This window comes from Paenibacillus sp. HW567 (assembly GCF_000374185.1).
Lineage (GTDB): Bacteria > Bacillota > Bacilli > Paenibacillales > Paenibacillaceae > Paenibacillus_AQ.
Genome location: NZ_KB910518.1, coordinates 2,142,190 through 2,199,860, shown reverse-complemented (window position 1 = coordinate 2,199,860; position 57,671 = coordinate 2,142,190). Strand labels below are relative to the sequence as shown.

Below are 57,671 nucleotides of genomic sequence, written 5' to 3'. Positions count from 1 at the left end.
CACCTGCCGTACCATATCTCCGGAAAATCCCCGCCGCATGAGGAAGGCTCCTGTCTTTCTCCGCTTGTCATTGACATCCCCACGAATCAGGCTCCATTTCTTCCGCCCTGTCTGCAGAGCGCTCTCCAGCTCCTGCTCGGAGGTAATATTCTCCAGCGCCTCGGAAATCAGCGTCTTGTCGATTCCTTTTTCACGCAGCTCCTGGCGTATCCACAGCTTTCCCTTGCGCTGGTTGGTTATCCGCTGTTCCGCCCACTGCTTCGCATATAAGGGATCATCGAGAAACCGTTCCTGCTGCAGCCGCTGAAGCACCTCGGCAATAATAGTCTCTCCTATTTCCTTCTCCCGTAAACGGCGTGCCATCTCCTGGGCCGTGCGCGGCTTGCGCTCCAGATAACGCAGTCCCTCCACATATGCCCGCTGGCGTTCGTCGGCTACAACAATTTCCTCCAAATCGGATTTCATAAAGGAGCTTCCGGTAATCATCCGGTATTTAATCATGACATCTTCATGAACAGCCATGCTGTACGCACCAAAATGAATGATATAGCGGTGGTCAGACTTCTTCTGACGCTCCACTCTTGTAATCTCAAGCAACTGGTCTGACGGGAAGTCGGCCAGCACTTGATCATCCTGCTCTTCAGGCTCAGGGTTCAGTTGTATTACCATTGCTGTCTTTCACCTCATTGATGCTTAAATTTCCGTAAAGTGATTTTCTTTATGAAAAAACGCCCTGCTACATTCATTCACAGGGCGCCTTCTAAAATTAAAAATCAAATATCAAATTATTCGATTTCAAGCAGCAGATTTTCTTCTTCCTCTTGCTCTGCCGCTGCTTCAGCCTCAGTCGGTACAGCCACCAGCGTTGTCAAATTGCTCGCTTCACGAATCTTGTTCTCAATCAGCAGGGCAATATCCTGATGTTCCTTGAGGAACTGCTTGGAGTTCTCGCGGCCTTGACCAAGACGTTCACCTTCGAAGGAATACCAAGCACCGCTCTTATTAACGATGTCCATATCCGTACCGATGTCCACAAGGCTTCCTTCACGGGAAATGCCTTCACCATACATAATATCAACATCCGCTTGCTTGAACGGAGGGGCTACCTTGTTCTTCACAACCTTGATCTTCGTACGGTTACCCACAACATCATTGCCCATCTTGATGCTCTCAACCCGCCGCACATCCAAACGAACGGAAGAGTAGAACTTCAAGGCCCGGCCGCCAGGCGTGGTTTCGGGGTTACCGAACATAACGCCGATTTTCTCGCGGAGCTGGTTGATGAAGATGGCAATGGTGTTGGATTTGTTGATCGCCCCCGACAGCTTCCGCAAAGCCTGGGACATCAACCGTGCCTGCAAACCTACGTGGGAATCCCCCATGTCGCCTTCAATTTCCGCTTTCGGTACCAATGCTGCCACTGAGTCAACAACAATGATATCCACCGCGCCACTGCGGACCAGCGCTTCGGCAATTTCCAGTGCTTGTTCACCGGTGTCCGGCTGGGACAACAGCAGTTCATCAATGTTTACGCCGAGCGCATTTGCGTATTTAGGGTCGAGCGCGTGTTCGGCATCAATAAAGGCAGCTTGTCCGCCTACCTTCTGTACCTCTGCAATAGCATGCAGGGCAACGGTCGTCTTACCGGAAGACTCCGGCCCATATACTTCAATAATACGTCCTTTAGGAAGTCCGCCAATACCCAGTGCGATATCAAGTGCCAAAGATCCGCTAGGTACGACCTCCACTTTCATGTGATTGGATTCTCCCAATTTCATGATGGAACCTTTACCAAATTGTTTTTCTATTTGACGAAGCGCCATATCAAGCGCAGCACGACGATCTGACAATCAGACCACTTCCTTCACTGTTTATAGTAATATAATAGCGTGTTTCGGAGGTCTTGCCAAGCTTTTTTTCGAACATACATTCGTTTTTTTTGCTTCCCCGGTTAATACTCCCTTTTATTGTAAGCCTCCTTCAGATATGAAACTATAGCGGAATACCTAGCTGCCGGAAATCTTGGAACGCCTTTCTGAAGGGCCTGCTGCGGGCAGAGAGCATGAAGCCAAACAAACAAAAAACCGCAGCAAAGATCTCTCAGTGCCACGGTTCTTCCGTATAGATGAATTATATACCGGGCCAGAAGGTTATTGCAAGGCTGTTCCCTCAAGCGGGGTTGCTACCTTGCGATCCTCCAGCCTGCGCCAGAGGCGGTACAGCAGCGCCTTGACGGTCCGAAGACGGATGTTTTCACGCGTTCCTTTGAGATTAAGCTCATATACCTCCGTAGGGCGGCCGCGTTCGGCCAGACCGACAAATACAAGGCCTACCGGCTTGCGTTCCGAATACCCCGGACCAGCGACGCCGGTAACTGATAATCCAAAGTCACTGTCGGCTGTCATCCTCACCTGGTCCGCCAGCACCTCAGCCACCTCGCGGCTGACCGCGCCGGGAGCATCGGGACCTTCCAGCAGTGCGGCAGGCACATTCAGCAGCTTTTTCTTCATATCATTGGAATAGCAAACGATCCCCCCGGCAAACATGGCGGCGCTGCCTGGTATATTCGTTATGCTCTCCATCAGCAGGCCGCCCGTACAGCTCTCCGCCGCACTTAAGGTCAGGCCCGCATCTGCCATCCAATCAACAATCAACTGCTCCAGCGGCACATCTATGTTGGCATACATATGCTCCGGCAGGATTTCCTGAATCGTCTTCTCCAGCACGTCCAGCTTCTGCATGGCCTCGCGTTCAGAAGGGGCTTTGGTGGAGATACGGACCGTCACCTCCCCCTCCTTCGCATAAGGCGCCAGGGTTGGATCACTCTGGCCCCGGATCAAATGAATCAGCTTATCCTCAAGCAGCGATTCCCCGATGCCGGCGAATTTAAGCATCTTGGAGTAGATCGGCATTTCATTCGTCAGCACATGCTGCAGCAGCCAAGGCTTGGCCTGATCCGTGAACATGGGCTTCATTTCCCGGGGCGGCCCGGGAAGAACGATGTAATACTTATCCTTGTCTTCAAGCGCAAGACCTACAGCAAGGCCTGTTGAGTTCGAAAGCGGCGTTGTGCCTTCGATGATAAGTGCCTGCTTGCGGTTATTCTCGGTCATCACAATCTTCCGCTCGTCAAAAAAGCGCTGCACATGGTCCATCGCAAGCTGGTCAATATGCAATGAACGGCCTAGAGATACAGCCAGGGCATCTTTGGTCAGGTCATCCTCAGTCGGACCGATTCCACCGGTAAACAGAATAACATCTGCACGGCTGCGGGCGATTTCAATCGCCTGCTGAAGACGGCTGCTGTTATCTCCGACTACGGTCTGAAAGTACACATCAATTCCCAGCGCCGCCAGCTCTACCGATAGGAACTGGGCATTGCTGTTAACAATCTGTCCGAGCAAAAGCTCTGTGCCGACGGCAATAATCTCTGCTTTCATAAACTTACTTTCGCCTCCTGGGTGTAGAGTAAACAAGGAATTCCGCTCTTTGTGATTAGGCGTTATGAAGCTCAAGCAGGTCCTTATTCTTCACGAAATAATCAATTCCGGAGATAATAGTGATGACCGCCGCTGCCCAGATTGCAATATCGTCCACAGGAATGCTGACGAACTGAAACGGGAAATTATTAAGCAGCAGAAGTGAAATAGCAACAATCTGCACCACGGTTTTTAATTTACCCCATTTGCTGGCGGCAACCACTTTTCCTTCAAGAAGCGCGACCTGCCGCAGTCCGGTTACCGCAAATTCACGGCTGATAATGACGATGGCGATCCATGAATCGCATCTGCCCAGCTCCACCAGGGAGATCAGCACTGCAGAGACGAGCAGCTTGTCCGCAAGGGGATCAAGCAGCTTGCCAAGATTGGTGACCATGTTATATTTCCGGGCTATGTAACCGTCTATACCATCCGTACTGGCCGCAAGCAGAAAAATTACCGCTGCGATCAGATGGTTAAAAGAAAGCTGAAAAGATCCCCAATGTATCGGTTCCGGATAAAAGCTGAAATTCACCAGCAAAAAGAACATCATAATAGGGATAAGACAAATACGAGCAAGCGTAATGCGGTTGGGCAAATTCAACAGAGGTTCCTCCCTTGATCCATACGAATCCGATATTCACGAAAACACCCCGCGGAAGAGAAGTGCATGAGCACTGCGGGGTACAAAAGCTTACTTTAAATTGTTAAACTGCAGGTCCAGCGGCAAATCGGCTTTCCGCAGAAGCTGGATAATTTGCTGCAAATCGTCCCGGCTCTTGCCGGTTACGCGGATTTGATCACCTTGTATTTGACTCTTCACCTTCAACTTGGAGTCGCGGATCAGAATGTTGATTTTTTTGGCATTTTCTTGATCAATTCCTTGTTTGAGGCCGAGACGCTGGCGTACAGTCCCAAGGGAAGCCGGCTCAATTTTGCCAAAATCCAGATTCTTCAGCGTAATGCCGCGTTTGACCATCTTCGACTGCAAAATATCAATGACCGCATTAAGCTTGTATTCGTCCTCTGAAGCAATAACCAGCGCATCCTTCTCCAGCTTCAAGCTGCTCTTGCTGTTCTTGAAATCAAAGCGGTTATCAATCTCTTTCTCTGTCTGGTGAACCGCATTCGTCAACTCCTGCATATCCATCTTGGATACGATATCAAATGAACTTTCCGAACTCATTACTCCACGTCCTTTGCTTACAATTATTCTGTTCCTATTATATGAGAAAGAAGCTCTCAAGTCTAATTATGAACCGGGACCGGTTATGTCGTAAAACATATAAAGTCTTATCTGCTCAAACAAAACAGCCCCACAATGTGGAGCCAGTTTTGTTAAGCAGCCAGGCTATTGTCTGCTGCGCGTAGGAGCCCGGAACATATCCAGAATCCCCAGCAGAACATGTGCCAGTCCAAATCCCAAAATACCATACCCCCAGGCACTCGGTGTCAAATAATACCCGAGGAGACTGACGATAATCCCCAGTCCTGTTACGATCCAGCTAACAGTCATGAGCAGATGCACCTCGCTTTGGTGTAAGAACTGTAAGTCATTCATAGGTTCTCCAAAATCCCAAAGCCTATACTTCAAATGTATTATTGGGTAGTGACGTTCTCCTGGGTCGGTGCAGCATTGTCCTGTGCTCCTGTACCTTCATCCAGTTCAAGGAGGAGGCGGGAGGAACTTTTGCCATCAGTGATAACTTGTCCATTAACTGTAATTTCCGTAGCAGGAGAATACCCGGATTTGATATACATCCCTGCACTGTCGAGGGTAAAGGTGAGATTATTACCGGCTGCGGTATTGCCGAAGCTCAGCTTCTCGCCTTTGGAGTTCACGCCCTTGTAGACCTCAAGCCAGCTTACCCCGGTTGCGGCAATCTGAACCTGCACTGCGCTTCCGGCAGGATCGGTAACCTTGAACACCGTCGTTTTCCCCGATTTTCGATCCTGCACAACTGTAATCCCTCCTTGTGCGGAAGGCGACGGAAGCGGCGTTGATGAAGGAGCAACAGTGGTCTCAGGAGTAGCTGTAGCGGTATCCGTCGCTGCCGAAGCTGAAGGAATTGCTGCCCCGCCTCCTGCCGCCGTTGGCGATGGCTTCACAGCCAAAGGGTCCTGTGTCACAGCAGTCAAGTTGGCCGGATCAGTTTTATTGGGATCTGATTTGTTCATATTGGAAGAGGCATACCAATAAATCACCGCAATAATCAATACAGGAAAGGTCCACATCAGGAGTGTAGGCAGCCACTTCGCGTTCCGTTCAGGTTCAGGCTTGCGGCTGCGCTTCTGAATAACGGTCTCCATTGCAGTGTCTTCCGGAGGAGCAGCAGCAGGTACGCTGCCATGTTCCTCTATCAGCTCATCGGGATTGACACCGACCGCCTCTGCATAGGTTTTGATGAACGCCCGGACATAAAAACTTCCCGGGAGCACCTTATAATCCCCCGCTTCGATGGCTTCCAAATATTTTTTGCGAATTTTCGTTACTTCCTGGACATCATCAAGGCTCATCCCTTTCTGCAGACGCGCCTCCTTCAAATGCCGGCCCAGTTCCGACATACCATCACCTCCTAAAAGTATTGTAGAAATAGCTTGTGTTTCTATAGATCATCACTGTAGCTCGTCGTAAACGAGTCGTACAATATCTCTTCGCTGGGTGTGTTACGCAGCTCAATAATGATATCCAAATCATCATAGGTGTAGCCGGATTCCCGCACAAAAATATCCGGGTGCTCGATCACCTTCGTGCTGGGCATATTCATCACCTGCTGCAGCAGGTTGTAATGCTTCTCATTGGAGCGGATCGTGCTGACGATCCCGTCAATGATAAACACATTATGCGGATTCATCTCATCCTCGGCAAGCTGGCTGCGAACCGTTTGCCGCAGCAGAGTTGAAGAGACAAAGGTCCAGCGTTTCATCGCACAGACGCTGCCGGCGATAATGGATTCCGTCTTGCCGACACGTGGCATGCCACGCAGGCCGATAACCTGATTTCCGTCTCTCTTAAAAAGCTCACCAAGGAAATCAACCAGCAGCCCAAGCTCATCCCGCGTAAAACGGAAGGTTTTGCGGTCATCGGAATCACGGTCAATATAACGTCCATGCCGGACGGCAAGCTTATCCACAAGCCGTGGCGAACGCAAGGCCGTAACCGTTATATTATCTACTTTTTTGAGCATTTCGCCCATCAGCATGATCTTCTCATCGTCGCTGGTTTCCAGCAGCATCCCACGGGTTTTGCCTTCTACCCCGTTAATGGTGAGGATGTTGACCTCCAGCATTCCGAGCATTGAAGCGATATCACCAAGCAGACCGGGTCTGTTCTTATGTATCTTATACTCCATATACCATTGTTTAAATTCCACGATTGCACCTCATAGATTCCTTTTCCCATAACTTTGCTATACGTCGAGTAGAAACGGTTATGCCGTCCTTAGAAGGACGGCATCCGCAAAGTGCTCTTAAACACGGGTCATGTTAATGATATATAAAATGAAATTGAAAGGCAAGTTCACCTCTGTAATAATTGCAGAAAAGCTCCCGCAGGGGGAGCTCATTCCGCATGCTATGCGTTTTTCTTCGCCAGCTTGACCATGAGGGAAGCAATGGTGTGCTTCTCGTCATCCGTGCCGACATCCCACAGCTCTTTGATTGCCCGATTGGAATAGTTCCCCGGATCAACTTTCTTATCAAGGAATTCCCCGATTTCAAAAGCCAGCTTGGAGATGGTCTCTTCACTCATCCCCATTTTCTCAGCCTGAATGACCCGTTCGCCCAAGAAGCTTTTCCAGGTATCAAAGTTTTTCACTACAGAGTCTGTTGACATCTTAAATCCTCCTCAAAATGTTATGGATTACGTGAGATTTAAAAGCAACAGTTATAATATGTCTCGCGCCGGACGTTCTTATGCTGGAGCATTTCTCCAAGCAGCACATGGCAAGCTTCAGGTAATCCAACCACCGTTCGGGCTGATGATCTGTCCGGTGATATAACCGGATTCGGGGAGTGCAAGAAAATAAACCAGCGAGGAGATCTCTCCAGGGGTAGCCAGACGCCCCGCCGGAATCTCCTCCTCCAGCATGCGCATCTCATCCTCCTGCAGATTGCCCAGCATTGCCGTATGAACCGCTCCCGGTGCTACGGCGTTGACTGTAACCCCTGAAGGCGCCAATTCCTTGGCGAGCGCTTTGGTAAAAGCATTCACACCGCCTTTGCTGGCGGAGTAGGCCACTTCGCAGGAAGCGCCGGAGATGCCCCAGACGGAGGAGACATTGATAATCCGCCCGTAACGCTGGGAAACCATATAAGGCATGAAAATCTGACTGCACATAAAAGTGCCCTTCAGATTGACTGCCATGATATCATCCCATTCCTCCTCCGTAACGTCAGCAAGCATGCCGTAATGCGCCTTTCCGGCATTATTTACCAGAATATCCGGCTGCATGCCGCTGCCCGCAAGTCTTTCCGCCATACGCTCAAGCTGGCTGCGGTCTTTCATATCCGCCGCCACCGTCATTACCCTGGCCCCAAGCGCCATACAGCGCCGGGCCACATCATTCGCCGCTTCGTGCGAATTCATATAATGGATTACAATATTCATTCCTACGGAAGCAAAACGCTCGGCAATCGCACCGCCGATCCCACCGCTGCCTCCGGTAATCAGCACTGTCATTTCCCCGATTGGCTTGCTGTTCTCTAAGGGAAGCGCCATTAAGGGCTCACCACGAGCGACACGGCCAGTTGTTCCCAGTCCACATGCGCGCGCAAGCGGGCATTGACTTCTTCAAGTGTGATCGCTTCATACAGCGGGAGCACTTCGAACAGATCTCCGCCACGGAACTGGTAACGTGTGAATTCATGGGCAATGCTCTCCGGCGAGTTCAGCATGCGCAGATAGCCGCCGATTTTCTTTTTGCGGGCACGCTGGAAATCCTTCACTGCAAAGCCCGTTTCAAGCACAAGATTAATTTCTTCCTTAATCCGCTTGAGCAGCAGGTCCGGGTCCTTGGTATCTCCGCCGATAGCTGAAAATGCATATTGCGGTGAGCTGTTGAACTCGTGCCCGAAGCTGTCGGAGATGAGCTCCTCGTCATAGAGCTTCTGATACAGCGACGTACTGCTGCCCAGCAGCAAATCAAGCATCAGCTTGGTTGTCAGATCACGGCGGACTGCTGCTTCTCCGACCAGTCCCTCCGACTTCTCCTTAAATCCGAAGAGGAGCTTCGGCATCGACACGGCCAGCTTAGTTTCCTTCACTTTAGTAGCTACTTGAACCGGCTCTTCCTCGAAGAGGCGTTCGATCTCACCCTGCTTGCCATAGGATTTGGCATTCTGATTGCTGCGGACCAGCTCGAATACCTTTTCCGGCTCTACGCCGCCAACGACGAACAGCAGCATATTGCTGGGATGGTAAAAGGAATTGTAGCAGGTATACAATGTTTCTTTGGTGATTGTTGCGATGGACTCGATGGTTCCGGCAATGTCAATGTGAACCGGATGTTTGGCGTACATCGCCTCGATCAAGCCGAAGTACACGCGCCAATCCGGATTATCTGCATACATATTGATTTCCTGGCCGATAATTCCTTTTTCCTTTTCCACATTCTCATCGGTGAAATAAGGCCGCTGCACAAAATCCACAAGCGTGCTCAGATTGGTCTCGATATTCTCCGTAGCAGAGAAGAGGTAAACCGTCTGATCAAAGCTGGTAAAAGCATTCGCTGAAGCCCCGTTAGAGGCAAAAGTGGCAAAAATATCGCCTTCCGGCTCCTCGAACATTTTGTGCTCCAGAAAGTGGGCTATGCCGTCTGGCACTGTTGTTTCTTCGCCGCCTGCAACCTTGAAGTGATTGTCCACAGAGCCATATTTGGTGGCAAAGGTGGCATAGGTTTTGAGAAAAGCCGGTTTCGGCAACACATACACCTGCAGACCGTTATCCATAACCTCGTGATACAGTGTCTCCTGAAGCTTCTCGTAATGAATCTTTTCCACCGCTATTCCTCCTTCCCCGTCAGGAAATAAATCGTATCCAGCTCGAATGTGCCTGCCGCAGCCTTCACATCCTCCGCTCCCGTGCCGTCCACCTGGGTCAGCAGCTCCTGCGCGGAGCGGTCTTTTCCGGACAATTGGCGGTTGAAATCAAAGGAAATCATTTCAAAAGCGGAATCCTGAATTTCGGAAAGCAGATTGCGGATCATGGCTTTGGTCTGGCTAAGCTCCAGATCACTGATATTGCCGGCCTTCAGCTCATCAAGCTGCTTGCGGATAATATCCACCGCTTTGCCGTAATTCTGCGTTTCAATTCCCGATTGGATCGTGCCAATGCCTTTATGCCCGTCGTAACGCGAAGAAGCGTAATAAGCCAGACTCTCCTTCTCACGCACATTGACAAACAGCTTGGAGTGCGGATAGCCGCCCAGAATGCCGTTATACATCAGCGCAGAAGCATAGCGGTCGTCCTTGTAAGTGATTGAGGTGCGCAGTCCCATATTGAGCTTGCCCTGGTTCACATCAAGCTTCTCTTCAACCGTACGGACTTCAGCAACCGTTACCAGTGTAAAATCCGAGGAATAGGCGGCAGTTTCGGTATGGGCGCGGCCAAAATGGCGGATCACCAGCTTCTCCACTTCCTCCGGCGTTGTGTCACCGACCACATACAAATCCAGTATGGCCCCGTTCAGCCATGAATTATAGGACTCATAAAGCGATTCCGGCGTAATGCCGTCAAGATCGGCTCTTTGGCCGAGGGGATGCAGACGGTAAGGCTCCTTGCGGCACATTTCCTCAATGCACCGTTCTGCCGCATAGCGGATTTTATCATTCACGATTGACTCCAGCTTCTTACGCACCGTCTCGCGTTCTGTAGCTACATAGGAAGCGCGGAAGCTTCCATCCTCCAGCAGTGGACGGGTTAACACCTCTCCAAGAAAAGCAAAGGATTCACCAAGCAGGCTCTCCTTGCTCTGCACGAAGGAATCATTGATTGTATCCATGCGGAATTGAACAATCTGGTAATCGCCTCTTTTGTAAATGTCAAAGCCGAATCCGGCACCGTACAGCTCTTCAAGCCGTTCACGGAATTGAGTCGTTTCCGGGTAAGTCGCTGTCCCTCTCCGCAGCACGAAAGGAACAAGAGCCGTGGAAGTAACCGTACTCTCATCGAGCGGAACACCGGCATAAAGTGAGATAGCGAATGTCTTGAACGCCTTTGTCGGCAAAACATGAATACGCATGCCTGCGGCGCTGCCATGTTGAAATCCATTATTTGTCAAGTCCAAAACCCCTTTACGGCGTGGATAACTGCAATATAAGCTGAACTTAAGAGGGCAAGCCGGATTCTTAAGTTCAATCTGTATACAACAAGTTTATGAAGTATTATCCATTCTAAACCATTCCAAAGTAAGGAAGCAACCGGAAGGAACATACCGGTTGCTCTATGGCCTGCATATTCATAGTTACATGCAGAAAATATGCTGTCCAATCGTCTTCACTTGCGGACGGGTCCAGATCCATTTGGAGGTGGCCGTCTTCGGATTAAAATAATAGATGCAGCCGCCGGAAGGGTCCCATCCATTTAGCGCAAGCTGCACAGCCTTGCGGGCCTGTTCGTTAGGCTCCAGATAAATCTGGCCGTCAGCTACCGCAGTGAAGGCGCCTGGCTGAAAAATCACACCCGAAGGCGTGTTCGGAAAGCTGGGCGATTTGACGCGGTTCAGAATTACAGCCGCAACGGCTACCTGGCCTTCAAACGGTTCCCCCCGCGATTCTCCGTATACCGCGTTCGCCATAATCTTGAGATCATTTTCAGACAGCCCCATAGTGTTGCCGGAGCTTAGCTCCGCCTTATTCGAGTTGCCTGCATCAGCATTGTTACCGCCTGTATTATTTGCCGTTTTTGTAGACGTCTCTGTCGGCCGCCAGGCTTTCGTCGCATTATACAGCTTCAGCTTTGTTTTGGCGCCTACAACGCCATCTGCCGGCATGCCGAATTTCCACTGGAACCAGGTTACCGCATTTTTGGTCTTGCTCCCAAATTCGCTGTCAATGGCTCCTGCATAAAACCCGAGATACTTCAGTCTTCCCTGCAGCTCATAAACATCCTTTCCGGAAGAACCCAACTGAAGCGGAGTTGTCCCGAAAGCTGGCAACACCTGTCCTTCCGGTATGGTGTTCTCCTTGATACCAGATGTGTTATTATGCTGATTTGCATAGACTACGCCATGTTCCTTAGCGGGCGTGCCGGCAAACGGCGCGGCCGCCAGCGCAAGGGTTAGTGCGGCAATTACCCACTGCTTATGCTTTTTCATAAGGGATCGCTCTACCTTTCTCCTGTAAGTTCTGCATGGATGGATAAAGTTATTATGACGACTGGCAGGACATCCTATGCATTACTTGTCTGGAATCACAAGACTTAAGGCCGCTCCACCCAGTACCACAACAAAAAAGCACCCTCCCCACTTGGGAAAGAGTGCTTGGCAAAGACGTTCCGTACCGATTATGAACTGATCCGGTTATGCTGAAATTGCTCCAGGGACATCAGCACCTCACGCGGCTTGCTGCCCTCGTACGGCCCGATGACCCCACGGGCCTCCATTGAGTCAATGAGTCTGGCCGCGCGCGTATAGCCGACACGCATGCGCCGCTGAAGCAGGGATACCGAGGCCTGCTTCGCTTCCAGGACAATCTGTACCGCCTGATCATACAGCTCATCCTGCGGCTCCTCATCCTCTGCCACTGTCTCATCCACTTCAGGGACGATGGATTCATCGTAATTAGCTTCGCCCTGGCTGCTGACATACTGCACAATGGTTTCGACTTCCTGATCGCTCATAAAAGCGCCCTGCACACGTGTAGGCTTGGAAGCGCCCATTGGCAGGAACAGCATGTCCCCACGTCCAAGCAGCTTCTCTGCACCAGGCATATCCAGAATGGTCCGTGAATCGACATTCGACGATACGCCGAAGGCAATTCTCGAAGGGATGTTAGCTTTGATCAGCCCGGTAATAACATCGACAGACGGACGCTGGGTAGCAATAATCAAGTGAATTCCCGCTGCACGCGCCATCTGTGCAAGCCGGCAGATCGCATCCTCAACATCGTTCGCCGCAACCATCATCAAATCGGCAAGCTCGTCCACAATAACAACAATATAGGGCAGCACCGCCGCCGGGTTATCCTTCATGAGATTATTGTAGCCTTCCACATTGCGTGTACCCGAATTGGAGAACAGCTCATATCGTTTCTCCATTTCCACCACGATCTTCTTCAAGGCCAGGCTCGCACGTTTGGGATCTGTAACCACCGGTGCAAGCAGATGGGGAATCCCGTTGTACACATTAAGCTCCACCATCTTGGGATCAACCATCAGGAATTTGACTTCATTGGGCTTGGCCTTGTATAAAATACTGGTGATAATGCCGTTGATGCAAACCGACTTCCCGGAGCCTGTTGCTCCCGCAACCAGCAGATGGGGCATCTTGGCCAAATTCCCCACAATGGTCTGGCCGGATATATCACGCCCGAAGGCAATCGACAGCCTGGATTCGGCATCCTGGAAAATCTGCGTCTCCATAACCTCCCGCATCGTTACGATAGAGACCTCGGGATTAGGCACCTCTATCCCAATGGCCGACTTGCCTGGTATCGGTGCTTCCATACGGATATCCTTAGCTGCAAGCGCAAGCGCAATATCGTCGGTCAAATTAACGATCCGGCTCACCTTCACCCCGATATCAGGCTGAATTTCATACCGTGTAACCGCCGGTCCCCTGACAACCTCGAGCACCTTGGCCCTCACTCCAAAGCTTTCCAGCGTCGCCTCAAGCTTACGTGCTGTCTGCATGTAATCATTCTGATCACCAGCTTTGCCTCCATTGTTAGGCTTCGCCAAAAGGCGGAATGGAGGCAGCTTGTAGGGCTTAGGCGGTGGCGGCGGAGCAGGAGCATCTTCTCCTCCTCCTGCAGCCGTATCGGGCAGTCCGTCCAATTGAACCGCGGCCTGCTCCTCCGGCAATTCGTCATCCACAGGCAGAGCATTTGGAGGGCTGCTAACGACATCAGCGGCTCTGGCGCCTCCGTTCCGCGCAGCAGGAGAGAACTCCCCCCACTCTTCACGGTCTTCAGCATTCAGTCCTTCCGAGCGGATATGCTCGAAGAAATCACGGATGATGGGAGATGCAGGCTCTACATCATCACCGAAATAATCTTCATCATCGTCAAGCTGGGACAGGTTATCATTACGAATCCCTGAGATAATCGGCATTGAAGATGCACCCGCCGCTACAACATCTGAATCCGTCTGATCCTCACGTTCGGTCTCGGCGGCTGGCCCGCCGGCCCGTGGAGCTCCGCTGAACCAGCCTCCAATTCTCCGCAAGAATTGCGGCTGGCTCCGGCGAGGCAATTGCTCCTCGTCCTCTTCTTCCTCGTCGTCATCCTGCACAGGCTGTGGAGCAGATGCTCTGGCAGCTCTTGATGTTACCGGTACCGCAGCAGGCCGGTTGGCCGCCTTCCGCCGGATGCCCTCCGCCAGCTTCACCGTCCGGCTCCGCAGCAGGGAGAACAGCTCAACATAAGACAGGTTCGTAATCAGCATGAAGCTGATCGCCAGCATAACAATCATCAGAAGCTTGGCCCCAAGACTGCCGAACAGCCACAGCAATACCGCATACTCCAATGCTCCAAGATATCCTCCGCTGATATCCTTGCCCAGCATATACACATTGTTGTCGCTGGAGCCTGACGAGAGCGCACCCGACAGGTCGTTATGTATTTGTGCAAGCACATTGCCTGGATGCAGCATTGACAATGGGCCCAGCTTCTGCTCCATCGCCGATATCGTGCTCATGAGGCACATAGACAGCACAAGCAGCAGCACACCGGAATGGCGGCTATTCCAGGAGGAAGGCCACCTTCTGTGAATCATCACCATCAAACCGTAAAAAATACCAATCAGCGGCAGCACAAAATAAAATCTCCCGAGCAAATACCCTGCCATACTGGAAAGAGAGCGCCCTACCGCCGCCTCACCGGATAGAGCAATCACGGATAAGGTGATCAGCATAATCCCGTAGATTTCATATTTCAAAACGCTGCCGAGCAGCGCTTTTTTCTTCTTCTTTTTTCTTCGTTTAGCCACACCAGCCACCCCCGGAACACTATTATACCATATAATGGCGTGGCGTACCTATGTTCTCTTTTGTAAAAAAATGCATCTTTCTGGCACTCTGTTCGCCTTTTTGTATAGGCTTGGAATGAACAGAATTATTTATCGTAGCTGATAATCGCTCCCGGGGAGAACGCCGGGTCGAGATATTTCTGCAGCGGACAATTCAGCAGCCTGACGATTCTCGCCTGGCCCCGTTCCAGCGGCTCCACCTGCATCAGCAGGCCCTGGATGCTCACCTCCTGCAGCGGCTGGACAAAGCTGATTGCCCCTTCAAACACCTGCTCCACTGGTACCACAGAATATAAGGTCATTGGGTCAATCCTCCCTGTATCAAAGGCTCCGCCGACGAAGAGCTATTTCCGGCAATCATACCGTTCAGCCGGCTCAGTGCGGCGCCGATGCCACCAACCTCATCCATCAAGCCATATTTGACAGCATCCGCTCCGCCCACAGCCGTACCAATATCGCGGTTCAATTCCCCGGTCTGGAACATCAGATCCTTGAACTGCTTCTCGGAAATCCGTGAATGCGAGGTTACAAACCGCACCATCCGCTCCTGCATCCGCTCCATATATTCGAACGTCTGCGGCACTCCGATTACCAGACCGTTCATTCGGATGGGATGTATAGTCATCGTTGCGCTTTCGGCAATGATGGAATAGCTGGAGGATACCGCAATCGGAACACCAATGCTGTGTCCGCCGCCGATGACTACCGTTACTGTCGGCTTCGACAAAGACGCAATCATCTCTGCAATTGCCAATCCGGCTTCCACATCGCCGCCAACTGTATTGAGAATAATCAGCAGGCCTTTAATATTTTTGTTCTGTTCGGCGGCCACCAGTTGAGGAATAATATGCTCGTATTTGGTCGTTTTGTTATGCGGAGGCAGGACAAAATGCCCTTCAATCTGCCCGATAATTGTCATGCAAAAAATGTCTGGTTCTCCCGCCGGAACCGCCGCCACGCCCAGCTCCTTCACAGTACCTACCGCTTCCGGGAGAACAGGCTCAACGCTCCCCGGTTTCCCCTCGTCAGGAAGAGTCTCCCCGTTTGCGCTGTTATTAGTTCCTTCTGTTACATCCATCGTTCGCAGCACTCCCTTTCCGCCTGCAGCACTTTTTTAGCTGGAGGCATACTAATCTTCACTAGTATGACATTCCAGGCGACTCCGTTATGCACTCCTTTAACATATAAAAACCCCTCCTCCCCTGGAAACCGTCCAATATTTCCGGGGAGAAGGGGCCTTGGCCCTGCTTATATAATTTGTTAACGTTAGCTTCTAAATTATACTTCCATGATGATCGGAAGGATCATCGGTCTGCGGCGGGTTTGCTCATAGAGGAAACGTCCAAGCGAATCCTTGACACTTGTCTTAAGCGATGCCCACTCATTAACTTTCTCGCTCATCAGGCGCTGGAGAGTGCCGGAGACGATCCGGTTGGCTTCGTCAAGAAGACCTTCGGATTCCCGTACATAGACGAACCCACGGGAGATGATATCCGGTCCGGAGACGATAGCGCCATTCTGCTTGCTAAGCGTAACCACCACTACCAGAATGCCGTCCTGGGACAGCAGCTTGCGGTCACGCAATACAATGTTGCCTACATCGCCTACACCTAATCCGTCAATCAGCACATTGCCTGCTGTCACCTTCCCGGCTCTGCGTGCCGCACCGCCGAAAATCTCAATCACTTCACCCAATTCTGTGATGAAGATGTTGCTCGGGTCTACTCCAACGGATTCTGCAAGCAGTGCATGCTTGCGCTGCATCCGGTATTCACCGTGAATTGGAATGAAATATTTCGGCTTCATCAGATTGAGCATCAGCTTCAGCTCTTCCTGGCTGCCGTGGCCGGAGACGTGAACGCCGGAGTTGGAGCCGCTGTAAATTACATTGGCGCCAAGACGGAACAATTCGTCAATCGTACGGCCGACATATTTCTCATTGCCCGGTACCGGTGTTGCGGCAATAATTACCGTATCGCCCGGCAGGATATCCACCTTGCGGTGGCTGGAGCGCGCCATGCGGGTCAGCGCCGACATCGGCTCGCCTTGGCTGCCAGTGCACAGAACAACTACACGGTTGGCGGCCATTCTGTTCATTTCCTCAGGTTCAATCAGCATGCCGTCCGGCACGTTCAGGTATCCCAGCTCCGAAGCAATGGACACTACGTTAACCATGCTGCGGCCAATTACAGTAATCTTACGGCCGGTTGATTCGGCAGCGTTGACCACCTGCTGAATACGGTGCACGTTAGAGGCGAAGGTTGCGACAACCACCCGCTGATCTGCTTTGCGGAAAATATCCTCCAGAACGATGCCGACATTTTTCTCCGAAGGAGTGAAGCCGGGCTTCTCGGCGTTGGTACTGTCCGAGAGGAGCGCAAGCACGCCCTTCTGCCCGATTTCAGCCATCCGGTGCAGGTTGGCATATTGACCGTTGACTGGGGTGTGGTCAAATTTAAAGTCGCCTGTATGAACGACACTGCCTTCCGGTGTTTCGATGCACACACCAATCGAGTCAGGAATGCTGTGATTTGTTCTGAAGAAAGTCACTTTGAGCGACGTGCCCAGCTCAATTTCCGAATCTTCATTGATAAGAATACGTTTTGTTTCACCGAGCAGGTTCGCTTCCTTGAGCTTATTCTCAACAAGCCCCAAGGTAAGTCTTGTACCGTAAACCGGAACATTCAGGTTCTTGAGCACATAAGACAAGCCGCCGATGTGATCCTCATGGCCGTGGGTAAGCACAATCCCTCTTACCTTGTCACGGTTCTCTGTCAAATATGAGATGTCAGGGATAACAATATCAATACCGAGCATATCCTCTTCCGGGAACTTAAGCCCCGCATCCACGACTACAATGTCGTTTCCGTATTGAATCACATACATGTTTTTCCCGATCTCGCCGACTCCGCCCAAAGCGAAAATCGTCAATTTATCGTTGTTGTTTTTTTTGGACAAATGAATCTAACCCTCCTATGATGTTGGACGTCATACTTTTATTTGCAAAACAATAAGCTTCATTATTTCAGCGGCGCTGAACACATTTTCAAACTGCCAATAACTCCCACTAAAAACAGAAATTCCATAAGTCTATACCATTCCGCACTGCAAATAGCTCCCGAATCGGGCAGTGAATAACCTTGAATGAAGCGGACAAACGCCGTCAAAATTCACCGTCCGCGCCCCTTGCGCGGAAATCTGGCATCATTAGCGCAGACTTAATCAAGGACCTATCCTGTCTCACAATGTAAAAATACATTGACGGAAGATTACCGCATATTTAATTTTAACCGCACCCAGTCACTTAAGGACATTATACATGATTTTTTTGCCAAAAGACAAGTCATCACCGCCGAATGCCTATTCTTTCCTTAGAATTCAGGCTTTCCAGCCGAAAAAAACTACAGAAATCGGGGTCCAGAGTTAATACAGCGTTTACGATTTTGACATTTAACAAACATAAAAAAGACCGGCGCTCCTGGGATAGGAATGCCAGTCTGGAATTCAAGTTCTGTCTTATTTCAGCAGCCCCGCAATATATGCCGCCTCGTCTTCAGTGGGTGGAACGAGCGGAAGCCTTACAGAGCCGACATTCTGCCCGCGCAGTCCCAGCGCATATTTCACCGCCGATGGATTCGGCAACGGCTGCGGACATTCAAATAAACCCTTGAACACAGGAAACAGCTTGCGGTGAAGCTCACCAGCCCGCTGCACATTTCCTGAGATAAAGGCATTGATCATCTCTGCCATCTCCGCCCCGACCACGTGGCTGGCTACACTAATGATTCCGTGGCCTCCGACGGCAAGCGCAGCAAGACCTGCGGAATCATCCCCGGAATAGACGCGGAAATTCTGAGGACAAGCGGAAGCAATCCATGTAATCTGGTCAACGGAAGCACATTCTTTGGTAGCCACAATGTTCGGAATTTCTGCCAGCCGCAAAGTCGTCTTCGCACTCATGCTTACTCCGGTTCGGCTAGGCACATTGTACAATATAACCGGCAATGAAGTCTCAGAGGCTATGGCTGCAAAATGCTGGTACAGCCCTTCCTGGTTCGGTTTGTTGTAATATGGAACGACCAAAAGCACGCCGTCCACACCGATTTTCTCCGCTTCCTTCGTCAAATGTATAGAATGTCTGGTATTGTTGCTGCCGGTTCCCGCAATAATTTTGCAGCGTCCGGCAGCCTTCCCCAGTACAAAAGCAAACAGTTCAAGCTTCTCTTCATCGCTTAAGGTGGGGGATTCTCCAGTCGTTCCGCAAACTACGAGCGCTTCGGATTTCTGCTCCTCTATGAGGTAATCGACAAGCCGTGAGGCGGCTTCCCAGTTGATCTCTCCACCCCCGTCAAAGGGGGTCACCATGGCGGTTATTAATCTTCCGAAGTCCACTTTGAATTCCTCCTTGTCAGCGGTGTAATTCAAATTTGGCATGCAATGCGCGCAGCGACTGCACCATGTCTTCCTTTTTGACCAGAACCCAAATGGTTGTATTGGAGTCCGCCGACTGCAGGATTTGAATATTCTGCGAGCTTAGCGCTTCGACGATACGGGCCATAATGCCGGGAACGCCATTGATGCCGCCGCCGATGACAGAGACCTTGGCGCAGCCGGACAGGCTTGAAGGACGCAGCCCCAGCTCCTGCAAAGCGGCAATTGCTTGCTCCGACTTGTCGTCATTTACGGTATATAGAGCCTCGCTTGGCGTCACATTGATGAAATCCACGCTGATGCCGTTATCGGCCATGCTTTTGAAAATTTGCAATTGCACGCCGGTTCCGTTGCCGTCCGGACACTCGACCGAAATCTGGGTAACATTGCTGACATAGGCGATCCCTGTAACATAGCGGTCCACAACCCCATTCGAAACATCGCTAAATCCTTCAGGATGGGTTACAAGCGTACCTTCGGCTTCGGAAAATGTAGACCGTACACGCACCGGGATCTGAGCCTGCATCGCAATCTCAACGGCGCGGGGGTGAATTACCTTGGCCCCTTGATAGGCCATGTTGCAGATTTCCGTGTAGCTGACATAGGTCAGTTGCTTGGCATCCTCGACAATCCGCGGATCGGCGGTAAGAATTCCATCGACATCCGTATAAATGTCAACCATGTCCGCACGCAGTGCCGCGCCAAGCGCCGTTGCCGACGTATCGCTTCCACCGCGTCCAAGGGTCGTGAAATCACCGGCTTCGGTCTGACCCTGGAACCCGGTTACAATAACTACCTTTTGTTCGCGCAATTCACGCAGAATGCGTTCGGTCCGCACATCGAGAATTCTTGCATTGCCGAAGTTATTATCTGTGAGAAACCCCGCCTGCGCACCTGTCAGCACGGTCGAGCGGATGCCCTCCTGCTCCAGCAGCCCGCATAAGGTTGTTGCCGAGATGATCTCCCCGCAGCACATCAGCAGGTCCTTCTCCCGGTCCGGCAGCGAATTTCCGTTCTGCACCGCCCAGTCCAGCAGTGTATCCGTAGCATATGGCTCACCCTTGCGGCCCATGGCCGATACTACAACAACCAGGCTGAAGCCGCTGGCCAGCTCACGTTTGACATGACGGATAACGTGTTCCCTGGCCGCAGGTGTGGAAAGTGAGGTTCCGCCGAATTTTTGCACCAAAATACCCATGAATAATTCCTCCATTACTTCTCTAAGCAAGCACGCTAATATGTACGCAAACCATTATTCCACAAGTAGAAACGGCTGCGCCGGGTCTTTTAAAGTGTTGAACCGCCCTCAGGTTGAGGACGGCTTATATGAGCCTTATAAGTCGGAGTGCCTGCATTAAACGAATCTGTTGTCTATGCTGAATGAAACCGTTCGATAATCATAGGCTGCAACTGATTGCCCTGCAACGCCGCATAACAGGCCTCGGGAATGAGATCCATCTGCGCCACAAGCGAATTGGGCTTGCCCTGCGGGTTATCCTGGCCAAACGGCACAAAATATATATTCTTGGTCACCAGCAGCTTCGCAATGTTCGCCGCATTCAGGCCCAGCCCGTCATTGGTCGAGATCGCCAGCACCAACGGACGCCCGTTGCGCATTTGTGACTTGGCAGCCATAAGCACAGGACTGTCTGTCATCGCGTTAGCCAGCTTGCTCGTCGTGTTCCCTGTGCAGGGAGCGATGGTCAAGACGTCCAGCAGCTTGGAAGGACCCAGCGGTTCCGCATCAACAATTGTAGAAATGATATCATTCCCTGTTATTTCTTTCAACTGTTTTAACCAATTTTCCGATGTGCCGAAGCGGGTATCCGTATTCAGCACGGATGCGGACACAATCGGGACCACTTTGGCGCCGCCATCCATGAAACGCTGAATCTGCGGCATAACCTCTGCAAACGTGCAGTGCGAGCCGGTAATCGCATAACCTACTGTTTTTCCATGCCAATCCATTTATTCGTCCCCCCTGTTCAAACTCTCGTCCGATATCGACTGTACCAGCGCACCTGCCATAATGATGCCGGCGCTTTTGGGAGCAACGATTCCGGGCAAGCCCGGTGCCAGCATAGCCTTGATCCCGCGTTTTTCCGCATAGCGGAAATCGCACCCGCCCGGGGCGGAAGCCAGATCAATAATTACGCAGTGCTTGGGAAGACGCGAGAGCACCTGCGCGGTAATGATTAGGCTTGGAATCGTATTGAAAATGAGGTCAACCTCCGCCACATGAGCCAGCAGCTCTCCGGTCATAAAAGGCTTCCAGCCCATCTCCTCGGCGCGTGCGTAATGCTCTTGTTTTCTTACGCCTACCTTCACGCTTGAGCCTAAGCCCTGCAGCGCCCTTGCCATTGTAAATCCGGTTCTGCCCATACCCAGCACCATAGAGGTAGAGCCGTGAATAGTAAAATCCGTATTCTGAATGGCCATGACCAGCGCGCCTTCCGCTGTAGGGATAGAGTTGTATATAGCCACATCGTCCCGGTTCAGCAGCTCCACCAGCTTAATTGAATTCTTAACGCACAACCCGCGCAAATAACCTTTGGCCATGCCGGTATAAACCGTACAGCGTGCCGGCAGCGCCGCGATATGCTCCTCCCGCAACTGTAAACGATGATTGGAGAAAAGCGCATTGATATTCCCTTCGTCATCACAGCCTACCGTAGGCAGCACCAGCACATCCGCACTGCTTAGCAGCTCTGCCGACATCTGTTCCAGGCTCACCCCTGGGCTTGGGGCATCCCACTTTTCGAACCCGGCGGCGCTTACCGTCGCATCCATTTCCACACATTTCCGAATCACTTCAATCTGTCTCGCGTCCCCGCCCAGGAACACGATCCTGATGCCAGTAAGCATAGGGATGACGCTCCTTTCAACATGCACACTAATGACTATAGAGCATCTTATGCCGCAGGCTGCGGATGGGTGATGAGCGGAGAAGAATTACTGGGCGCTCCAAATAGGTCACAGAAAACTTACTGGAAGTGGAAACGGAGACGCCGTCCTTATATTTGAATAAAAAAAAGCTTGCGGACTATGCCGTTACCGGCGTTCATCCGCAAGCTTTTCTATATAGTGTGCGCTGAAACTGCGCCCGCCCATCAACCGAACGGCGTACAGTTTTCTTATTTGCCCGTATGCCCGAAGCCGCCTGCCCCGCGCTCTGTTGCGGACAGCTCCTCCACTTCGACCAACGTTACGGACGGTACAGCCTGGAATACCATTTGGGCAATCCGCTCATTGCGGGCAATGGCAAATGGCTCCTGCCCCAGATTGATCAGCAGCACCTTGATTTCGCCCCGGTAATCGGCGTCGATGGTACCCGGTGTGTTCAGGCAGGTGATGCCATGCTTCAGCGCCAGGCCGCTGCGCGGACGGATCTGTGCCTCCAGGCCGTCCGGCATGGCCAGCGATATGCCGGTAGGGATAAGTGTACGCTCCCCCGGAGCAAGCACGACAGGCTCGCCCACAGCAGCGTACAGGTCATAACCTGAGGCTTGCTCCGACATTTTGCGGGGCAGCAGCACATCCTCATTCCCCGGAAGCTTGTTAATTTGAACGTAATAAGACAAGATCATCTCTCCTAACATTGGCTATAGCTTTGTCTGTAGAACCTACCATCGCCAGCGCGATCGGCTCCGCAAACATATGGTCGAGCAATTGATTGACATCATCCATGGTCACCTGCTGGATTTTGGCGATCATTTCATCCAGTGTATCATGTCTTCCGAGCATCAGCTCGTTTTTGCCCAGACGGTTCATCCGGCTGCTGGTGCTCTCCAGGCTAAGGATCAGACTGCCCTTGAGCTGCTCCTTGCCCTTTCTCAGCTCATCCTCGCTCAGTCCCTTGACAGCCAGCTCATGCATCATTTCTTTGATCAGCTCGGTCACCGCTTTGGTCTGCTTCGGCGCAGTTCCGGCGTACACCGTGAACATCCCGCTATCTGCCTGGGAGCTGTGGTAGGAGTATACCGAATAGGCCAGCCCGCGTTTCTCGCGGATCTCCTGGAACATCCGTGAGCTCATTCCGCCCCCGATGGCATTATTCAGCAGCACCATTGGATATTGCAGCGGACCACCGCTTTGGACGCCCGGCAGGGAAAGGCAAATGTGGTTTTGCTCGGTTTTCTTGCGGTGAAACAGCAGCCCGCCATGAAAATCAGGCGCTGTCAGCGCGGAAGCTTCTCCGTGATTGTCGAAAGACCCGAAATGCTGCTCCAGCAGCTCGATTAAGCCATCATTGATATTACCGGCTACGCTGATGACCGTATTCTCAATTGTATACTGCTGCTTCATATAAGCGCGCAGATCCTCGGGTGTCATCTCCAGCAGGCGTTCCTTCAAGCCCAGAATCGTATATGCAAGCGGGTGCCCGCCGTAGGCGGCAGCACACATCAGATCATGCACCAGATCATCCGGTGTGTCCTCGCACATGGCAATTTCCTCAAGGATGACGTTTTTTTCCTTCGCCAGCTCTTCCGCATCCATCCGTGAGCGGAAGAACATATCCGCCAGCACATCCACGGCAATCGGCAGATGCTCATCGAGCACTTTTGCATAATAGCATGTATATTCCTTGGAGGTAAATGCATTGACATTGCCGCCAATAGCATCGAACTGTTCAGCAATATCCTTGGCGCTGTAGCGGTCGGTTCCTTTAAAAAGCATATGCTCTATAAAATGTGAAATCCCGTTATTGAGCGGGTTCTCGTTCCGTGAGCCTGTTTTGACCCAGATTCCGAAGGATACAGATCGGCCCGTGGGAATGGTCTCGGTAACCACTCGCAGACCGTTTGATAATAGTATTTTTTCCACTTCTAAGTCCTCCTGGCATAGCCCTGTTTCTATCTGTATTTGGTATTCGCGCCTCTTATCCTACCAGAAATAAGCGGCTCACTCAACATCTGCGGGGATCAGACGCTCTGCTGAGAGCGTTTGACTGACTGTCCCAAGCTGCAGCCCTTTGGCTCGAATCCCCCGGATCATGCCCCGCAGCGCCTTGGAGGAAGAGGCTGTCGGATGCATCAGGACCAGGGTTCCCGGCTCCGCCTTGCTGCTGATTTTGGCTATCACCGATTCCGGCGACGGATTGCGCCAATCGACGGTATCGAGCGTCCACAGCACTGTTCTCAGCCCCAAGGAAGCGGCAATATCCACCGTCTCCTGATCAAAATCCCCCGATGGCGGAGCAAACCAGGTATTGGTGACTCCAAGGCTCTCCTTCAGGAGCTTCTGTGTCTTCTCAATTTCGGCGGTGGCCCGCGCCCGGCTTAAGGTGCTCATATCGGGATGGGTATAGGCGTGGTTCTCCATTTCATGTCCGCGCTTCAGCATTTCAGCGGCAAGCTCTTTATTATGGCTGAGCCAGCTTCCATCCAGAAAGAAAGTGACCTTCACCTTTTCCTGATCAAGAATATCGAGCATCGGCTTAATATATTGATTGCCCCATGCCACATTGATCATCAGCGAAACCATCGGCTTGGCCGGGTTGCCCCGGTAAATCGGCTGCGCTCCCAGGTCGTTCAGCGAAACCTTGGGCGGTATTTGCCGGTACAGGAGCTTCAGAGGATCATTTGTTCCCCGAAGCAGCGCCGTCTGGTACGTAGCCTCAATATCCACCTCAAGCCCGTTATAGCCCGGAATAGCCTTCCATACCCGGTCAACCGTGGCATCCACTGCGGGACTGTTCAGCTTGGCTGCCTTGTTCTCAATCCGCGTGCGCAAAGCATCCCGCCGCTCTGTGGCAGCATTGCTCCATACAGCCAGTCCAGTCTGCGGCTTAAGCTGGGCCAGCATGTCCTTCACCGGTCCGTACGTGCTGCCGATGCCGATAACTACAGCAATGCAGGCCAGTATAATCGCCGCTCTATCCGTCTTCATGACGTTCTTCCTCCCTGGCAGAAACGGTTCGTTAGTCCGTCCCGCACAAGGTCAATGCACAGGACGTTTTGTCCCAGCCTATGACTCCCCGGAAGAAAATATGCATATAACCCGAGCACTGCTCTGCGTGGATAATGATCATCAAATTCCGATATCCCGCATTTTCTCAGTGACTCTTGCGATCCTGTCATCCATATTAGTGCCGCCAAATTTCGGCAGCCGCAGCTCGCTCACAATATTTCCGTCACGCATAAACATAATCCGCTCCGTCCTAGCCGCCACCTTGGCATCATGAGTTACAAGCATAACCGTAGTTCCTTCCGCATTGATTTCCGAAAAAATGTCCATGATCTCCTGCGCGGATTTTGAATTAAGCGCACCAGTCGGCTCATCACCGAAAATAATTGTTGGATTGTTCATCAGCGCACGGCATATGCCCACACGCTGAAGCTGCCCTCCCGAAACTTGTGTAATATCACGCTTTTCCAGTTCCGCAATTCCTGTCTTTTTCATAAGCGCTTTTGCTTTCCCGGTAATCTTCAGGGCGCTTCTTCTGTTGTCCCGCATTGAAGGAAGAATAATGTTGTCAAGGATATTCAAATTTTTCAGTAAAGTCGGCTGCTGGAATACAAACCCCATTTTTGTTCTGCGTATATCTGAAAGCTCGTTTTCGCTGAGTGCGGATAAATCTAAACCGTCAAAGGCAATCTTTCCGCCGTCAATGCCATCCATTCCGCTCATTGCAAACATCAGTGTCGATTTTCCTGAGCCGGAGGGTCCCATCACCGCAACAAACTCACCCTTGTCAATTTTGGCAGACACTCCATTCAGAACATTGTATTTCTCCTTGCCCGCGCCAAAGGATTTTACTATATTTTCACCGATAATAATCTTTTTCATAGATTACTCCTTTATATTTTCGGATATTTTAATTTGCTGCACACCGGATGTGCCGATTATGGTTGCGACAAGTACAGAGCACACCATCATTAATGGATACAGTATATATGCAGAAAGCGGATTAACCGCAAATGTGAACGACGATGCTCCAAACGAGGCGATCACGGCACCTGCAAGAATTTCTCCCAGAGTATTCGCAAGCAGCGTGCCGATAACAATTCCCGCAACCAGCACCAATCCCGAACGGGAGACATACTGCGCCACAATATCCGAGTTTCTAAAACCTAAAGCTTTCATTACGGCTATGGAATGCCTGTTCTTTGCCACAAGCAGCTTCATAAACAACAGCGTAACCAGTACCGATATTATCAGCGCAACGACAATAGCGACACGGGCTGCTTGCCCTACAGAGTTAATGGTTGAGCCGAAGGTCTGCGCAATATATTCATCAATGTCCGATACCTTTGCAAAATCATATTGCTCCGCATATTCCGCAACCTTGCTCGCGACAAGAGCTTTATCCGAAAGCTCCGCACTAATGACGCTCCACATCGTGTCCGCCGAATTGTCGGTGAAAACTGCTTTTGCAGTTTTGCCGCCGTTGGTGATGTCGGAGTAAATTCCGCTGACCGTAAGATTCTTCTCCTTCCCCCGGGCCACCAGTGTAATGACATCTCCGGCTTTTGTGCCCAGCTCATCGGCGTTCATACCTGAAAGAGCAATTTCATCTGCTGTGGCGGGCGCTCTGCCTGCGGAATATTGCAAGGGGAAAATGGAATGATCACCCAGCTCAATTTTGATACGTTCCTCCGAGCCGTCCTCTGTCCTTACTGTGTAGGTTTTGGTCGTAAGCACGGCAAATTTGGATATGGACCTGTCGTTCTTCATGGCCTCTGCAATTTCGGCAGCTTTTCCGGGAATATTGCCGGTCTGCTGAAGGTCAATGCGCATATCACTTTTGCCCATTCCCATATAGGTGATGAAGCCTTTTGAAGAAATCGTGTTGTACAGGTTGTGCGGAACAAGCATAATAAATACCGAGATGACAAGCACCGCAAGCATTGTGGCGTAAAGTCTTTTTCTGGCGAGAACTTCTTTAATACCGAGAAAAACATTCGTGTTAAGCAGCCTGTTTCTGCTTAGGCGACAATGCTTCGCGCCCGCAGATTTCTCCTGTGAAGTACCCAAGCGTATCGCTTCCACCGCGGATATTTTCCGAAAACGCTTCAGCACTCTGCTTACATAAGCAATAATTGCAAGGAATACCAGCAGGACACCCATGATTCCGAAAAGCAAGCCAACGATAGAATTCCCGCTTTCCCCCATATAAAGCCGTATGTTCTCTTGAAGATTGCTTCTAAACACAAACGAAAGTGCAAACCCAAGGATACAGCCGGCCGCCGCAATTGCAGCGTATTTTCCAACATATATTTTCCTGATGTCGGAGACATGCAGCCCAATGGCCTTCATCACACCTATTTCGCGGTAATCTTCCTCGATTTTTGCGAGCAGCGTGAAGCGTATGCACATCAGCGCAATTGCAACGACAAGCACGCTTACAAGAAGGATTACGGCAATCATCAGCCCGTCGGAAATGGCGTTAAGCATTTTGAAAAGCGAATATGTAATCGTCGGCCCATTGGCTTCAAGACCTGCGGAGGTGTAAGCGGTCTGGAACGCACCAAGCGCAGACAAATCCTTCAACCTGAACTCAATCAGATATTCTGTGCTTCCGACATCCTTGATTTCAGCATAGTCATTCTCGCTCACAAGAAACCTCTTTGACGAGGCGAGCAATGAATTCATCTGCGAATCACGCAGAAACCCGGCAACGGTAAAGTCCTTCCCGGATATCACAGCCTTGTCGCCAACCTTAGCGCTCCCGTCCTTCATGTAGCTGATCGGGACATAAAGCTCTCCATCGGATACCTGTATCGGCTGTCCGTCAAGATCAAGGAGATAATCAAATTTAGTGCTTTGCGTGCTGAATCCGTTGTCCTGAACGCTGTCCGCAAGCGAGCTTCCGTCAATTACAATCCGCGCACTGTCAACATTAAGAAACTCAAGCACCTGAAATTCAGCGACATTGCTATTCTGCTCTGCAAAAGCCGTTAGACGTGCAGTATCAATTACACCCGAATGCATCTGCATAAAATGCGGGGTTTTCGCTTGAGTCATCAATGAATCTATCGAACCGGATAAATTTACGACAAGCATGGCGACAAGAGAAACAAGCATGGCTGCAGCCGCTACAAAGCCCATAGTGATCAGCGTTATCCCTTTGCTTTTCAAGAAATCATTGCGAATGATCCTATAGTACATAATGCCCTCCATGTTCAAGCTTTGCGACCGATTTTATGTTATAAAGAACAACTGAAGCCACACATGCCAGTATCCCGGCGATGCAAATGAGAAGCCCTGTTCCCCTGCCGCTGCCCGTGCCGATGATCCTTCCCACACTGTCAGCGAAGCTTCCACCGTCCACCAGCAAAGGAGTGAATATATAATCAGCGAGCACCCCCGATAACGCATAAGCGGCAACAAAGCCAAGCTGGGAAATGACACCAATAAGTCCCCACGCCCTGCCCTGAACCGAATTATCAATATTGGTGCGAATCAGAAAATCCAAACATGTATTGATGATGGGAAGCATGGCAAAAAACAGAAATCCGGAAATGCAGATCAGCACAATATTTTCACGCAGTCCGAATACCGCCATAAAGATTCCGGTGAAAAACATGGATACCGAGAGCATTTTCACATGACCCTTTTTTATCGTAAAAATTCCTATTATCACACTTGTCACAAGCATACCCGAGGCGATTATGGTTTCAACCGTTCCTAATGTGGAGCTGTCCGAAAAAGCGAGGATCATGGGTGTAGATAGTGTCTCGATAAAGCCGAGGAAAAGGGTTAAAACCGAAGTCATAATTACAAGAACAAGCACTCCCCTGTTCCCGGAAACAGCACTCCAGCCCTCCTTGAATTCACGGATCAGTGATTGTGCCTGTTCATATTTCTTAGAAGCAAGACCACTGCGTACAGCAAGCGTTGAAGCAACTGTTACAAAAAAGGTGCAAATGTCGATAACCAGCAGCAGCTTTATATCTGACACGGTGAGCAGAAACCCTGCAATTACGGGCGAAATCAGATATTTGGCCGACCCGGCCACCTGAACAAAACCGCTTGCCTTGGTATACTGCTCCTCCGTAAGCAAATCCGTAACCGTAGCTTTATATGCGGGCTCAAGCAATGAAGAAAACACCGAGCTTATCGTAACTCCGACATAGATCTGCCATAGATGTGATTCCCCGCGGAGCATACACACCAGAATGAACACAAGCCCCAGCCCGGAAAGACTGTCACCCAGCATCATTAAAAGCCTCCGGTCATAGCGGTCTGCAAGCACTCCCGCGAGCGCGCTTAACAGAAGTGAAGGCATAAACGCAAGCAAGGTTACAAGCGCCATTGCCGATGCCTTGCCCGTCTGTTCAAAGACATACACTCCAAGCCCAAACGAGGTAAGCCCGCTGCCTATCGCTGATATAAGCTGTCCCGACCACAGAAGCAGGAATTTCCCGAAGGATTTGCCGGAGTTATTCATGGCTGTCTCCATTTTCTCCGCCAAACATCTGCATTACGTGCATCAGACTTCCGTGTTCAGCACCCAGCAGCCTTTCTGCGTTGAATGCAAATGCCCGCATGCGTGAGAGACGCCCTTCATCCGTCATTTCCACGATGTCGTTATCAAAGATGGTGTTTAAATAGATCACAATCATCTCCATGCATTCAAATGGAAAAGGTGTATTAAATAGGCCCTGCTCAATCCCCTCACGGATGATCCCCCCCAGAATCTGTGGAACGCCGCTTATGATGACCCTTTGAATTTTCTGATGCATAAGCGCATTCTGCGGCTTGTGAATATGCTCCATAATTTCCTGAGAGCTTTCGCCGCTTATGTTCAGTGCCATTACAACACGCATAATGCGCTCATACACAGGTATGCTTTTGTCTAGGGCAATTTCCTGCGCAGCACCAATAAGACGGGTATTGTACCGTTCAATCAGCGCATCCATAATATCCTCCTTCGACTTGAAGTGGTAATATAGCGTCCCCCGCGCAATTCCTACTTTTTCGAGAATATCATTTGTGCTTGTACCGTCAAAACCCTTCTGGCCAAAAAGCACATCCACTGCGTCAAGAATCTCATTTCTGCGCTCTTCCGCTTCCTTTACGGTTCTCATGTTTTGTACATCCCCTCTTCATAGACCGACTGTCTGTCGGTAATATCTTAGCACACTGCCTTACTGCTGTCAAAAGGGATGAAGCACAATGGAATGAAGGCATAAAAAAAGAGCCAGAGCGTAATTGCTTCTGTCTCTTCCTCGTTCATATAGTTGACTTAGAATCCAGGCTATAACGAAATTAAGCTTTGGCTGCACCTTCAGAGGTAAGCACAGCTTTGCGCGACAGGTTGACGCGGCCCTGCTGGTCGATTTCGGTTACTTTGACAGTAATCGTGTCGCCAATCGCTACAACGTCTTCCACTTTAGCTACGCGCTCGGTAGAAAGCTGGGAAATATGCACCAATCCGTCTTTGCCGGGAATCAGTTCGACAAAAGCGCCGAACTTCTCGATGCGGCGGACTGTACCCACATAGATTTCACCGACCTGAACTTCCTTCACAATGCCTTCGATAATGCCGCGGGCCTTCTGAATCATCGCTTCGTCAGAGGAGCCGATAAATACGCGTCCATCCTGTTCGATGTCGATCTTTACGCCGGTTTCTTCGATGATTTTGTTGATGATCTTGCCGCCTGCACCGATAACGTCACGGATCTTGTCTGGGTTGATGTTGATGATAATGATCTTAGGCGCGTATTTGGACAGGCTCGGTCTAGGCTCGGAGATGGCTTCCATCATTTTGCCCAAAATGAACATGCGTCCTTCTTTGGCCTGCTGCAGCGCATCCTGAAGAATCTTGCGGTCGATGCCCGCGATCTTAATATCCATCTGAATTGCCGTAACTCCTTCAGCAGTACCTGCTACCTTAAAGTCCATATCGCCCAGATGATCTTCCATACCTTGAATATCGGTCAGGATCGAGACATGCTCGCCATCCTTGATCAGACCCATCGCTACACCGGCTACAGGTGCTTTGATTGGCACACCCGCATCCATCATTGCCAAGATGCTGGCGCAGATACTTGCCTGCGAAGTAGAGCCATTGGATTCAATGGCTTCTGAAACCAGTCGAATCGTGTACGGAAATTCAGTTTCACTAGGAATGACTTTGGACAATGCGCGTTCCCCAAGGGCTCCATGTCCAATCTCGCGGCGTCCCGGTGCTCTAAGCGGACGGGCTTCCCCTACGCTAAACGGCGGGAAGTTGTAGTGATGCATGAAGCGTTTGGTTTCGGTCGGATCAATCCCGTCAAGAATCTGCACATCTCCAAGCGCGCCAAGCGTACATACGCTAAGGATCTGAGTCTGTCCGCGTGTAAAGAGTCCGGAACCGTGTGTGCGTGGCAGCAGTGCTGTATCGCATTCAATCGGACGGATTTCGTCCAGCTTGCGTCCATCCGGGCGGATCTTATCATGGGTAATCAAACGTCGTACTTCATCCTTGACGATATCATGGAGCACTTCCTTGACATCCTTCAAAAGCTCTGGTGTTTCTATGTATTTCTCAACGAAATACTCCACCGTCTCATTGTTGATCGCGTCGATGGCATCCTGACGAGCATGCTTCTCGGCAATCTTCACCGCTTCAACCAAACGGGTCTGCGCATAGGCACGTACCTCGGTGTTCACGTCGGCGTTAACTGCATGCAGCTTCACTGCCATTTTTTCCTTACCGGCAACAGCAACCAGTTCTTCGATCACTGCTACAATCTTGCGAATTTCATCATGTCCGAACATAATGGCTTCCAGCATTACATCTTCCGGCACTTCATTCGCTTCCGCTTCCACCATCATGATGGCGTCCTTCGTTCCGGCCACCACAACATAGATGTCGCTGACCGCTTGCTGTGCAAGGTCAGGATTAATGATGAATTCACCATTAATACGGCCTACCGCCACACCGCCAATAGGTCCGTCAAACGGCACATCGGAAATGCTTAGCGCTGCGGAGGTACCAATCATTGAAGCAATGTCAGGAGCGCAATCCTGATCCACGCTCATAACCAGATTAAGCACCTGCACATCGTTGCGGAAGCCTTCCGGGAACAGCGGCCGAATTGGCCGGTCTGTCAGGCGGCTCGACAGAATAGCTTTCTCGCTGGGTCTGCCTTCCCGTTTGATGAATCCCCCTGGAATTTTACCTACCGCATATAATCTTTCCTCATAGTTAACCGTAAGCGGGAAAAAATCCAGATCTTTAGGCTCACTGGAGGCTGTAACCGTACACAATACAGAAGTGTCTCCGTAACGGACCATCACAGCGGCGTTGGCCTGTTTGGCAAGCCGTCCTGTTTCCAGCACTAGGCGTCTTCCGCCAAGCTGCATTTCTACACGTTTTTCCATAAAATCCCTCCTTGAATCTAAAATGAAACGGAATTCATATTCCCAAAGGAAAATGCCCGGTTCTGTATGGTATACAAGCAAAAACGGCTTGTCCTCTGGATGAGGTTAAATAGCCGTTTTTACAAATAATATCTGTTTGCCGTCTACCATAGTTTCCCCTAAATTTTCAAAAAGCAACCCGGCTGTCCCGCTGTCGCTCGTAAGAAGGACATACGGTATACAACCAGGCTGCTTTAGGGTCAAGACTATGGAAAATTAGCGACGCAATCCCAGTTTTTCGATCAGGGCGCTGTAACGTCTGATGTCTTTGTTCTTCAAATACGCCAGCAGTTTACGACGTTGTCCAACCATCTTCAGCAGTCCGCGGCGGGAATGGTGATCCTTCTTGTGCGTACGCAAGTGGTCAGTCAAATTAACGATATTCTCCGTAAGGATAGCAACTTGCACCTCAGGGGATCCAGTATCGGATTCATGAGTTTTGTGCTCGTCGATCAATTGGTGTTTACGTTCTTGAGTCAATGCCATCCTGTTCACCTCCTTCAATATAATCGCCAGTAGCCTCGTCACCGTCGGTGAGAACATGTAACCAAGCTAAGGTTATGGTGCTGTCATTCCAGCAACGTTAATCAGTATAGCACCTTCGAACGCAAATGTAAACGGCATGTCCAGGCTTAGCTTAGGATTGATAATTCAGCAAGCGTTTGGCTGTCTCCGCATCGTCGCCAATTTGGGCAATCAAGGCGTGAATAGAGTCAAACTTGCGCTCAGGACGGATAAACGAGACTAATTCCACCTTAAGCTCCTGCTCATACAGATCCCCTGCAAAATCAAACAGATGTACCTCGAAGCTTGGAGCAATAACTCCCTCATGGAAGGTTGGCTTCACCCCGACGTTCATTACACCGTAGAGCACTTCAGCTTTATAATAAACTCTGACCGCATACACGCCCTTCGCGGGAACAACATATCGGTCTTCAAGTTGAATATTCGCAGTAGGGAACCCTATGGTGCGTCCGCGCTTCTCTCCATGCACTACTGTGCCCCGCAGATGATAACAGCGTCCGAACCATGCATTCGCGAGGGCAAGCTCCCCGGTCTGGAGGCTTTTCCGTATGCCGGAGCTGCTTACCTTCTGACCTTCAAACAGGAACGGAGATGTAGTCTCCACAGTCATCACACCCTGGCCCAGCTCACGAAGCCGGTCGGCATCACCTTCACCTTTGTACCCGAAACGGAAGTCGAAGCCTACTACGGCTGTAACAATATGCAGCGGAAGCAGCATAACGGAGACAAAATCCTCAGGACTTACCCGGGAAAGCTGCTCATTAAATTCCATGATATATAAAATATCGACACCCATGCCGGCAAGAATCTCTTGCTTGTCCTTCGGCGGGGTTAAGTATCCATCATAATCGCCTTTGCCCATTACATCCTTGGGATGCGGATGAAAGGTCAAAACGGCTGCCGGTATGCCCTCTTTGCGGGCCAGAGCTATAGCAGATGCAATGACGCTGGCATGCCCGAGATGCAGTCCGTCAAACTGCCCCAGTGCGACCACTTGCGGCTGAGCCCACTGTGCTGCCGTCTCCGGCGGCATAGGATAGCTTAAGGTTACGGTTCTCACGCTGATTCTCACCTACAATTCACAATTGAAATTAAGAGTTATGCTTGTGCAAAAACTTTAACAGGTGCAATCGCACCCATCTCATCCAATTCATAGATACCCAGAAACTCGCCAAGAGGATCATAGAGGCGGAAATGTCCGGCCTGCTTCACTTCAGGCGCAACATAGCGGATTGAAAGACGCTGCCCCTGCAGAGCAGCCTTCTTCTTCTCCTCCAAGACCGTGTGTCTGGGCAGATGGGAAATTGCTTCATCGGCAGCAATTAAATGCTCTACAAGCGTTCCAGCTTCCTTATGAACAGCAATTTGCTCCAGGGTCAGGCAGTGGCTGGCGGTTATTCCGGCGGACATTGTCCGCTCCAGCTTCACCATAACACCCGGAAGTCCAAGCGCCTTGGCAATATCGACACACAGGGTGCGGATGTAGGTTCCTTTGGAGCAAAGTACACGAAATGTAATATCTGGATAATTTCCGTTCCAGGCCATATCTGTCATTTCGATTTCATAAAGCTCGACCTCACGGCTTTTGCGCTCTACCGTCTTTCCTTCTCTGGCGAGTTCATAAAGACGCTTGCCTTCGACCTTCACGGCCGAATACATCGGTGGAACCTGCGAAATCACACCTTTAAAAGAATCAAGTACAGCAAACACCTCGGCTTCGGAAACGTGTACCTCCTCCACAGATTCCGTAATCGCTCCGGTTAAGTCCTCAGTATCACTGGACAATCCAAGTCTTAAGGTGGCGATATATTCCTTGGGCAGTTCCTGGATATATTCCACGACCCGCGTGGCCCGTCCGAGACAAAGCGGCAATACGCCCGTTACCTGCGGGTCAAGCGTTCCGGTGTGGCCGATCCGCTTCATGCCAAGTATCCTCCGGGCCTTAGCTACAACATCATGCGAAGTGAATCCTGCAGGCTTATAGACAGCCAGAACACCTGTAAGCTCACTCATAGATGGCGTCTGACCTCCTGAAGCACCAGCGGAATCGCTTCTTCAAGTGTAGCATCAATACGCGCACCTGCAGCTCGGGTATGTCCACCGCCGCCAAAAACTTGCGCCAAAGCCGCGACATCCACTTTGCCTGCGGAACGCAAGCTGACCTTCACCGCGCGCTCATTAATGACCTTGAACAGCATGCCAACCTCCACACCGCGAATGTTGCGCGGATAATTGACTATTCCTTCGAGATCTTCATTCTCAGCTCCACAGTCCAGCATATCCTGGGGCGTTACAGACACCCAGGCAATATCACCTTCCGGGGATAGCTGCAATGTGCTCAGAGCAAGGTTCAGCACCTTAACCTGCGGCAATGTCAGCTCCTCCAACAACGTTTCCGCCAGTTCAGGGCCATTGACACCAAGCGCAAGCAGCTCGGATACAGCCGCCATCACTTTAGACGACGTATTGGTGTAGCGGAAGCCTCCGGTATCTGTAAGCAGACCGGTATAGATTGCCGTAGCAATATCAATATCCCATTTCACCTCAAACATCTTCAGCAGGTCAAACAATATTTCGGCAGTTGCAGCGGCATCAGGTTTGATCAGTGTAGCATAGCCATACCCATTGTTTGTGGGATGATGGTCGATATTCAGAATGAGGGCATCGCTGGCAAAAAAGCGCTGGGTCAGTCCTACACGCTGAAAGTCGGCACAGTCAACGCAGATGACATGGCTGTACTGGCGGGGCAGATCCCCCTCAGCCAGATTGACAATCTCATCGGCATGCCACAGGTATCTCATGCGCTGCGGGATCGGCCCTTCGTTCAGCATAGTATATTTTTTGCCCAGACATGAGAGAAGCCAGCCCACCGCGAGGGTGGAGCTGACTGCATCTCCGTCCGGCTGAACATGCGACACTACAAGATAATCGTCGTGTTCCAGCAGAAACTTACGGGCCTGCTGGAGACTTTGTTCATAGCTCTGCATTCGCCGTCTCCTTTATGTTTCCTAGCTTTGATCGGTTTTGCCAATTTCGCCAAGCAGCTTCTCAATGTGACTTCCGTATGCAACAGATTCGTCAATTTTAAAGATCAGCTCAGGGGTATGGCGCAAACGGATCGCTTTACCAAGCTCCGAGCGGAGAAAGCCGTTTGCTTTCTCAATCGCTTTGAGAGAACCTGTGACCTGTTCCTCATCCCCGAATACGCTCAGATAAACTTTCGCCTGCGACAGATCGTTTGTTACATCTACGCCGGTTACTGTTACAAACCCGACACGCGGGTCCTTGAGTCCGCTTTGGATGAGCTGGCTCAGTTCTTTCTTGATCTGTTCGCCAACCCGTCCGGCTCTGATTTTAGACATCTATATTCACCTCTTCGCTTAGCGCTCTACCGTTTCCATAATGAACGCTTCGATAATGTCGCCCTCTTGGACGTCATTATAGCGTTCCAAAGTTATGCCGCATTCATAACCCTGCGCCACTTCTTTGGCATCATCTTTGAAACGTTTCAAGGTGTCAATCTTGCCTTCGAAGACAACGATACCGCTGCGGATCAGGCGCATTTCGGCATTGCGGGTAATTTTGCCGTCTGTAACCATACAGCCTGCAATGTTGCCCACTTTGCTGATTTTGAAGACATTGCGCACTTCGGCATGGCCGATAACGTTCTCCTTGTAGATGGGATCAAGCATCCCTTTCATGGCACTTTCAATTTCTTCAATTACGTTGTAGATAATGTTGTGCAGACGAACATCCACTTTCTCCTGTTCGGCAGCCGCTTTGGTCTGAGCATCCGGACGTACGTTGAAGCCGATAACGATAGCATTCGAAGCAGCAGCCAAAGTAATATCCGATTCCGTAATCGCGCCGGCACCGCTGTGAATGATCTTCACGCGCACGCCTTCGACTTCGATTTTGGCCAAGGAGCCCTTAAGCGCCTCTACCGAACCCTGTACGTCACCTTTGATGATTACGTTCAGGTCTTTGATCTCGCCTTCCTTGATATGCTTGAACAGGTCATCCAGAGTTACACGGGTATTCGTGTTCAGTTCGGATTGACGCTGTGATGTCGAACGTCTGTCCGCAATCGCACGGGCTTTACGTTCATCTTCGAACGCCATAAACGGATCGCCAGCCTGCGGCACTTCCGTCAGACCGGTAATTTCCACTGGAGTGGAAGGACCTGCTTCCTTGATCTTGCGTCCTTTGTCATTGACCATGGCGCGTACACGTCCGAAGCAGTTACCTGCGACAAAAGCGTCTCCGACCTTCAGCGTACCGTTCTGTACGAGAATGCGGGCTACCGGTCCACGGTTCTTGTCAAGCTCTGCTTCGATGACGGTACCGCGTGCCCGTTTGTCCGGGTTCGCTTTGTACTCATTCACTTCGGCAACAAGCAGGATCATTTCCAGCAATTCTTCCAGATTGATGCGCTGTTTGGCGGACAGGTTAACGAAGATGGTATCGCCGCCCCACTCTTCCGGCACCAGCTCATAGCTGGTAAGCTCCTGCTTCACTCTGTCAGGATCTGCACCCGGCTTGTCGATCTTATTGACAGCAACGATGATCGGAAGACCCGCAGCCTTGGCATGGCTGATTGCTTCTACCGTCTGCGGCATTACACCGTCATCGGCAGCTACAACGATAATCGTCATATCTGTAACCTGTGCGCCGCGGGCACGCATTGCGGTGAACGCCTCGTGGCCCGGTGTATCCAGGAACGTGATTTTTTTGTGGTTGATTTCAACCTGATAAGCACCGATATGCTGCGTGATCCCGCCGGCTTCGCCGCCGGTTACATTCGTTGAACGGATAGCATCAAGCAGCGTCGTCTTACCATGGTCAACGTGACCCATGATGGTTACGACTGGAGGACGAGTCTGCAGATCCTCTTCGGAGTCGTTCTCTTCCACCGTTTCGAAGCTGTCCTCATCTACTGGAATCTTCACTTCTACTTCTACTCCGAATTCACCGGACAACAGCAGAATCGTATCAATGTCGAGTTCCTGGTTAATAGTCGCCATAACGCCCATCAAGATCAGCTTCTTAATGACTTCCGAAGCGTCCTTATGAAGCAGCTTGGCAGTTTCTCCGACAGTCATATTGCCGCGGACGATGATCTTTTTCGGGGTGTTGTCAATCTTTTCGCGGCGTTCCATAGGCTGGTTGTTTCTGCCACGGTTATTTTTGTTGCCGCCACGACCGCGGAAATTTCCGTTTCCGCCTTTACCGTCTTCAAAACGCTTTTGATTGCCGTTGTTGTTCGGTCTGCCGCCGGTTGCATTCTTCTTAGGACCTCTGTCTCCGCCGCGTGAGAAATCTCCGCCGCCTTGTCCTTGTGGACGGTCGCCAGTACGCGGTGCACCGCCGCTTTGTCCTTGCGGACGGCTGCCTGTGGAGCTGCCCTGCGGACGGCTGCCGCCAGTGGAGCTGCCTTGCGGGCGATTGCCGCCGGTAGAACTGCCTTGTGGACGGCTGCCGCCGGTGCTGCTGCCTTGCGGGCGGTTGCTGCCGGTGGAGCTGCCTTGTGGACGGCTGCCGCCGGTGCCGCTGCCTTGCGGGCGGTTGCTTCCAGTGGAGCTGCCTTGTGAACGATTGCCGCCGGTGCTGCTCTGCGGACGTGAATTTTGTGTGGAGCCTGAAGTTGTTCTGCGGGAATCTTGTCCGCTTTGGGGCCTTGGGGACGTCAACGATTGGTTGTTGTTTTGGTTACTGTTCATACCTACCTGCTTTTCCGGTTGATTTTTGTTGGCATTCTGCGCACTTTGGGGTTCGGCGGTTGCCGTTCCGGCTGGTGCCGGACGGCTGCTGGTGCCGCTGTCCCGCTTGGCTGCAGCGTTTGTTTTGATATCCTTGAAAAACTGCTCTACTTTGGTCACAGAGTCATTCTCCATAACACTCATATGATTATTCACAGGGACATTCAAACGCTTCAAAATGGTGATAATTTCTTTACTGCTCATATTGAGCGATTTTGCGTATTCATAGACGCGCAGCTTATCCTTATTGTCTTCTTTAGTCAATAACTCCACCTCCGACAGTATCTCCAAGCCCTCTGGAGATCATTTCCGCGAATCCTCTATCCGTAACGGCCAGCACCACGCGCTGGTCCTTACCAATACTTGCACCGAGTTCATCCCGGTGAAATGCGATTACTAGTGGAATATCGTAGGTTCCGCACTTGTCACGGAACTTTTTTTGAGTATTTTCTGAAGCGTCACCCGCCAGGACGACCAGCTTCGCCTCCGAAGACCGCACTGCTTTCAGTACAGCCTCGTCGCCGGTGACAATCTTGCCCGCTCTCATGGCAAGCCCTAAATAAGAAAGAGCCTTACTCATTGTCCTCACTATCCTTTGCTGCCAAAAACTGCTCCTCCACAGATGCGAAATCCCTGGCAAGCTGGGCATAGATTTCAGGACTCACTTGACATTTTAATGCACGGTCAAGTGCTTTATTCTTTTGTGCCAGCTTAAAACATTCCAGCTTGCCGCAAATATAAGCGCCCCGGCCCGACTTTTTACCTGTCAGATCAATCAACACTTCGCCCTCAGGCGTTCTCACCACGCGAATCAGCTCTTTTTTGGGCATCATCTCCTGGCTGGCAACGCATTTGCGCAGCGGCACCTTGCGCTGTTTCATGTGAATCGCCTCCCCTCTCGAATTGAGCAGGTAAATTAGTCAATGGAGACGGAATCCTGATGCATTTCATCACTGGAGGTTCTTGGTCTGCCGTATTCCTGCTCCGCCTGGCTTTCGCTCTTGATATCAATTTTCCAGCCGGTCAGCTTGGCGGCAAGACGGGCGTTCTGCCCCTTGATGCCGATCGCGAGCGACAATTGATAATCAGGAACAATAACCCGCGCCATTTTCTCCGCTTCAAAGACTTGAACCTCAAGCACCTTGGACGGGCTGAGCGCATTCGCCACATACTCCTGTACTGATTCCGAATAACGGACGATATCAATCTTCTCCCCGCGAAGCTCAGTTACGATAGTCTGAACACGGGTGCCTCTTGGGCCTACGCAGGAGCCGACCGGATCTACTTCATCATTACGCGAGTATACGGCAATCTTGGAACGGAAGCCGGCTTCACGGGCTACAGAACGAATCTCAACCACGCCGTCAAAAATTTCTGGAACCTCCAGTTCGAACAGCCGCTTCAAGAGGCCGGGATGGCTGCGGGACAGCATGATCTGCGGCCCTTTAGTCGTATTCTCAACCTTCGTGATGTAAGCCTTGATGCGCTCGCTTTGCTTGAACTTCTCACCAGGCATAAGCTCGCTCAGGGGCAGAACCGCCTCGATTTTACCAAGGTCAACATAAATGTTGCGCATATCCTGGCGCTGTACCAGGCCGGTAACAATGTCTTCTTCCTTGTCGATAAAGGCGTTATAGATAAGTCCGCGTTCCGCTTCCCGGATACGCTGGGTTACGACCTGCTTGGCCGTCTGGGCGGCTATGCGGCCGAAATCACGCGGCGTCACTTCAAGCTCGGCGATATCCTCAAGCTGGAAATGAGGGTTGATCTCCCGTGCAGCCGGCAGCGAGATTTCAGTCCGGGTATCCAGAACCTCCTCGACAATCAGCTTGCGGGCAAACACCTTGATTACGCCTGTGTTGCGGTTCATGTCCACACGCACGTTCTGCGCAGCATTGAAGTTGCGTTTATAGCTGGAGATCAGCGCAGCTTCAATGGCTTCAAACAGCACATCCTTGCTGATGCCTTTCTCCCTTTCCAGTTCATTCATAGCTTCGATAAAATCCATACTCATGAAATTCCGGTCCCCCTTTCAAGACGTTAAAAAATAATGGCCAATCTCGCGCTGGCGACTTTGGCATAAGGCACAACATGTTCTTTTTTGCCCGCGGAGATGAGCAGTTCCTCGTTCTCGAACGAGAGCAAACGGCCTTCGAATTCTTTGAGTCCTTGAATCGGCTCATAGACCGTCACATATACGTCCTTGCCTACCGCTTTGGCAACATCCGCAGCTTTTTTGAGCGGACGTTCAGCGCCGGGCGAGGAAACCTCAAGAAAATAAGCCTCAGGTATAGGATCATTCTCATCCAGCTTTTGGCTGAAATATTCGCTGATGGCACCACAGTCATCAATATCAATGCCGCCTTCTTTGTCTACGAATATGCGCAAAAACCAATTGGAGCCTTCCTTCACGTATTCAACGTCCACCAGTTCGAAACCATTGTCCTCGAGATAGGGACCGAGCATCTGCTCTACCGTTTGTTTGATTTTGGATTTGGGTGTGCTCAAAAGAAAATAACCTCCACGAACTTGTCTTTTGCTATATACCAAAGATAAAGAGTGGGTTTCCCCACTCTTTACACAACGGACTTATCTCATTATTACCAAAAAAATTATACCATAGTGCGTGTGCACTGACAAGTGCTAGCCCTTGACTACCCTTTAAGGCAGACGATAAAAGACTCTTAAAAGAGGGAGAGCTGGTTGCTCTCCGGAAGACCGCGGAAGCAGCCCATGCCGGTCAGCAGCTCAATAACCGTCTTGCTCGCCTTCGATTTCTGCTGGAAATCCTCAATGGACAGGAACTCTCCGGCGTCCTTGGCGGCGGCAATATTAATGGCAGCATTCTCGCCGATTCCCGCAAGCGAGGAGAACGGAGGAATCAGGCTGGTGCCGTCCACTGTAAACTTGGTGGCATTCGAACGGTACAAGTCAATATTTTTGAAGATAAAGCCGCGTGCGGTCATCTCCAAAGCCATCTCCAGCACCGGGAGCATCGCTTTTTCCTTCGGCAGCGCCTGGAAGCCCTTCTGCTCAATATCTACGATTTGCCGGCCGATAGCCTCATACCCCTTGCAGCACAATTCAATGTCAAAATCCGCCGCTCTGACCGAGAAATACGTCGCATAATATTCAATCGGATGATACAGCTTGAAGTAGGCGGTACGCACTGCAGAAATAACATAAGCGGCCGCATGCGCCTTCGGGAACATGTACTGGATCTTCAGACAGGAATCAATATACCATTGCGGAACCTTGCATTTCTTCATTTCCTCGATCCACTCGTCGGACAAGCCCTTGCCCTTACGCACGCTCTCGGTAATTTTGAAGGCCAGGCCCGCATCCATTCCCGCCTTGTAAATCAGGAAGAGCATGATATCATCACGGCAGCCGATAACCGTTTTGATGTTGCAGGTGTTATTCTTGATCAACTCCTGGGCATTGCCGAGCCATACTCCGGTGCCGTGGGACAATCCCGAAATCTGCAGCAAGTCGGCAAAGTTCGACGGCTTCGACTCCACAAGCATCTGGCGGACAAATTTGGTCCCCATTTCAGGTACCCCATAGGTTGCCACCGGCGTGCGAATCTGTTCAGGACTGACCCCAAGCGCCTCCGTAGAACTGAACATGCTCATGACCTTAGGATCATTCATGGGAATGGTCGTCGGATCAATTCCGGTCAAATCCTGAAGCATACGCATCATTGTCGGATCATCGTGCCCCAGAATATCGAGCTTCAGCAGATTGGCATCGAAGGCGTGATAATCAAAGTGGGTTGTTTTCCATTCTGCGGTAACATCATCAGCAGGGTACTGCACCGGTGTGATATCCTCAATCTCCATATAATCCGGCAAAACAACGATACCGCCGGGATGCTGCCCCGTGCTCCGCTTAACCCCTGTGCAGCCTGCGGCCAGACGCCCGACCTCTGCCCCGCGCCAGCGCTTCTGATGATGCTCCTCATATTTCTTCGTGAAGCCAAAGGCCGTCTTCTCCGCAACCGTACCGATGGTGCCGGCACGGAATACGTTGTCCGGACCAAACATCGTCTTCGTAAAGTTATGGGCATTCGGCTGGTACTCACCGGAAAAGTTAAGGTCGATATCGGGAACCTTATCTCCTTTGAAGCCAAGGAATGTTTCAAACGGAATATCCTGTCCTTCTCCCTTCAGCTTGCCGCCGCAGTTCGGACATATCTTGTCCGGAAGGTCAAAGCCGCTCGGCACACTGCCGTCGAGGAACCATTCGCTGTGCCTGCATTCCGGATTGATGCAAATATAATGGGCCGGCAGCGGGTTAACCTCGGAGATGCCAAGGAAGGTTGCGACGACTGAGGAGCCTACCGAACCACGGGAGCCTACCAGGTAGCCGTCCTTATTCGATTTTTTAACCAGCCGTTCGGAAATCAGATAGTTGGCAGAGAAGCCGTATTTGATGATTGGCGCCAGCTCTTTTTCCAAGCGGGCGACGACTACCTCCGGCAGCTCTTCGCCATAGATGGATTTTGCCGTATCATAGCAGGTACTGCGGATTTCTTCGTCGGCCCCATCAATGATCGGTGTGAACAGATCGCTTGGGAACAGCGGATAATCCTCGAACCGTTCAGCCAGCGCCACCGTGTTGGTGACAACGACCTCCATCGCTTTTTCTGCGCCAAGGTATTCAAATTCAGCCAGCATCTCATCCGTGGTGCGGAAATGGGCATCCGGCTTCTGCTGGTCCTTCAGCGGGCTGAAGCCGGTAATGCCATGAATCGTAATATCGCGGAACAGCTTGTCCCTCGGTTCAAGATAATGCACATTGCCTGTGGCGATAACCGGCTTGTTCAACTGCTCGCCGATTTCGCATATTTTGCGCACAACTCCTCTCAAATCCTCGGGACTGGCCACAAACCCTTTGTCGACCAAATGCATGTACATCGTCAGCGGCTGGATCTCAAGAACATCGTAAAATTGTGCGACTTCCATTGCTTCTTCCACCGTCTTGTTCAGTACGGTCTCAAAAAACTCACCGCGCTCACACCCGGAAATGACAAGCAGACCGTCTCTGTGCTCTTCAAGCTTGGACTTCGGAATGCACGGCACCCGCTTGTAGTATTCGGTGTGCGACATGGAGATCAGCTTGTACAGATTCTTTTTGCCCACCGGATTAAGCGCATAAATGCCGCAGTGAAACGGACGGGTGTTGGAGAGGTCATTGCCGACATAATCATTCAGCCGGTCCAGCATCGTAATCCCCTTCAGCTTCTCCGCATCAGCCAGCAGACCGTTCAGGATGCCGCCCAGCGCAATAGTATCATCCACCGCACGGTGATGGCTCTCCAGCAGCACTTTATATTTATCTGCAAGAGTATTCAGCCGGTGATTCTTCATGGTCGGGAACAGCAGACGCGCCAGCTCCAAGGTATCCAGCGAAGGGTTGGGCAGAATAGGCCTGCCCAGCTTCGCCAGCGAAGCCTGAATAAAACCCATATCGAATCTGGCATTATGGGCAACCAGGATACTTTCACCGATAAACTCTACGAACTCTTCCAGCACAGGCGCAAGATCAGGCGCATCCTTAACCATCTCATCGGTAATATTGGTTAACTGCTGGATATGGTAAGGAATCTTCTCATGCGGATTCACAAACGTCGTATAACGGTCCAGCTCCTTGCCTTCACACATTTTGATTGCTGCAAGCTCGGTGATGTTGTTGCGCGTAATCGACAGACCGGTGGTCTCGATATCGAACACCACGTAGATAGCTTTCTTCAGCTCCAACGGCTGCGGATTCTCCACTATATTTACCGAATCATTGACCACGTTGGCTTCGACACCATAGAGCATTTTGATTTTGTGCTTATGGGCGGCGTGGTTCGCATCAGGAAAGCTCTGCACTACACCGTGATCGCTGACGGCTATTGCCGGATGCCCCCATTTCGCGGCTGTTTTGACATAAGCATCAATCGGTGTCACCGCATCCATCGTGCTCATCGTCGTGTGCAAATGGAACTCCACTCGTTTAACCGGAGCGGTATCCTTGCGGGCAGGCGGCGCCTGAACCTCAGATAAATCCGATGGAATCATCACCAGCTCGGGAATTTGCATAAAGCGGTCATATTCCACCTTGCCTCGTGCTCTGACCCATTTGCCGTTAGCCAGTTGCCCCATGACCTTCAGATCCTCTTTCGTCTTCGCGAACATCTTCAACTGCAGCGAATCCGTAAAGTCGGTGATACAGAAGGTGAACAGCGTATTGCCGTTGCGCAGCTCCTTGCTCTCAAGGCCAAAAATGGTCCCCTGAATCGTGATTTTCTTCTCTTCATCCTGGATGTTGATGATCGGCACAGCCTGCTCCTTGATTTCATACCCTACCTGGAGCTTTATCACCTCGTTCGGGTCCCCTGCATCCTCAGGCTCTTCCGGCTCACTTGCCATCATCATCATTTCTACCAGCTCACGCTGCTCCTGCTGCAGCTTCTGCTGAAATTCCTCCATGACGTCTGCCTTGCTCTCATCTTCAGCGATTTGCAGCTTGACCTTCAAGGAAAGACCAAAGAATTTATCGTAAAATTTAATAATAGCGCCTTCGATCCCTTTTTTGCGGGCTAATTCAAGTGACATGGAGTCACTCAGGCTCAGCACCAGCGTGCTGTCCTGCAGTTCTTGGCTAGAGCGCGTCAGCCAGCCGTTAACCGACGGAATCTCCCGCTGCACCCACTCCAGAAACAGCCCCCAATATTCCTGAACAAGCTCGGCCCGGCTGATTCTCTCGTCATATAGGAACAAAAAGCTGACTTTGGCAATATGCTGCAGCTTCTCGCGCATTCTGAGCACAAAGGTCCGGTACGTCTGCGCCGGAACCAAACTTTCTTTGGCAATAACAATATGCCAGTCATGATTTCCGCGGCTGATCTCCACTCGTTCAATGTGTCCATCCAAAAAGTAGGGATCAATGATCGCGGGAGGTATTTCTCCCTGCTTCATCAAGAGCTCGAACCGTTTTCTTCTCTCAACGTTATGTTCCATGCTTCCCCCACCTAACATACACAATGATAGAATTGCTATTTATCAGAATCAAAGTATAAACAAGATTGTAAAAAGCTCCCGGGTCAAAAAGCATTGGGTTCTTTCGGCCCGCCGACTCCTCTCACCGGAAGCTAGATTTAAGTACCAGAATCTTAATAACAAGCAGTAACGGCTGCTGCACCTCCATAAAGGCCAGTATCCGCGTCAAACCTGAAGCAAATTAATAGGCCTTGGCAAAAACAACCGTATGCTCAGACGGCTTGCCGCAGCAAATGCAAACCTGCTTGGTCTCTGCCGGGTTAAACGGAATGTTGCGGCTGGTTGCGCCGGTTTCTTCCTTCACCTTCGATTCGCATTCCTCGGAGCCGCACCAGCCTGCCAGCGCAAAGCCGCGTTTCTCCTCCATGGAGGCCTTCATTTCATCCAAAGTGTCAACCGAATAGAAGTGATCCTCACGGAATTTCAGCGCGCGCTCGAACATTTCATTGTGCACTTGCTCCAGCATGGCCTGAACTTCTTCCACCAGGTTCGCCTGCTGGATGACTTTTTTCTCTCCGCTGATACGGGAAACGAGCACACAGACGCCGTTCTCCATATCGCGCGGTCCAAGCTCCAGACGGACAGGTACGCCGCGCATTTCATATTCGTTGAACTTCCAGCCCGGTGTAACATCCGCACGGTCGTCTACACGCACGCGAACGCCGGCGCTCTTGAGTTCCTTAAACAGCTCATCCGTCCGTGCGATGACTGCATCGCGTGTTTTTGGAGGACCAATCGGAATCATAATGACTTGGGTAGGTGCAACCTTTGGCGGCAATGCAAGTCCGCGGTCATCACCATGAACCATAATCATTGAACCGATCAGGCGTGTGCTTGTCCCCCAGGAAGTGGTGTGTACATACTCAAGCACGTTGTCGCGGCTCAAATACTGGATTTCAAAAGCAACCGCAAATTTGGTGCCCAGATAATGCGAGGTTCCCGCTTGTACTGCGCGTCCGTCCTTCATCATGGCCTCAATCGAATACGTGTCTACCGCACCGGCAAAACGCTCCGATGGTGTCTTCTGTCCGGTGATCACCGGAATTGCCAGATAGCCTTCGACAAAATCACGGTAGATTTCCAGCATCTGCATCGTTTCTTCACGTGCTTCCGTCTCGTTCTCATGGGCGGTGTGTCCCTCCTGCCAGAGAAACTCACTCGTACGGATGAACGGCAGCGTGCGTTTCTCCCAGCGGACCACGTTGGCCCACTGATTGATCAGAACCGGCAGATCGCGGTAAGATTGAATCCATTTGGAGTACATATGCCCAATCATCGTTTCCGAGGTCGGACGAATCGCCAGACGTTCTTCCAGCTTATCGCCGCCTGCTTCCGTTACCCAAGGCAGCTCGGGATTGAACCCTTCAATATGATCCTTTTCCTTCTGGAAAAAGCTCTCTGGAATGAACATTGGGAAATATGCGTTCCGGTGCCCGGTATCCTTGAAACGGCGGTTCATTTCCTCCTGAATATGCTCCCAGATCTCAAAGCCGTCCGGCTTGAAAACGATACAGCCCCGGACCGGAGAGTAGTCCATCAAATCCGCTTTCTTGATTACATCAATGTACCAGCGTGAGAAATCCTCGCCCTGCGGCGTGATCTCCGTAACGAACTGCTTATCTTTGGCCATGTAGTGAAACTCCTCCTATAAATAACCCCACAAAATGTTAAACAATACAATCAACCGCTGATCAGACGCAAAATATCGTTGTAGGTAACAGCAATCATGACCAGGAATAGCATCGCGAAGCCGACAAAATGAACCATCCCTTCATGGCTCGGATCAACCGGCTTGCCGCGCAGCGCTTCAATACCGAGGAACACCAGCCGGCTTCCATCAAGAGCGGGTATCGGCAGCAGATTAAAGATACCCAGGTACAAGCTGAGGATTGCCGCCCAATAGGTCAAATACTGAATGCCCTGCTGCGCAATCTGGCCGGTCATTTTCGCCGTGCCCACAGGTCCGGAAATATCATTCATGTTAAAATTATTGATCAGTTTCTTAAAGCCTTGGAATATCGCCTTGGTTGTATCCACCATAGCTACTCCTGATTTCGTGATCGTCTCGCCAAAACCTGCTTTACGCGTAGGCAGCTCTGGAGTGATTCCCACTTTACCGCCTTCTTCGCCTTCCATACTGCGGGGAATCATAGTGACATTATAGGTCTCTTCGCCCCGCTGCAGCGTCCATTTCATCTCTTTGCCTTTGGATGCTGATGTCAGCGAAATCATCTTCTGATAATCGCCGCCAATGGCCACCCCGTTCACCGAAACAACGATGTCGCCCTTCTTAAGCCCTGCTTCCTGTGCCGGCATGTTTGCACTGACATCACCGATCTTAACATAAGTAGGATTTTCAATAGGGATTCCGGCCATTTGCAGATGAAGAGCAAACAGCACAAAGGCCAGCAGGAAATTCATCACCGGTCCGGCAAAAATTGCTACCGCGCGTTGTCCAACGGTTTTACTGCCAAATTGGCGGTCCTTAGGCGCAATCTGCGTCTGCTGAGTTCCTTTGATCATCATGGCTTGCGGGTGGACATCGTATACCGTTACTTCCCCGTCCACATCAAGCCGGATTTTCAGTTCATCCTCAAGGTCAGTATATTGCGCTTCGCCGCGAATCACATTTCTGCGGGTATCGAGCGAATCCAGATAAATATTCTTAACCTTATTATCCTGTCCCAGCCTCACGGCAATGGTTTGTCCAGAACCGATCTCAATAATCTCGGGATCTTCACCAGCCATACGCGCATATCCGCCAAAGGGCAACAGACGCAGCGTGAACTGAGTTTCCCCACGTTTATAAGAAAACAGTTTCGGGCCGAAACCGATAGCAAATTCCCGTACAAGAATACCGGCGCGCTTGGCAAAATAATAATGTCCCCATTCATGCACTGTCACCAGAACAAAGAACATGAACACCGTCAAAAAGACGACTCTTACCATTTCCATGCGTAACATTCCCCCTTTAGGTGTAAGACCGAAGTATGTCCTCTTAATTTATCATTATTCTCCGATCAGGCACAAGAGAATCAACCGTCCCAGCCTATTTTCCAGGATAGAGCAAATATTCCAGTCAAATCACTGTATCCATGGATCAAAGCTTGGCCGCAAGCTCACGGGTCAAACGGTCACACTGCTCTATTTGCTCCAGATTCGGATAAGCAACCAGCTCGTGGCGCTGGAGCACATCCTCAATAATCTCTTCAATCCGCAGGAAAGGAATTTCATGACGCAGAAAACGAGCCACAGCCATTTCGTTGGCAGCATTAAAAGCGGTGGTACTCGTTCCTCCGGCCTTACCGCATTCAATCGCCAGCTTTAGGGCCGGAAAGCGCACATAGTCCATTTCACGGAAGGTCAGCCGCCCGGCTTCAGCCAAAGACAAGCGTTTGGCCGGTGAAGCCCACCGCTGCGGATAAGTAAGCGCATATTGGATGGGAACACGCATGTCAGGGGTGCCAAGCTGGGCTATAATGCTGCTGTCCCGGAACTCCACATAAGAGTGGATAATACTCTCAGGGTGAAGCAGCACATGAATCTGTTCATAAGGCAACCCAAACAGCCAATGGGCTTCAATAACCTCCAGCCCTTTATTGACCATGGTTGCCGAATCTATTGTGATTTTGGCCCCCATGCTCCAGTTTGGGTGTCGAAGCGCATCCTCCACCGTAACATTCTGAAGCTCATCACGGCTGTAATCCCGAAAAGAGCCGCCTGAGGCGGTAAGTGTAATACTGGCAATATCCTCACGGTTCTCACCGTTCAGACATTGAAAAATAGCGGAGTGCTCGCTGTCAACAGGCAGTAGCTGAACTCCCTTGCGCCCCGCAAGCTCTGTCACCAGATGACCGGCTGTAACCAGCGTTTCCTTGTTGGCCAAGCCAATATGCCGTCCCGCTTCAATAGCCGCCAGCGTAGACTGCAGGCCAACGCTGCCCACAACCGCCGTTACAACGGTATGAGCTTCTCCGCCAGCAGCAATCTCAATCAATCCTTCACTGCCGCTGAATAGCTCAACCCCGGCCGGCAGACTCGATTTAATCTCCTCAGCAAGCGCCTTCGTGGATACAGAAACGCGGCGAGGCTTGAACCGCCGAACCTGCTCCAGCAGCAGAGCGGTGTTGCTTCCGGCAGCCAAACCCTCCACTTCAAAGGCTTCCGGGTGCATGGCAATCACGTCAAGCGTCTGTGTGCCAATCGAACCGGTTGAGCCGAGAATACTTATTTTCTTCACAGTAGAACCCTCTTCCTGTCGTTAATAGTAAGGCATAAGCATTACGATATGTACGAAAGGAAATACGATAATCCAGCTATCGCAGCGGTCAAGAATGCCTCCATGACCAGGCAGCAGCGAGCCTGAATCCTTAATGCCGTACACCCGTTTATAGGCAGACTGTACAAGATCTCCAAGCTGACCGAGAACCGCGCAGGAAAGTCCGATAAGCAGCGCACGCCCAAGGGTCAGCAGATCTGGAACAAACAAGGCAAACACAATCGCAATGACAATGGAAATGAGCACCCCGCCAAGGGCTCCCTCCACTGTTTTGTTGGGGCTGATTGCCGGCCACAGCTTATTCTTCCCGATGCCTCTGCCTACAAAATATGCGCCGGCATCACTTCCCCAGATGCAGCACAGCAGAAGAAAGGTCCAGACCAAGCCATGCCCATCGTCTGCTGCGCGGGCAATCGCCATATAGGAAAAACCCATTCCTATGTATACAATTCCAGTGAACATAAGAGCGGTAATTTTAATATCCAGCTTATTCTTGCTAAATACTGTAACTAAGAGAAACAGCAGCAGCAGCAGCCAAATCCCTTGTTCCCATGACAGGACCTGTGAGATGCCAAGCAAATCCCAGGGTATCATAAAACATAATACAGCTAAATAACCAATTATGGCAGTACCGCTAAAGGGTTGTATCCCCATCATTTTCATAAATTCATAATAGCCGATAAGGGCCATGGCGGTAAGCAGCATCTGATACGGCCAGCCACCCCAAAGACACAAACCCAAAAATACCGCCCCGGCAACTATTCCGGTGATCAATCGCTGCTTCAAAGGCTCCCATCTCCCATCAGGCTACTTCAGTCCGCCATATCGCCGTGTGCGGCGCTGATATTCCGCCACAGCCTGCTGCAAATGCGACTTGTCAAACTCCGGCCAATAAGCATCTGTAAACCAGAACTCGCTGTAAGCAATCTGCCACAGCATAAAATTGCTGAGCCGCATCTCCCCGCTGGTACGGATCAGCAGATCCGGATCGGGCAGCCCGGCAGACAACAGCCTGTTATTAATTAGCTCAGAAGTAATCTCATCCGGAGACAGCAACCCAGCCTGAATATCCCGGCCCATATCTCGCATACAATCCTCAATCTCTTTACGCGAACCATAATTGAGTGCAAAATTCAAGACAAGTCCAGTGTTGTGCTTCGTCCGGGCAACTGCTTCTTCCATCGCGTTGCGGGTATGAGCAGGTAAGGCATCGGTATCCCCCATTACGCGGACTTGTACATTTTTTTCGATAAGCTCATCCAGCTCAAGAGCCAGGAACTCCACAGGCAGACGCATCAAGAAATCCACTTCGTCCTTTGGCCGTTTCCAGTTCTCGGTAGAGAAAGCGTACATGGTCAAAAACTCCACTCCCAAATCATTTGCTGCAATTGTGGTGCGTTTGACCGCTTTCATCCCGTTCTGGTGTCCAACAATGCGCGGCAAGCCACGGCGTTTGGCCCAACGGCCATTGCCATCCATAATTACAGCCACATGCCGGGGAATGTTATCCGGTGAAATCTCAACTGGCTGCTGCCTGTCTTTACGGCTCAACCACGCTTGAATCCGTTTGATCATTTCCGTTTCCTCCAAGCTCTTATCAGAAAGAGACAAACCCCACCATAAACGGAGGGGCCTGAAGTCTCTTGAATTTCTTTATACTTCCATGATCTCTTTTTCTTTAGCCAAGAGCACTTTATCAACTTCAGCTATGAACTTATCCGTTGACTTCTGAATGTCTTCCTGGTGCCCATGGGATTCATCTTCCGAAATGCCGTTTTTCTCCATCTTTTTGATGTCATCATTGGCATCACGGCGGATGTTGCGAATCGCCACCTTAGCTTCTTCACCAAATTTCTTGGTGAATTTCACAAGTTCACTGCGGCGCTCTTCAGTAAGCGGCGGGATAGAAAGGCGGATGACAGAACCGTCGTTGGCTGGTGTAATCCCAATATCAGATTTCATAATCGCACGTTCGATGTCGGACATCGAGGTTTTATCCCAAGGCTGGATCAGCAGTGTCCGGGAATCCGGTGTGCTAATGTTAGCCAACTGATTAATAGGGGTAGGCGCACCGTAGTATTCAACTTGGATGCGATCGAGCAGCGACGCAGAAGCGCGTCCTGCACGCAATGTTGCCAGGTCGCGTTTTAGCGATAGAATCGCTTTTTCCATACGCTCTTCGGCATTTTTTTTGACCGATTGTGGCATTAATCTACACTCCCTTTAACAATCGTCCCGATTTTTTCACCCAGAACGACACGTTTGATATTGCCCTGCTCTGTAATGGCAAACACAATGAGCGGTATATTGTTATCCATGCACAGTGAGGAAGCGGTGGAATCCATGACACCAAGGTTTTTGTTCAGCACCTCCATGTAGGTGAGCTGCTCATATTTCTCGGCTGTACTGTCTTTGAAAGGATCGGCGGAATATACTCCATCGACTTTATTTTTCGCCATCAGGATGACCTCTGCCTCAATCTCGGCTGCTCTAAGCGCTGCTGTCGTATCGGTAGAGAAGAACGGATTACCCGTACCTGCGGCAAAAATAACTACACGGCCTTTCTCCAAGTGCCGAATCGCACGGCGGCGAATATAAGGCTCAGCAATCTGCTGCATGGAGATCGAAGTTTGCACCCGTGTCGGCACATCAATTTGCTCAAGTGCGTCTTGCAGAGCAAGGGAGTTCATTACTGTTGCCAGCATTCCCATATAATCGGCTGTCGCCCGGTCGATACCGCTCGCACTGCCTGCGATTCCGCGCCAGATATTGCCCCCGCCGCACACAATAGCAACCTGAACTCCAAGCTCGACAACTTCCTTGATCTGCTCCGCGATGGAAATAATCGTATCGGCATCAATACCATATCCGTTTTGTCCTGCAAGTGATTCACCGCTAACCTTAAGGACTACTCTCTTAAATACCGGCTGTTCCAATTGTATACCCTCACTTTCTTACAAAAGACGGAACACTACGTGTACGTGTTCCGTTCTTTTGATGCTTGCCTTTATTCAATTCTATATGCTGTAAGCAGTATTTATTATTGATTTACTTGCGCCATTACTTCTTCTACGAAGTTGTCAACTTTCTTTTCCAGACCTTCGCCCAGCTCGTAACGGACAAAACGACGGATGGAGATGTTTTCGCCGATTGTGCTGATTTTTTCGTTCAGCAATTGAGAGATTGTCTTATCTTGGTCTTTAACGAAGCTTTGCTCAAGCAGGCAGTTTTCTTCATAGAACTTGCTGATGCGGCCTTCTACCATTTTTTCAACGATTTTCTCAGGCTTGCCTTCGTTCAGCGCTTGAGCTTTCAGGATTTCTTTTTCTTTCTCTACTGCTTCTGCAGGTACTTCTTCACGACGAACATACAGCGGGTTCGCTGCTGCGATCTGCATTGCAATATCACGTGCGAATTCTTTGAAAGCATCAGTTTTGCCTACGAAGTCAGTTTCGCAGTTGATTTCAACGAGTACGCCGATACGTCCGCCAGCGTGGATGTAAGACTCAACAACGCCTTCAGTCGCAATACGGCCAGCTTTGTTGGCTGCTGCAGAAAGGCCTTTCTCACGCAGCAATTCAGCCGCTTTGGTGATATCACCATTAGCTTCTTCCAGCGCTTTTTTGCAATCCAGCATACCTGCGCCTGTTCTTTCACGAAGTTCTTTTACTGCTTTTGCATCTACTGCCATTGTTTATTCCCTCCAGATAATTGTCGTTATGTTGCACGGCTTCAAGCTCATTATCCTAAAAAAAGGGCAGTGAGAGGTTATCCACCTGCCAACCACCCTTTTCATTTAAGTTCTTGTTAAGTTCCGGCTACTGCTTAGGCTGTAGTTGTATCTTCGCCCTGGTGAGCTTCCACAACAGCATCAGCCATTTTTCCAGTCAGCAATTTCACAGCGCGGATAGCGTCGTCATTGCCTGGGATTACGTAGTCGATTTCATCCGGATCACAGTTGGTATCAACGATGGCTACGATAGGAATACCCAATTTGCGAGCTTCCGCAACAGCGATACGCTCTTTACGCGGGTCAATGATGAACAGCGCGCTAGGCAGACCTTTCATGTTCTTGATACCGCCCAGGAATTTTTCAAGACGATCTTTCTCTTTGCGGAGAAGGATAACTTCTTTCTTAGGCAGAACTGCAAAGGTACCGTCTTCTTCCCACAGTTCCAATTTCTTCAGGCGGTCAATACGCTTCTGAATCGTTTGGAAGTTGGTCAGTGTACCCCCGAGCCAACGTTGGTTAATGAAGAACATACCCGAACGTTCAGCTTCTTCTTTTACGGAATCCTGTGCTTGTTTCTTAGTTCCTACGAACAGGATTGTTCCGTTGTCGGCAGCCACACTCTTTACAAAGTTGTAAGCTTCCTCTACCTTTTTAACCGTTTTTTGCAGGTCAATAATGTAAATTCCGTTTCTTTCAGTGAAGATATAACGATCCATCTTTGGATTCCAACGACGAGTCTGATGACCGAAGTGTACCCCAGCTTCGAGAAGCTGTTTCATGGAGATTACTGCCATCTTCACACACCTCCTAGATTTGGTTTATTGTGTGTCTCCTCCGCCGAGTGTCATTTCTCTGCAAGACTTTCTTCAGAAGAAAGCACCCCTTGCAGAAATCAACCGGCGTGTGTTTTAACACCGTCAATTACTATACCATAATAGAATAACGTATGCAACGCTTCGTGTAAATTTCTTCTTTTCCCTGTGCAATGCAAAGTTTATTTCACGGTGATCAGCTTATCAATGACAGAGTTAATGCTCTCGCCCTTTGTAAAAGAATAGCTGCCATACTGAATTCTGGTATTGGCTTTGCGGTCTTTGGCAGTCTGCAGAAACTTCTCCTTGTCCTTAACAACCCCAGCTTCGCTCAAAAGGTCTGCGGTTTCTGTGAGCGTAATACCGTTGGGAATCTTTACAGGTATTGTTCCGGCAGCCGCAGGTTCAGGTGTAGAAGGCGGAAGCACTGGCGAAGCCTTAACCTGAGGTTTGACCGCAGCAGAGGAGACTGGGGAACTTGGGGCTGCCGGCTCCGCAGGTGTTGCAGCAGCAGTCGGCTTAGAAGCTGCCTTAGGGGCTGCTGGAGGGGACGCTTTCGGCGATGCCGAAGGCTGAACAGTGCCGGAAGGAAGAGCGGAAGCAGGATCATCCTTTGCGGCCCCCTGCTTGCCCTGCTCAGCGGCCTGGCCCTCTTCAACCTGCTTGTCCGCCGCTTTATCAGCTACTGTTAAATTAAGCTTGGCCGCTTCCTTGATGAGCTGATCTTTGGACATTGGAGCGGCGCCTGCAGAGATCATCAGTTGAAGCAGCAGAGCACCGATAATCAAGCCGGCACCAAGACCAAACATGAAGGAACGATTCTTGATCATACGGATTCCTCCTGCTTGGCAAGCTGCAGAATCAGTTGCACTTCACCACGCTGAAGCCCAGCCGTCTTAGCAATAGAGTCAATTGACTTCCCTTGCTCATGAAGCTCGAACAGACGCGGATAGCGCAGCTTAATTGAACTAACTGGTTTCGGCTTTGGTTCAGGCAATTCCACAGCCGTTTCCGCAGTAGCTGTCTTTGCGGCAACCGAATCTTTGCTGTAAGCAGCCGATAACTGAAGCAAGCTCTTTTCTTCTGCAGTCAGTCTGGCGTCAAGCATCACCGAGCTTTTTTGCAGCTCAGCCACCTGCGCACGCAAAGCGGCAATCTCTTCCTGCAGTGCTTCCCTGTTATTCTGGGACTGTTGTTTGATGCCGGTGACAAGCTGCAGCATTTTATCATTGTCACGCTCGATATCTGCCATATACAGCTCAAGTGCGGCCTCTGTTTCCTTCAGGCTTTGTTTCTCTGCTGTTTCGTTAGTGCGCGAAGGCAGTCTTAGGGCATAAACGATAGCGACAGCGCCTACCAGCACGATATATACCCATGGTTGCAAGTGTCTTATCTCCTTTTGCTGTTCAATTCATTTACATGCTCTAAAGACTAAGATCAATCCGGTGTCCCTTGTACGGGTGCTCGGCATCATGGCTGGTCTCCGGCTTCTGTTCCTTATGTGAGGAAGCTTGACCTCCCGAATGTTTTCCCCGGCCGCCATCGTCCCGCAGCGCGGATTCAGCGGACTCGTCCACTTCGCTGCTCCGCTGGGCCAGCGCCTCGGCATGTTTGACATTTTGTCCTGCCAACTGCTGCTGATCCAGTGCAGGACGATGCTGCAGACCATTCTGAATTTTCCCTGCTTCCGTTGTCCGGGGCAGAGCAATCTGGAGTTCAACCGGCTTCAGACTCATGATAACCCTCTCCCTGCTAGAATGGAATTACAACCGAGATTTGCTATCCTAACGCCAAGGAATGGCCGGCCGCTGCCGCTGCCCGCCATTTTATACGTAAGGCGTAATCGTTATATCGCCTTCGCTATAAATAAATATAACACGTTCGGTCGGGTCCTTAACGAATCGGGTGTATCTGCCAATTACGATCTTGGAGCCTCCATAGATAGTCTTGATTACCTCAACTCTGGCTCTGCCGGTATCCTCAAGCATTCTCTCAATTTCCAGCACACGTTCTTTAAGCTTCTTTTCTTCACGCATATGAGATTGCTTGGTAGCATTCAGCTTGACGCGAAGAGCCACCTTGTCAGGTGAGAGCTGACCATTGTTCGCGAGCTGATTGAGCAAATATAACGCTTTGTTGGTCTTGTCCTCATTTTCCAGCAGATGGCGAAGCTCCTGACGAAGCTCGTTAATCTCATTTCTCAGCTCGGGAACAACGCCCACCTCTATTGCCGTTGCGGTTGACATCGTATTGCCAATGGTCCGCGCCACCACCCGTTCACCCGCCTGCACAATTCCACCCACGATCAAACCCTTGGCTCCATTGCACAGCACGTCGCGGCCAGCACGAATGTTGGAGTGCATTACACTTTGCGACACAATAACGTCCTCACCGGCAACCACATTTCCATCCTGAATAAAGGAGACCTTTACATTTTTGCCTGCGCTTACAAGTCCTTTGTTGTAACCGATGATTCCGCCGGTAATCTCAATGGAACCTCCGGATATCAGTTCTGCTCCTTCAACGCCGCCAACGACACGGATATCTCCGGCAGACTTGACAGTAAACCCGGTTAGTACGTTGCCGCGAATAACCACTGTGCCAACAAAATCAATATTTCCCGTGCTGTAATCGACATCTCCATTGATTTCGTATACCGGGAATACATTAATCTTGCCTTTGTCGGTTAAAGTAACGAGACCGTCAATCGCCGAATACATGGATGTTTCTTCCTGATCGACAAGCACATTTTTGCCGACTTTGAAGTGCGCCTCCCTCCCCGCTTTGAAGGGAAGCTCCTCGCCAGTAACCATTTTGCCGTTTTTTCCTGGCTCGGCCGGGATGATTTTGGCGATCAATTGCCCTTTTAGAACATTATGAAGGCGAACCAGATCCTTGTAATCGACTTTCCCATCCGCCTTTTCCAAGGGCTTCCGATCCTCTTCCAAGTCAACAGTGAGCATTACTCTGCCGTCGTTTCCGTTCACAGAGGGTTCTCCTATGGCGATAGGTACTCTGCTGAAAAAATACTCCTCTGGATTACTGCTGATGCGTTGAACGATG

At 50.7% G+C, this 57,671-nt stretch carries 52 protein-coding genes and 1 pseudogene (2 of these 53 only partly in view); all 53 read right to left on the bottom strand.

The window, feature by feature from the left end; genetic code table 11:
- Positions 1 to 669, bottom strand: partial view of a regulatory protein RecX gene (locus B212_RS0109910; protein WP_019910493.1) — the 5' portion only. Its footprint begins 66 nt before the window's first position; 669 of the gene's 735 nt are visible here — the first part of the coding sequence; its start codon is at positions 667 to 669; its stop codon lies beyond the left edge, outside the window.
- A 116-nt stretch (positions 670 to 785) separates the two neighbouring features.
- Positions 786 to 1,850: a recombinase RecA gene (recA, locus tag B212_RS0109905; RefSeq protein ID WP_019910491.1), complete on the bottom strand. Its 1,065-nt coding sequence runs from the start codon at positions 1,848 to 1,850 to the stop codon at positions 786 to 788.
- Positions 1,851 to 2,150: 300 nt separating this feature from the next.
- Complete coding sequence (locus tag B212_RS0109900; RefSeq protein ID WP_019910490.1) at positions 2,151 to 3,440, bottom strand: competence/damage-inducible protein A; 1,290 nt, start codon at positions 3,438 to 3,440, stop codon at positions 2,151 to 2,153.
- 55 nt (positions 3,441 to 3,495) lie between these two features.
- Positions 3,496 to 4,083: a CDP-diacylglycerol--glycerol-3-phosphate 3-phosphatidyltransferase gene (pgsA, locus tag B212_RS0109895; RefSeq protein ID WP_019910489.1), complete on the bottom strand. Its 588-nt coding sequence runs from the start codon at positions 4,081 to 4,083 to the stop codon at positions 3,496 to 3,498.
- 90 nt (positions 4,084 to 4,173) lie between these two features.
- The gene (locus tag B212_RS0109890) at positions 4,174 to 4,665 is read right to left on the bottom strand and encodes a YajQ family cyclic di-GMP-binding protein (protein WP_019910488.1); all 492 of its coding nucleotides are present in this window, start codon (positions 4,663 to 4,665) and stop codon (positions 4,174 to 4,176) included.
- A 165-nt stretch (positions 4,666 to 4,830) separates the two neighbouring features.
- Positions 4,831 to 5,040, bottom strand: a complete 210-nt coding sequence (locus B212_RS31175; RefSeq protein WP_019910487.1) for a hypothetical protein — start codon at positions 5,038 to 5,040, stop codon at positions 4,831 to 4,833.
- 38 nt (positions 5,041 to 5,078) lie between these two features.
- Positions 5,079 to 6,044: a RodZ domain-containing protein gene (locus tag B212_RS31170; RefSeq protein WP_019910486.1), complete on the bottom strand. Its 966-nt coding sequence runs from the start codon at positions 6,042 to 6,044 to the stop codon at positions 5,079 to 5,081.
- Positions 6,045 to 6,085: 41 nt separating this feature from the next.
- Entirely contained in the window at positions 6,086 to 6,853 is a 768-nt protein-coding gene (locus B212_RS0109875) for a DUF3388 domain-containing protein (protein WP_019910485.1), read from the bottom strand.
- 200 nt (positions 6,854 to 7,053) lie between these two features.
- On the bottom strand, positions 7,054 to 7,314 hold the full coding sequence (locus B212_RS0109870) for a DUF3243 domain-containing protein (RefSeq protein ID WP_019910483.1): 261 nt from the start codon (positions 7,312 to 7,314) through the stop codon (positions 7,054 to 7,056).
- A 117-nt stretch (positions 7,315 to 7,431) separates the two neighbouring features.
- Positions 7,432 to 8,199, bottom strand: coding sequence for an elongation factor P 5-aminopentanone reductase (ymfI, locus tag B212_RS0109865; protein ID WP_019910481.1), 768 nt, complete (start codon positions 8,197 to 8,199; stop codon positions 7,432 to 7,434).
- A complete protein-coding gene (gene yfmH, locus B212_RS0109860; protein WP_019910480.1) occupies positions 8,199 to 9,479 on the bottom strand; it encodes an EF-P 5-aminopentanol modification-associated protein YfmH in 1,281 nt (426 codons plus the stop codon). Before yfmH ends, ymfI begins: the two co-directional genes overlap by 1 nt.
- Positions 9,480 to 9,481: 2 nt before the next feature.
- Positions 9,482 to 10,720, bottom strand: coding sequence for an EF-P 5-aminopentanol modification-associated protein YfmF (gene yfmF, locus B212_RS0109855; RefSeq protein WP_442950111.1), 1,239 nt, complete (start codon positions 10,718 to 10,720; stop codon positions 9,482 to 9,484).
- A 222-nt stretch (positions 10,721 to 10,942) separates the two neighbouring features.
- A complete protein-coding gene (gene sleB, locus B212_RS0109850; RefSeq protein WP_019910478.1) occupies positions 10,943 to 11,794 on the bottom strand; it encodes a spore cortex-lytic enzyme in 852 nt (283 codons plus the stop codon).
- Positions 11,795 to 11,982: 188 nt separating this feature from the next.
- Complete coding sequence (locus B212_RS0109845) at positions 11,983 to 14,625, bottom strand: FtsK/SpoIIIE family DNA translocase (RefSeq protein WP_019910477.1); 2,643 nt, start codon at positions 14,623 to 14,625, stop codon at positions 11,983 to 11,985.
- A gap of 125 nt (positions 14,626 to 14,750) precedes the next feature.
- Entirely contained in the window at positions 14,751 to 14,966 is a 216-nt protein-coding gene (locus B212_RS0109840) for a YlzJ-like family protein (protein ID WP_019910476.1), read from the bottom strand.
- A complete protein-coding gene (locus B212_RS0109835; protein WP_019910475.1) occupies positions 14,963 to 15,742 on the bottom strand; it encodes a ClpP family protease in 780 nt (259 codons plus the stop codon). Before B212_RS0109835 ends, B212_RS0109840 begins: the two co-directional genes overlap by 4 nt.
- 200 nt (positions 15,743 to 15,942) lie before the next feature.
- On the bottom strand, positions 15,943 to 17,622 hold the full coding sequence (locus B212_RS0109830; protein ID WP_019910474.1) for a ribonuclease J: 1,680 nt from the start codon (positions 17,620 to 17,622) through the stop codon (positions 15,943 to 15,945).
- 558 nt (positions 17,623 to 18,180) lie between these two features.
- Positions 18,181 to 19,056 (bottom strand): 4-hydroxy-tetrahydrodipicolinate synthase, encoded by an 876-nt coding sequence (dapA, locus tag B212_RS0109825; protein WP_019910473.1) that lies wholly within the window; start codon positions 19,054 to 19,056, stop codon positions 18,181 to 18,183.
- 16 nt (positions 19,057 to 19,072) lie between these two features.
- Positions 19,073 to 20,293, bottom strand: coding sequence for an aspartate kinase (gene dapG, locus B212_RS0109820; protein ID WP_019910472.1), 1,221 nt, complete (start codon positions 20,291 to 20,293; stop codon positions 19,073 to 19,075).
- Between the two features lie 173 nt (positions 20,294 to 20,466).
- A complete protein-coding gene (locus B212_RS0109815; RefSeq protein ID WP_019910471.1) occupies positions 20,467 to 21,063 on the bottom strand; it encodes a dipicolinate synthase subunit B in 597 nt (198 codons plus the stop codon).
- Positions 21,064 to 21,960 carry a dipicolinate synthase subunit DpsA gene (dpsA, locus tag B212_RS0109810; RefSeq protein WP_019910469.1) on the bottom strand — a complete coding sequence of 299 codons (897 nt, stop codon included), beginning with the start codon at positions 21,958 to 21,960 and terminating at the stop codon, positions 21,064 to 21,066. It lies immediately after the preceding gene.
- Between the two features lie 269 nt (positions 21,961 to 22,229).
- On the bottom strand, positions 22,230 to 22,676 hold the full coding sequence (dut, locus tag B212_RS0109805) for a dUTP diphosphatase (RefSeq protein WP_019910468.1): 447 nt from the start codon (positions 22,674 to 22,676) through the stop codon (positions 22,230 to 22,232).
- Complete coding sequence (locus B212_RS0109800; RefSeq protein ID WP_019910467.1) at positions 22,654 to 23,919, bottom strand: M16 family metallopeptidase; 1,266 nt, start codon at positions 23,917 to 23,919, stop codon at positions 22,654 to 22,656. Before B212_RS0109800 ends, dut begins: the two co-directional genes overlap by 23 nt.
- Positions 23,920 to 23,997: 78 nt before the next feature.
- Positions 23,998 to 24,984 (bottom strand): polysaccharide deacetylase family protein, encoded by a 987-nt coding sequence (locus B212_RS0109795; RefSeq protein ID WP_019910466.1) that lies wholly within the window; start codon positions 24,982 to 24,984, stop codon positions 23,998 to 24,000.
- A gap of 141 nt (positions 24,985 to 25,125) precedes the next feature.
- The gene (locus tag B212_RS0109790) at positions 25,126 to 25,884 is read right to left on the bottom strand and encodes an ABC transporter ATP-binding protein (protein ID WP_019910465.1); all 759 of its coding nucleotides are present in this window, start codon (positions 25,882 to 25,884) and stop codon (positions 25,126 to 25,128) included.
- A gap of 3 nt (positions 25,885 to 25,887) precedes the next feature.
- Complete coding sequence (locus B212_RS0109785; RefSeq protein WP_019910464.1) at positions 25,888 to 28,206, bottom strand: ABC transporter permease; 2,319 nt, start codon at positions 28,204 to 28,206, stop codon at positions 25,888 to 25,890.
- Positions 28,196 to 29,500 carry an MFS transporter gene (locus B212_RS0109780; protein WP_232231470.1) on the bottom strand — a complete coding sequence of 435 codons (1,305 nt, stop codon included), beginning with the start codon at positions 29,498 to 29,500 and terminating at the stop codon, positions 28,196 to 28,198. The genes B212_RS0109785 and B212_RS0109780 overlap by 11 nt, the downstream gene beginning before the upstream one ends.
- Complete coding sequence (locus B212_RS0109775; RefSeq protein ID WP_019910462.1) at positions 29,481 to 30,128, bottom strand: TetR/AcrR family transcriptional regulator; 648 nt, start codon at positions 30,126 to 30,128, stop codon at positions 29,481 to 29,483. The genes B212_RS0109780 and B212_RS0109775 overlap by 20 nt, the downstream gene beginning before the upstream one ends.
- A gap of 181 nt (positions 30,129 to 30,309) precedes the next feature.
- Positions 30,310 to 32,412: a polyribonucleotide nucleotidyltransferase gene (gene pnp, locus B212_RS0109770; RefSeq protein WP_019910461.1), complete on the bottom strand. Its 2,103-nt coding sequence runs from the start codon at positions 32,410 to 32,412 to the stop codon at positions 30,310 to 30,312.
- 255 nt (positions 32,413 to 32,667) lie between these two features.
- Entirely contained in the window at positions 32,668 to 32,937 is a 270-nt protein-coding gene (gene rpsO, locus B212_RS0109765) for a 30S ribosomal protein S15 (protein ID WP_019910460.1), read from the bottom strand.
- A gap of 151 nt (positions 32,938 to 33,088) precedes the next feature.
- Positions 33,089 to 34,036, bottom strand: a complete 948-nt coding sequence (locus B212_RS0109760) for a bifunctional riboflavin kinase/FAD synthetase (RefSeq protein ID WP_019910459.1) — start codon at positions 34,034 to 34,036, stop codon at positions 33,089 to 33,091.
- Positions 34,037 to 34,074: 38 nt separating this feature from the next.
- A complete protein-coding gene (gene truB / locus B212_RS0109755; protein ID WP_019910458.1) occupies positions 34,075 to 34,989 on the bottom strand; it encodes a tRNA pseudouridine(55) synthase TruB in 915 nt (304 codons plus the stop codon).
- A complete protein-coding gene (locus B212_RS0109750) occupies positions 34,986 to 35,963 on the bottom strand; it encodes a DHH family phosphoesterase (RefSeq protein ID WP_019910457.1) in 978 nt (325 codons plus the stop codon). Before B212_RS0109750 ends, truB begins: the two co-directional genes overlap by 4 nt.
- Positions 35,964 to 35,984: 21 nt before the next feature.
- Positions 35,985 to 36,338: a 30S ribosome-binding factor RbfA gene (gene rbfA / locus B212_RS0109745; RefSeq protein WP_019910456.1), complete on the bottom strand. Its 354-nt coding sequence runs from the start codon at positions 36,336 to 36,338 to the stop codon at positions 35,985 to 35,987.
- Between the two features lie 18 nt (positions 36,339 to 36,356).
- Positions 36,357 to 38,999 carry a translation initiation factor IF-2 gene (infB, locus tag B212_RS0109740; protein WP_019910455.1) on the bottom strand — a complete coding sequence of 881 codons (2,643 nt, stop codon included), beginning with the start codon at positions 38,997 to 38,999 and terminating at the stop codon, positions 36,357 to 36,359.
- A pseudogene (locus B212_RS34970) lies at positions 38,997 to 39,315 on the bottom strand (YlxQ family RNA-binding protein); the annotation flags it as partial. The pseudogene B212_RS34970 and the gene infB, both read right to left, overlap by 3 nt.
- Positions 39,308 to 39,616: an RNase P modulator RnpM gene (gene rnpM, locus B212_RS0109730; RefSeq protein ID WP_019910454.1), complete on the bottom strand. Its 309-nt coding sequence runs from the start codon at positions 39,614 to 39,616 to the stop codon at positions 39,308 to 39,310. The gene rnpM and the pseudogene B212_RS34970, both read right to left, overlap by 8 nt.
- 35 nt (positions 39,617 to 39,651) lie before the next feature.
- Entirely contained in the window at positions 39,652 to 40,749 is a 1,098-nt protein-coding gene (nusA, locus tag B212_RS0109725; protein ID WP_019910452.1) for a transcription termination factor NusA, read from the bottom strand.
- A 26-nt stretch (positions 40,750 to 40,775) separates the two neighbouring features.
- On the bottom strand, positions 40,776 to 41,243 hold the full coding sequence (rimP, locus tag B212_RS0109720) for a ribosome maturation factor RimP (RefSeq protein WP_019910451.1): 468 nt from the start codon (positions 41,241 to 41,243) through the stop codon (positions 40,776 to 40,778).
- Positions 41,244 to 41,419: 176 nt separating this feature from the next.
- Positions 41,420 to 45,745 carry a PolC-type DNA polymerase III gene (locus tag B212_RS0109715; protein ID WP_019910449.1) on the bottom strand — a complete coding sequence of 1,442 codons (4,326 nt, stop codon included), beginning with the start codon at positions 45,743 to 45,745 and terminating at the stop codon, positions 41,420 to 41,422.
- A 220-nt stretch (positions 45,746 to 45,965) separates the two neighbouring features.
- The gene (gene proS, locus B212_RS0109710) at positions 45,966 to 47,414 is read right to left on the bottom strand and encodes a proline--tRNA ligase (protein ID WP_019910448.1); all 1,449 of its coding nucleotides are present in this window, start codon (positions 47,412 to 47,414) and stop codon (positions 45,966 to 45,968) included.
- Between the two features lie 50 nt (positions 47,415 to 47,464).
- Positions 47,465 to 48,739 carry an RIP metalloprotease RseP gene (gene rseP, locus B212_RS0109705; protein WP_019910447.1) on the bottom strand — a complete coding sequence of 425 codons (1,275 nt, stop codon included), beginning with the start codon at positions 48,737 to 48,739 and terminating at the stop codon, positions 47,465 to 47,467.
- A gap of 145 nt (positions 48,740 to 48,884) precedes the next feature.
- Positions 48,885 to 50,024 carry a 1-deoxy-D-xylulose-5-phosphate reductoisomerase gene (locus B212_RS0109700; RefSeq protein WP_019910446.1) on the bottom strand — a complete coding sequence of 380 codons (1,140 nt, stop codon included), beginning with the start codon at positions 50,022 to 50,024 and terminating at the stop codon, positions 48,885 to 48,887.
- Positions 50,025 to 50,045: 21 nt separating this feature from the next.
- Positions 50,046 to 50,849, bottom strand: a complete 804-nt coding sequence (locus B212_RS0109695; protein WP_019910445.1) for a phosphatidate cytidylyltransferase — start codon at positions 50,847 to 50,849, stop codon at positions 50,046 to 50,048.
- A gap of 21 nt (positions 50,850 to 50,870) precedes the next feature.
- A complete protein-coding gene (locus B212_RS0109690) occupies positions 50,871 to 51,638 on the bottom strand; it encodes an isoprenyl transferase (RefSeq protein ID WP_019910444.1) in 768 nt (255 codons plus the stop codon).
- A 78-nt stretch (positions 51,639 to 51,716) separates the two neighbouring features.
- Entirely contained in the window at positions 51,717 to 52,271 is a 555-nt protein-coding gene (frr, locus tag B212_RS0109685; protein WP_019910443.1) for a ribosome recycling factor, read from the bottom strand.
- Positions 52,271 to 52,999, bottom strand: a complete 729-nt coding sequence (pyrH, locus tag B212_RS0109680; protein WP_019910441.1) for a UMP kinase — start codon at positions 52,997 to 52,999, stop codon at positions 52,271 to 52,273. The genes frr and pyrH overlap by 1 nt, the downstream gene beginning before the upstream one ends.
- Before the next feature lie 104 nt (positions 53,000 to 53,103).
- Positions 53,104 to 53,754 carry a translation elongation factor Ts gene (gene tsf, locus B212_RS0109675; RefSeq protein ID WP_019910440.1) on the bottom strand — a complete coding sequence of 217 codons (651 nt, stop codon included), beginning with the start codon at positions 53,752 to 53,754 and terminating at the stop codon, positions 53,104 to 53,106.
- A 134-nt stretch (positions 53,755 to 53,888) separates the two neighbouring features.
- Positions 53,889 to 54,590: a 30S ribosomal protein S2 gene (gene rpsB, locus B212_RS0109670; protein ID WP_019910439.1), complete on the bottom strand. Its 702-nt coding sequence runs from the start codon at positions 54,588 to 54,590 to the stop codon at positions 53,889 to 53,891.
- A gap of 200 nt (positions 54,591 to 54,790) precedes the next feature.
- Positions 54,791 to 55,438 (bottom strand): hypothetical protein, encoded by a 648-nt coding sequence (locus B212_RS0109665; RefSeq protein ID WP_019910438.1) that lies wholly within the window; start codon positions 55,436 to 55,438, stop codon positions 54,791 to 54,793.
- Positions 55,435 to 55,992, bottom strand: coding sequence for a hypothetical protein (locus B212_RS0109660; RefSeq protein WP_019910437.1), 558 nt, complete (start codon positions 55,990 to 55,992; stop codon positions 55,435 to 55,437). The genes B212_RS0109665 and B212_RS0109660 overlap by 4 nt, the downstream gene beginning before the upstream one ends.
- A 40-nt stretch (positions 55,993 to 56,032) precedes the next feature.
- On the bottom strand, positions 56,033 to 56,344 hold the full coding sequence (locus B212_RS0109655; RefSeq protein WP_019910436.1) for a hypothetical protein: 312 nt from the start codon (positions 56,342 to 56,344) through the stop codon (positions 56,033 to 56,035).
- 90 nt (positions 56,345 to 56,434) lie between these two features.
- Positions 56,435 to 57,671: the 3' portion of a DUF342 domain-containing protein gene (locus tag B212_RS0109650; RefSeq protein WP_019910435.1), read on the bottom strand. It continues 167 nt past the right edge of the window; the window shows 1,237 of its 1,404 coding nt (coding positions 168–1,404); the start codon falls outside the window, past its right edge; its stop codon occupies positions 56,435 to 56,437.

Coding starts and splice junctions, on each gene's coding strand:
- B212_RS0109900 (WP_019910490.1), bottom strand. CDS start 3,440: ATGAAAGCAGAGATTATTGCCGTCGGCACAGAGCTTTTGCTCGGACAG.
- B212_RS0109890 (WP_019910488.1), bottom strand. CDS start 4,665: ATGAGTTCGGAAAGTTCATTTGATATCGTATCCAAGATGGATATGCAG.
- B212_RS31175 (WP_019910487.1), bottom strand. CDS start 5,040: ATGAATGACTTACAGTTCTTACACCAAAGCGAGGTGCATCTGCTCATG.
- B212_RS31170 (WP_019910486.1), bottom strand. CDS start 6,044: ATGTCGGAACTGGGCCGGCATTTGAAGGAGGCGCGTCTGCAGAAAGGG.
- B212_RS0109870 (WP_019910483.1), bottom strand. CDS start 7,314: ATGTCAACAGACTCTGTAGTGAAAAACTTTGATACCTGGAAAAGCTTC.
- ymfI (WP_019910481.1), bottom strand. CDS start 8,199: ATGGCGCTTCCCTTAGAGAACAGCAAGCCAATCGGGGAAATGACAGTG.
- yfmF (WP_442950111.1), bottom strand. CDS start 10,720: ATGCGTATTCATGTTTTGCCGACAAAGGCGTTCAAGACATTCGCTATC.
- sleB (WP_019910478.1), bottom strand. CDS start 11,794: ATGAAAAAGCATAAGCAGTGGGTAATTGCCGCACTAACCCTTGCGCTG.
- B212_RS0109840 (WP_019910476.1), bottom strand. CDS start 14,966: ATGACCTTATATTCTGTGGTACCAGTGGAGCAGGTGTTTGAAGGGGCA.
- B212_RS0109835 (WP_019910475.1), bottom strand. CDS start 15,742: ATGGATGTAACAGAAGGAACTAATAACAGCGCAAACGGGGAGACTCTT.
- dapG (WP_019910472.1), bottom strand. CDS start 20,293: ATGGGTATTTTGGTGCAAAAATTCGGCGGAACCTCACTTTCCACACCT.
- B212_RS0109815 (WP_019910471.1), bottom strand. CDS start 21,063: ATGGATTGGCATGGAAAAACAGTAGGTTATGCGATTACCGGCTCGCAC.
- dpsA (WP_019910469.1), bottom strand. CDS start 21,960: ATGCTTACTGGCATCAGGATCGTGTTCCTGGGCGGGGACGCGAGACAG.
- B212_RS0109795 (WP_019910466.1), bottom strand. CDS start 24,984: ATGAAGACGGATAGAGCGGCGATTATACTGGCCTGCATTGCTGTAGTT.
- B212_RS0109790 (WP_019910465.1), bottom strand. CDS start 25,884: ATGAAAAAGATTATTATCGGTGAAAATATAGTAAAATCCTTTGGCGCG.
- B212_RS0109785 (WP_019910464.1), bottom strand. CDS start 28,206: ATGTACTATAGGATCATTCGCAATGATTTCTTGAAAAGCAAAGGGATA.
- B212_RS0109780 (WP_232231470.1), bottom strand. CDS start 29,500: ATGGAGACAGCCATGAATAACTCCGGCAAATCCTTCGGGAAATTCCTG.
- B212_RS0109775 (WP_019910462.1), bottom strand. CDS start 30,128: ATGAGAACCGTAAAGGAAGCGGAAGAGCGCAGAAATGAGATTCTTGAC.
- pnp (WP_019910461.1), bottom strand. CDS start 32,412: ATGGAAAAACGTGTAGAAATGCAGCTTGGCGGAAGACGCCTAGTGCTG.
- rpsO (WP_019910460.1), bottom strand. CDS start 32,937: ATGGCATTGACTCAAGAACGTAAACACCAATTGATCGACGAGCACAAA.
- truB (WP_019910458.1), bottom strand. CDS start 34,989: ATGAGTGAGCTTACAGGTGTTCTGGCTGTCTATAAGCCTGCAGGATTC.
- B212_RS0109750 (WP_019910457.1), bottom strand. CDS start 35,963: ATGCAGAGCTATGAACAAAGTCTCCAGCAGGCCCGTAAGTTTCTGCTG.
- rbfA (WP_019910456.1), bottom strand. CDS start 36,338: ATGTCTAAAATCAGAGCCGGACGGGTTGGCGAACAGATCAAGAAAGAA.
- rnpM (WP_019910454.1), bottom strand. CDS start 39,616: ATGAAACAGCGCAAGGTGCCGCTGCGCAAATGCGTTGCCAGCCAGGAG.
- nusA (WP_019910452.1), bottom strand. CDS start 40,749: ATGAGTATGGATTTTATCGAAGCTATGAATGAACTGGAAAGGGAGAAA.
- B212_RS0109715 (WP_019910449.1), bottom strand. CDS start 45,745: ATGGAACATAACGTTGAGAGAAGAAAACGGTTCGAGCTCTTGATGAAG.
- proS (WP_019910448.1), bottom strand. CDS start 47,414: ATGGCCAAAGATAAGCAGTTCGTTACGGAGATCACGCCGCAGGGCGAG.
- rseP (WP_019910447.1), bottom strand. CDS start 48,739: ATGGAAATGGTAAGAGTCGTCTTTTTGACGGTGTTCATGTTCTTTGTT.
- B212_RS0109690 (WP_019910444.1), bottom strand. CDS start 51,638: ATGATCAAACGGATTCAAGCGTGGTTGAGCCGTAAAGACAGGCAGCAG.
- frr (WP_019910443.1), bottom strand. CDS start 52,271: ATGCCACAATCGGTCAAAAAAAATGCCGAAGAGCGTATGGAAAAAGCG.
- tsf (WP_019910440.1), bottom strand. CDS start 53,754: ATGGCAGTAGATGCAAAAGCAGTAAAAGAACTTCGTGAAAGAACAGGC.
- rpsB (WP_019910439.1), bottom strand. CDS start 54,590: ATGGCAGTAATCTCCATGAAACAGCTTCTCGAAGCTGGGGTACACTTC.
- B212_RS0109665 (WP_019910438.1), bottom strand. CDS start 55,438: ATGATCAAGAATCGTTCCTTCATGTTTGGTCTTGGTGCCGGCTTGATT.
- B212_RS0109655 (WP_019910436.1), bottom strand. CDS start 56,344: ATGAGTCTGAAGCCGGTTGAACTCCAGATTGCTCTGCCCCGGACAACG.